Raw genomic sequence first — 55353 nt, 5'->3', positions numbered from 1 at the left:
GCCGCTGGCCATCGTTACTCATCGGCCTGGCCGCCGTCGCGGTCGATGCGGCGGTGTTCGGCTTATTCCACGCGGATGCGAATGCCTTGGGCCTGGCGCACGGCGCCGGATTCTTCGCCGCGCTCCTGGTGGCCTTCTCCTTGCTTGCGGCGTTCGAGCCGTCTTGGCGCACCTTGTCTTTCAAGCAGTGGGGCAGGCTCGGCCTATTGGCCTTGCTGATCCTCTTTTTGCGCGGCGGCCTGTTGGGCTCGCTCATGCAAATGGTCGGCGCGGGCGCTATGGTGGCTACGAAGGCAACGCTGGCAACGGCGGCGGCGGCGCTGATGACGGCGCTGTTTTCGGCGCTGGCGATGTATGCCGGCTATCGCTGGCTCGCCGATGCCGGCGGCCTCGGGGAGGGCGCCAGCGCGCTGTATCGGGACAGGCTTTGCCTTGCCGCCGTAGGCTATGCGGTGCTGTTGCGCCTCTTTTATCTGGGCGTGCCGGAACTGCTGTTCGAAGAAGCGTATTACTGGAATTACGCGCAGCATCTCGACATCGGCTATCTCGATCATCCGCTCGCGGTGGCCTGGCTGATCCGCCTCTTCATCGAGCTGCTGGGCAACACCGAATTCGCCGTGCGCGCCGCGGCGTTTTTGTGCGGGCTGGTCACGGCCGGTTTCATGTACCGGCTGACCCGCGAGCTATTCGACCGCGCCACGGCTTATCGCGCCTTGCTGCTGGTCGCGGTCTTGCCGGCGTATTTCTTTTTCGGTTTTTTCATGAGCCCCGATGCGCCGGTGACGGCCTGCTGGGCGGCGGCGATTTATTTCATGTACCAGGCCGTGATCAAGGAAAAGCCGCGCGCCTGGCTGGGCGTGGGCATCGCGCTCGGTCTGGGCATGAGTTCGAAATACACGATCGCCCTCCTGGGCGCCGCCTTTGTTGCCTTCGTGCTCTACGACCGGAGTGCGCGGCAATGGCTCAAGCGGCCGCAACCCTATGGGGCGCTGCTGCTTGCGCTCATGTTGATGTCGCCGGTGGTGATCTGGAACTGGCAGCATGACTGGATCTCTTTCGCCTTTCAGAGCCAGGACCGGCTGGCGAGCAAGTTTTCCTTTTCGCTGCCGCGCCTGATTGGCAACATTCTTGTCCTCCTGACGCCGACCGGGTTGTTGTCGGTCGTTGCGCTGCTGACTTACCGCAAGGAAGCCATCTTGCCGGCCAGCGCGGCGAGCGCAGCCGACCAGCAGCGGCGCGGCCGGCTGCTTTTGATCTGGCTGGCGCTGTTGCCGCTTGCCGTGTTTACGGCGGCGAGCCTGATCCGCATCAGCAAGCTGAACTGGACCGGCTCGCTCTGGCTGGCGCTCATCCCGCTGCTGGCTGGCCTGATCGGCCCCGCGACGGCATCGAACCTGCCGAAGCTTGCGGCCTGGTGCCGCCGCGCCTGGCCGGCAACCTTCGTCCTTTGCCTGCTCCTTTACGGCGCAACCTTGCACTGGCTCAGTCTGGGCCTGCCAGGTGTCGGCTACCCGAAGAATCAGCACCTGATCGGCTGGCGCGATTTCGGCCGCGAGATCGAAGTGCGGCTGCAACAAGCCCGCCGCGCGACGGGACAGGAGGTGCTCGTCGTCGGCATGGACAGAAACCGCATCGCCAGCGGGCTGGCGTTCTACCGGACACAGTATCTGGATGGCGCAGGCGGCGCGGGCGGCCATCCTCCGGCCTTCGATACCGCCAGCGAGCATTTGTTCGACAGCGTCGGTCTGATGTACCGCCTGTGGTTTCCGGCGGAACGGCAAACCGGCAAGACCCTGCTGCTGGTCGCCGATAATGCGGCCAGCCTGAGCAGCGAGCGGGTGCTGTCGCGCGTGCAAAAGGCGGGCGACATCGAGGCAATTGACGTGCGCAAACAAGGCAAGCCGGCCGGCCGCTATTACGTGCGCCTCGTCAGCGGCTATCACGACCTTGCCACTGCCGAAGGCCAGCCCCGGGCCGACGGCGAAAGCGATGATTGAATAAGGTGCCGCCCCACCCGCTGCCCCACCCGCCACCCTCTACCGCCGCACGGGCGGGCAAGTACCTCGTGCGCCTGCTGGTGACGGCGGCGATCCTGTTTGCCATCCTGCGTTCCATCGACGCCCCGCGCGTCTGGCAAACACTCGCGCAGGCCCGGCCGCCGCTGTTGTTCGCCGCCCTGTCCTTGCAACTGGCCAGCACCCTCGTCGCGGCCTATCGCTGGCAACTGGTGATGCACAACCTCGGTTTTGGCCAGACCTTTGCGTTTTACTGGCGCAGTTATTTCAAGGGGCAGTTTTTCAACCAGGGCCTACCCACCAGCATCGGCGGCGACGCGCTGCGCGTGCTCGACGTGGCCGCCTGCGGCTTTCGCAAGCGCGACGCCCTCTATGCCATCATGATCGACCGGGTGACCGGGCTGGGCGCCTTGCTGCTACTCGCCCTGTTCGCTTGCGCCGCGAATCCGGCGCTGCTGCCGGAGCAGCTCTATCGGTTCGTGTTCCTGCTCATGGTCGCCGGCCTTGCGGGCTTGATGGCCGGCTATGCCGCCGGCAAATACGCCTGGTTCAAGCCTCATCCACGCCTGGCGATCCTGCAATTGCTCGCAACCCGCCTGTATCGGGCGCTCTCCGCCCAGCGCCTGAAGCTACTGCTGTCCTCCCTCTTGGTACCGGTGCTGGCGCTCTTGGGGTTCTTCGCCACCGGACGGGCCTTGGGCCTGCCTTATGGCGCGCTGACGTATTTCGCCATCGTGCCGCTGGCGCTGGTGTTGAGCATCGTGCCGGTATCGATTGCCGGCTGGGGCGTGCGCGAGGGCGCGCTGGTCGGCCTGTTTTCTTTGGTCGGCGCCGACAAAGCGGCGGTGCTGATGATGTCGCTGCTGTATGGCGTCATGCTGATCCTCGTCAGCCTGCCGGGGCTGGTGGTTTTCCTGCAAGGCCGGCACCGTAAAAATCATGAAAACCGGGTGGGCATGCCTTGAACCTGGCCGCCCGCCGCTGATGGGAGCGCGGGAGTTGGGGAAAATGGGAGGGGCACAAGGCAACCGGGCTGCGAGGGGTGGCATCAGGCGGATCTGGACTCCGGCGCAGCTTGTGCCGTCTGGCGGGCCACCAGACCGGCTGCCAGGGTTGGATAGAGAGGGGCGCTGATCAGGCGCGACAGGCCCGAAGAAAGGAGCGACACCGCCATCAGGCTGATCACCAGGGAATAGCCATCCACCATCTCCATGACGATCACGAAGGAGGTGATCGGCGCCTGGGTCACGGCCGCCAAAAAGCCCGCCATGCACAGGGCCAGGAGCATTGCCGGGGCGGCGCTCTGGTCGAGCAGGGGGGCCAGATCATGGCCGAGGCCAGCCCCGATGGACAGGGCCGGCGCGAAGATGCCGCCGGGCAGACCGGAGAGGTAGGCCATCAAGGTGGCCACGAATTTGGCCGGGCCGAAATACCAGGGAATGTTGCCCTCCGCCTCCAGGAGGGCCCGGGTCTGCTCCAGGCCGCTGCCATAGATCACCCCGCCGGTGACCAGACCCAGGCAGGCCACCAGGAGGCCGCAGGCCGCGGCAAACCAGATCGGCCGCTCGCGCCGGAAATCCGCCAGCCGGCCCCGCCAGGCCAAGGCGCCGAGGATCATCATGCGCGCAAACAGGCCGCCGGCCAGGCCGCAGACCAAGGCGGACAGGGCCACCGCCTCGAGCTGCTCCCCGTCGCTGCCGATGATCAGGATATTGCCGAAGAAGTTGCCGTTCCCCATCTGGGACTGGGCCGTCACCCCGGCCAGGACGATGGCGGTGATGATCAGGCCGGACATGCGCGCCTCCACCCCCCGGCTCATCTCCTCGATGGCAAACATGATCCCCGCCAGGGGGGCATTGAAGGCCGCCGCAATCCCCGCCGCGCCGCCGGCCACCAGCAGATGGTTGCGCAAGATGCGCAGGGAACGGGGCAAAAGGCCGTGGATGGTGTGCATCAGGGAAGCCCCTACCTGCACCGAGGGTCCCTCCCGGCCCAGGGAAAAACCGCAGCCCACGGCGCTGGCTCCCACCAGGATCTTGCCGACGATGATGCGTAAGGAGAGTAAAGGCTTCCAGCCCCGGGCATCGGCCGGGCGCTGCATTTCGGCCAGGGCCTGGGGAATGCCGCTGCCCTCGGCGCCGGGAAAGTAGCGCCGGGTGATCCAGACACAGAGGGCCCCTGCCAGGGGAGTCAGCAGCAGGGGCAGCCAGCCGTGACGCTCCGCCGCATGGACGAACTGGTGATTCAAAAACTCGGACAGCTTTGCAAAGAGTACCGCCAAGAGGCCCACCCCGATGGCGCCGCCCCAGAACACCAGCCGCCCCAGCCACAGGAGGATATAGGCCTTGTGACGCCAGCGGCGCTGGGGAAAAATGGGCAGGATCCGGGAAAGGCGCAGGCCGGCAGCATGAAGGAGGGATTTCATGAGACCCACTTTCCAGGAAAAAGCCGGCCCCCGCAACGGGGAACCCGGACCCACTGCGGATCATCTCCGGCGCCCGGCGGCAAATCGCCGGCCAGGCAATGCTTCCTCACGAAAACCATATGCCATCCCCTGTGATCAACGCCTTCTTCAGCTGCCTGTCGGCGGCACGCTCCCGGCCCTGGAGGGCTCGACATCGGGAGCCAGCTATCCCGTCCAGTCCGGGCCATGTGGATTTCGCCATGCTCACCAGCGCCGGAAAGATCATCCACGGCACCGGCTCCTCAGTCCGCCTGGCAGAGCAGGCCCTTGAGGTATTCCCCTTCCGGGAAGTCCAGGGCCACCGGGTGATCCGGCGCACCGGCCAGACGCCGCACGATGCGGGCACTGCGAGCCGCATCCAGGGCCGCGCCAGCGACGATCTGCTGGAACAGTTCCAGGCCGATGCCGCCGGAGCAGGAGTAAGTCATCAGGAAGCCGCCCGGATTCAGGAGCCGGAAACCCAGCATGTTGATGTCCTTGTAGGCCCGCGCCGCGCGCCTGGCGTGAGCGGCGGAGGGGGCGAACTTGGGCGGGTCGAGCACGATCAGGTCGAAGCTCCGGCCTTCCTTCCGGAACTCGCGCAGAGCCTGGAACACGTCCGCTTCCTGCCATTCGGCCCGCTCTGCCGGCAGGCCCGGATTCAGGGCCAGATTGGCCTGGGCGCGCGCCAGGGCCGGGCCGGAGGAGTCGATGGAAAGCACCGACGCCGCGCCACCCTTGAGGGCCTGCAGGGAAAAGCCCCCGGTATAGCAAAAGCAGTTGAGCACCGATTTGCCCGCCGCCAGCTTGCCCAGCAGCTGCCGGTTTTCCCGCTGGTCCAGGTAGAAGCCGGTCTTGTGGCCGGTGGCGTAATCGATCCCCAGACGCACCCCGTTTTCCAGAATGCCGACGCCGTCCGCCGGCGCTTCGCCGTGCACCCAGCCGGTCACTTTTTCCAGGCCTTCCAGAGTCCGGACTTCGGAATCGGAACGTTCATAGACCCGGGCGCAGCCGGTGGCCTGGACCAGGGCGCCGACCAGGGCCTTGCGCCACTTGTCGGCCCCGGCGCTGGTGAGCTGGACGACGAGGGTGTCGCCGTACTGATCGGCAATCACCCCGGGCAGACCGTCGGATTCCGCATGGATCAGGCGCACGCCTTCCTGGCCCGCCAGTTCCGGCAGGGCCTTGCGGCGGCCGACCGCGGTGGCCACCCGGCGCTTGAAGAAAGCGTCGTCCACCGTCTCGGCCGGGTCGAAGGTCCACACCCGGCAGCGGATCTGGGAACTGGGGCTGTAGGCACCGCGGGCCATTTCCCGGCCATCCGGGGTCAGGATGATGACCGTATCGCCCGGCCGGGCACGGCCTTCTAGACGCTCGACCGAGCTTTCGAAAATCCAGGGATGACGGCGGAAGAGGGAACGCTCCTTGCCGGATTTCAGTATCAGTTCAGCCATGATCGGGAGGTATCAGAAAGGCAAAAGCCCCGGCAGCATGCTTGCCACCGGGGCCGGAAACCTGAAAAAGCGCGGGGTGAAACGTTGCTTGGACGTTGCTCGGACGTTGCTTAGCCCAGGGCCTTGCGGTTACGTGCCTGGCACTCGGCCTGGTAAATGATGCGCATCATGGCGCTGCCTTTGCCACGGAACATGCGCTTGCCCGTCTTGGACAGGCAGCGACGCTCGATGGAAGAGCGGCGATTACGGGTGATAGCCATGGAAAATCTCCAGAAAAACCGGGTTGCAAAGGGACGAAGCTTAGTGGAATGCAGGCCTCAGGTCAATCGCCATCATGCCCGCTCCCGGGTTTTTTCCGGGCCCGGGGATGCGCGACATCATAAACCTTGGCCAGATGCTGGAAATCCAGGTGAGTGTAGACCTGGGTGGAAGCAATGCTGGCGTGGCCCAGCATTTCCTGCACGGCGCGCAGGTCGCCACTCGACTGCAGCACATGCGAGGCGAAGGAATGGCGAAGCATGTGCGGATGCACCGGGGTGGCCATGCCTGTTTCCAGGGCTCGACGGCGCAGGCGCTCCTGAATCATGCGCAGGGAGAGACGGGAGCCGCGCTGGCTGACGAACAGGGCAGTTTCCTCCTGATTCGCCAGCTGATCCCGCACCCTCGCCCAGGCCGCCAGCGCCTCGCGGGCCTTGCGACCGACGGGCACGAGACGAATCTTGCTGCGTTTGCCCAGCACCCGCACTTCCCCTTCTACCAGCATGCCTTCCAGGGTATCCATGTCGAGACTGGCCAGTTCGGCCAGGCGCAGGCCCGAGGAGTAGAACAGTTCGAACATGGCCTGATCACGGCAGTTGAGGCATTCATCTCCGGCTTCAGGGCTTTGCTCCAGCAGGCCCTGAGCCTCCTCCACCGACAGGGCGCGGGGCAGACGTTTGGGGGATTTCGGGGGTTTGATGCCTTCGCAAGGATTGGCAGGGACCTCACCCCGTAGCTGCAACCACTTGAAAAACCCGCGCCAGGCAGAAAGGAGGCGGGCCAGGCTGCGGCCCGACAGGCCCTGACCATGCAGCACGGCGACCTGACGCCGCACCGCCAGGGCATCGAAACGATGCAAGGGCTGATCCCCGGCGGCCAGCACCAGCCGCTTCAGGTCACGGCCGTAATTGCTCAGGGTATGAGGCGACTGGCGCCGCTGTTCGGCCAACTCGGCCAGGTAGTCCGAAACGGCGGTCGCAGTGTCCATTCCGGAAAAGCTTATAAAGCCGTGTGCGTGGCCCGGGCCAGGGCGGCGGAAACCAGTTCGCCCAGACGCTCCAGGTAGAGGGTGCCCATGTCCGCGTAGAAACGCTGGATGTCTTCACTGCCCAGGGCAATCATGCCGATGGTGCCGCCGCCATTGCGAAGCGCAATCAGCCCTTGGGAGCGGATGTGTTCAGCGTGTTCGCCGAACCAGGAGGCGGTGCCGAAACCGGCGGTGGAACCACAGTAAGGCTTGGCGAGGGTTTCGGCAAAGACCTGGAGTTCTTCGCTGACGGCGGTGAACTCGGGCAGATCTTCGACGCCGGCCGGCTTGTCCCAGAGCCGCAGCGCCACATGGGGAATGGCGAAATCATCGCGCAGGTGGAAGTTGAGCAGGTGGATCACGGCCTGGAAGGTTTCCGCCGCGATCAGGCCGACGGAAAGCCGGTGCATCTTTTCGCTGATGGCATCGTTTTCCTCGCCGAAGGCGATCAGTTCGGCCAGCTTGCGCTCGAGTTGCTTGTTCTTGTCGCGCAGGGTGAGCATCTGCCGCTCACTGAGGGAAATGGTGCGGCCGCCGTGCGGGTGGGGCACGAAAATTTCTGCCAGCAGGTCGGCGTATTGGTCAAAAAATTCAGGATGGGCCTGCAGGTACTGGGCAACGGCTTCGGCGCTCATAGCTCGATTTCTCCGGTAAAGACGGTGACGGCCGGGCCGGTCATCCGCACGGGCTGAGCGGGACCCGCCCAGGCAATGGTAAGTTCTCCCCCCCGGGTGCTGACCCGCACCGGGGAATCCAGCAGGCCGCGGCGGATGCCGGCGACGACGGCAGCACAGGCGCCGGTGCCGCAGGCCAGGGTCTCGCCGGAGCCCCGCTCATGCACGCGCAGACGAATGTGGTGGCGGTCGAGCACCTGCATGAAACCGGCATTGACCCGCTCGGGGAAGCGCGGGTGAGCTTCCGTCAGGGGTCCGTGCACGGCCACCGGGGCCGAATCCACATCGGCCACCACCTGCACCGCGTGGGGGTTGCCGATGGAAACGACACTGATATCCACGCTCGTGCCGTCCAGGTCCAGGGGCTGGAGCACCGCATCGCTATCGCTGATGAAGGGAATTTCGTCCGGGGAAAAGCGGGGGACACCCATGTCCACGGTGACCTGGCCGTCGGCCTCCAGGCGCGGCGTGATCACGCCCTTTTGGGTTTCGACGCGGATTTCTTCCTTGGTGGTCAGGCCCTGGTCGAAGACGAAACGGGCAAAGCAGCGGGCGCCGTTACCGCACTGTTCCACCTCGCTACCGTCGGCGTTGAAGATGCGGTAACGGAAATCCACGCCGGGCTGAGTTGCCGGCTCCACCAGCAATAACTGGTCAAAGCCGATGCCGAAGTGGCGGTCGGCCAGAAAGCGCAGCTGCTCCGGGCTCAGGCTGAGCTGCTGGCGCACCCCGTCCAGGACCACGAAATCGTTGCCCAAACCCTGCATTTTGGTAAAACGGAGCAGCATCAGAGCATCTTCTCCATGATGAAGTCGTCCATCACGAAACCGTGGCCGATGTCGTCTACGATTGCTTCGCGCACTGCAAAACCATATTTGCGGTAGGAGTTGATGGCCGCTGTGTTGCGTTTGTTCACCGCCAGGATCACGCAGGGATGGCCAAGCCTCCTGGCCCGCTCCGCCACATGGGCAATCAGGCGGCCGCCTACCCCCTGACGCTGCAGGTCCGGGTGGATGTAGAGCTTGTCGAGCTTGAACTCGCCCTTGTAAATCTCGCTAAAGGCAAAACCGATGCGGCGCTGGTCCACAAACGCCTGGTCGAGCCACTTGTGGGCATCTTCCAGATCATCATAGAGACGCTCATGGCCGTAGCGCTGTTCGAGCATGAAGTCGATCTGTTCCTGGGTAATGATCCCGGGATAGGTGGCCTGCCAGATTTCCCGGGCCAGGGCGGCGATCGCCGGCACATCGGCAGGCAGGACGGGTTTGATCTCGATGCAAGGGGATGGGACTGGGCTCATTTAGTAAATCCTCGGTTCACCCTCAGGGCGGGTCTTGAAACGCTTGTGCAGCCAGAAATACTGTTCCGGCATGGTCAGCACCTGGGACTCGATGAATCGGTTCATGAAAGCGGTATCGGCCTCGATGCTTTCGCCGGGGAAATTTTCCCAGGGCGGGTGCAGTTCCACCTCGTAGCCATCCGGCACGAGGCGGGCGATGCAGGGCACCACTTTCGCCCCGGAGGCCCGCACAAGGCGGGAAACCCCCGTGATGGTAGCAGTCTCGACTCCGAAAAAGGGCACGAAAATGGATTCCCTGGGGCCAAAATCCATGTCCGGCAGATAGAAAAAGGGAATCCCCTGTTTCATGGCCCGCAGCACGCGGCGCATGCCCTCCTGGCGGGAGAGCAGCAGCGGAACATTGAAACGCATCCGCCCGGCAAACAGCACGGCATCGAAGACGGGATTCTTCTGCCGGGAATAGACGCTCACCACGGGCGTGGTCAAGGTCATCGCCACGATCACTCCGCCTGCATCCAGACCGACGAAATGGGGCGCGAGGATCAGGGTGGAGCGGCCATCCTGGCGCTGGAGATGCTCGCCGCCCTTGATCCGGATGATGCGTTCCAGCCGGGACCGGGGGGCCCACCAGAACAAGGTGCGATCCAGCATGGACTGGGCCAGGACGACGAAATGGCGGCGTAGCAGGCGCTTTTGCTCGGCCTCGCTGCACTGCGGAAAACACAGGGCGAGATTGATGCGCCCGATCCGGCGCCGCTCCCGGCCGAACAGGAACAATAGCCGGCCGAGGCCGGCCCCGAGCGAACGCAGCAACGGCAGTGGCAGCCAGTGCAGCAGCCAGAGCAGTCCCAGGCCGGCATAGGAGGGGAGATAGCGGAAAAAATGTTTCATGTAGAACCTGTCCTGGACGGTGGCTCGGCCCCGGCGGGACGCTTGTAACGATTGTAGCCCCACAGATACTGAGCCGGGCACTGGCGGATCAGGGCCTCGATCTCATGATTGATCTGCTCGGCCCGGGCCAGGGTATCCCCTTCCAGGGCCTGGCCCGGCGGGTGAAAATGCAGCCGGAAACCCCGGCCCCCGGGCAGACGCTCGCCCCAGGCCATGAGCACCGTGGCCCCGGTTTCCGACAGGCGGGCGGCCAGGGTCATGGTGTAAGCGGGACGGCCAAAGAAATCGAGCCAGGCACCCTCCCCCACCTTGGGGGCCTGATCGGGCAACATGCCCACGGCCTCGCCCTTCTTCAAGGCCTTGATCAGCGCCCGCACTCCGGACAGGTCGGCCGGTGCCAGGTGCAGCTGCGAGCGTTTGCGACCCGCCAGAATCATCTGCTGCAGGCTGACCTGCCGGGGTGGCCGGTACAGCACGGTAATCGGGCCAAAGGCAGAGTAGTACTGGGCGGTGATTTCGAAACAACCCAGATGCGGCGTCAGGAAAAGGATACCTTTACCGCGCGCCTGGGCAGACTGGACGTGTTCCCAGCCCATGACCTCGGCCACCTGGGCGTTGCTTTCCTCCAGGCTGCGCATCCAGATGCGCGCCAGCTCCAGCGACTGTTTACCCGCCTCCCGGGCCGCCGGCAAATACCACGCTGCACTGAACCCCGCTTGCGCCAGATTGGCCTGGAGGTTGCGTCGATAGCGTGGCGAGGCCCAATACACCAGCTCGCCCGCAAGCCCACCCAGGCGGTGCACCCAGACGAGCGGGAGATGGCTGAGAAGTCGGAAGAGAAAGACCATGATGCCGGAGGGCTTGCGCCTGAAGGAAAAAAGATTAAGATTATCGACTCGCCGAGTTAAAGAGACAACTTGCAGGGCGATTCATAAATACTGCTAAAGCGTCGCCGCTCCTGGGCCAGAGCCGGTAACGCCGGATAAGCCAGGTCCCCAGGAGTAAACCATGAGCAGCAACTACCTCTTCACTTCGGAATCCGTCTCCGAAGGCCATCCCGACAAAGTCGCCGACCAGATTTCCGACGCCATCCTGGATGCCATTCTGGCCCAGGACAAGCATTCGCGCGTCGCCGCCGAAACCCTGTGCAACACGGGTCTGGTGGTGCTGGCCGGCGAGATCACCACTCATGCCAACGTCGATTACATCCAGGTGGCGCGTAACACCATCAAGCGCATCGGCTACGACAACACCGAGTACGGCATCGACTACAAGGGCTGTGCCGTGCTGGTGGCCTATGACAAACAGAGTCCGGACATTGCCCAGGGCGTAAACAAGGCCTATGACGACGATCTGGGCCAGGGCGCCGGTGACCAGGGCCTGATGTTTGGCTATGCCTGTCAGGAAACGACCACGCTGATGCCCCTGCCCATCTATCTGTCCCACCGGCTGGTGGAACGTCAGGCCCATCTGCGCAAGGATGGCCGCCTGCCCTGGCTGCGCCCCGACGCCAAGAGCCAGGTCACCATCCGCTATGTCGATGGCAAGCCCGATGCCATCGACACCGTGGTGCTATCCACTCAGCATTCCCCGGAAATGTCCCTGGAAGCCATCCGCGAGGCCGTGATCGAGGACATCATCAAGCCCGTGCTGCCCAAGGAACTGATCAAGAATGGCATCAAGTATCTGGTGAACCCTACCGGTCGTTTCGTCGTCGGCGGTCCCCAGGGCGACTGCGGCCTCACTGGCCGCAAGATCATTGTGGACACTTACGGAGGTACCGCGCCCCACGGCGGCGGCGCCTTCTCCGGCAAGGACCCGTCCAAGGTGGACCGTTCCGCCGCCTATGCCGGCCGCTATGTGGCCAAGAACATCGTCGCCGCCGGCCTGGCCGGGCGCTGTCTGGTGCAGATTTCCTACGCCATCGGTGTGGCCGAGCCCACCTCCATCATGGTGGAGACTTTCGGCACCGGCAAACTGCCCAATGAAAAGCTGACCGAACTGGTTCGCCAGCATTTCGACCTGCGGCCCAGAGGCATCGTGAACATGCTCGACCTGCTCCGCCCCATCTACCAGAAGACCGCCGCCTACGGCCACTTCGGCCGGGACGAGCCGGAATTCACCTGGGAAGCCCTCGATAAGGCAGAACTGCTCAAGAACGCCGCCGGGCTCTGATCCGGTTGATTCAAACAGGGGAGGCAACTCCCCTTTACCTTTCAAGCCCTCGTCACGAGCCCCGCAACACCTTCGAGCCTGCCTCCAGGGGCTCACGGGGCGCGCCACCCCCCGGCCCTGGGCATACGCCCGGCCCCCTTCCCGTGCCCCCCGGCGCAATTTCCGGTCTTGGTCATGCCCCCCGATGCTGTATAAATGGCATCATCGTGCATCATCACCGGAGTTCATCATGACGACCCAACCCCCCTGCTGGCATCAGGAATCCGCCGCTCAGGCGCTGAAAATCCAAGCCTCCCGGCGCGATGGCCTGGATGCCGAGATGGTCCAGGAAAGACGGAACCGCTTTGGCCCCAACCGCCTGACGCCACCCAAAAAAAAGGGGCCGCTGATGCGCTTCCTGCTGCAATTTCACAACGTCCTCATCTATGTGCTGCTGGTCGCCGCCGGGGTGACGGCGGCCCTGGGGGAATGGGTGGATACGGGCGTGATCCTGGGGGTGGTGCTCATCAACGGTTTGATCGGCTTCATCCAGGAAGGCAAGGCGGAAAAATCCCTGGATGCCATCCGCAACCTGCTGTCCCTGCATGCCACCGTGCTGCGCTCCGGCCAGCGCCTCGAAATCGCCGCTGAGGACCTGGTGCCTGGCGACATCGTGCTGCTGAGTCCGGGAGACAAAGTGCCCGCCGACCTGCGCCTGATCGAAACCCGCAACCTGCGCATCGAAGAGGCGGCCCTCACCGGCGAATCGGAACCGGTTGAAAAGAATCCCGAGCCCGTGGCAGCCGAAGCCGCGATTGGCGACCGGACCTGCATGGCCTATTCCGGCACCCTGGTGGTGTTCGGTCAGGGCCGGGGCCTGGTGGTGGGCACCGCCGACCAGACCGAAATCGGCCGCATCGGCCGCATGCTGGCCAACGTCGAAGACATCAGCACCCCGCTGCTCAAGCAAACGGCCCGCTTCGGCCAGGGACTCACCCTCGCCATCATGGCTCTGACCGTTTTTTCCCTCGTTTTTGGCATCGCGGTGCACGGTTACGGCGCCGCACAAATGTTCCTGGCCGCCGTGGGCATCGCCGTGGCCGCCGTTCCCGAAGGTCTACCGGCGGTCATGACCATCACCCTGGCCATCGGGGTGCAGCGCATGGCCGCGCGCCAGGCCATCATTCGCCGCATGCCGGCGGTGGAAACCCTGGGAGCCGTTACCGTCATCTGTACCGACAAAACTGGCACCCTGACCAAAAACGAAATGACCGTGCAACGCCTGGTCACCGCCGACCGGGTGCTGGACGTGGAAGGCATCGGCTACACCCCGCGGGGTGGATTTTCCTGCGCTGGCCGGGAACTGAGGCTGGAGGAACTTCCCGAACTTGCGGAAATCGGTCGCATCGCCCTGCTTTGCAATGACGCCACCTTGGAGAAGAAAAACGGAAAATGGGTGCTTCAGGGCGACCCTACCGAAGGCGCCTTGCTCACCCTGGGCCGCAAGACGGGGCTGGAGCCTCATTTCGAAGCCGAAGCCTCGCCCCGGATCGATGTGATTCCTTTCGAATCCCAGCACCGCTTCATGGCCACTTTGCATCACGACCATGCCGGCCATGCCTTTGCCTTCATCAAGGGCGCACCGGAGGAAATACTGACGGTGTGCACCCGGCAACGCCAGGCCGGCCAGGATCAAGCTCTGGATGCGGCCTTTTGGCAGGCACAGATCGAAGCCATGGCCCAAGCCGGGCAGCGGGTATTGGCGCTGGCCATGACCCCCATGCCTCCGGAAAAGACCCACCTGACATTCGCCGACCTCCAGACTGATCTCACCCTGGTCGCCCTGGCCGGCATCATGGACCCGCCCCGGGAAGAAGCCATCGCGGCAGTGGCCCAGTGCCAGGCCGCCGGCATCCGGGTCAAGATGATCACCGGCGACCATAGCGTCACGGCCCAGGCGGTTGGCAAGATCATGGGCATCGGTAGCAATGACAGGACACTCACTGGCACCGAGATAGAAACCCTGGACGACGAAGCCATCTGCCTGGCCGTCCGGGACACGGACGTGTTTGCCCGGGCCAGCCCGGAACACAAGTTACGGCTGGTGCAGGCGATGCAGGCCAACGGTGAAGTGGTGTCGATGACCGGCGACGGGGTCAATGACGCTCCCGCCCTGAAACAGGCCGATGTCGGCGTGGCAATGGGCCTGAAGGGCACGGAAGCCGCCAAGGAAGCCGCAGAAATGGTGCTGGCCAACGACAATTTCGCCTCCATCGCCGCCGCCGTGGAAGAAGGTCGTACGGTCTATGACAACCTGCGCAAGGCCATCATCTACATCCTGCCCACCAGTTCCGGCCAGGCGGCGATGGTCTTGATCGCCGTGCTGCTGGGCATGACCCTGCCCATCACCCCCGTGCAGATCCTGTGGGTGAACATGGTCACCGCCATCACCCTGTCCATGGCCTTTGCCTTTGAACGGCCCGAAGCCAACATCATGAAACGCCCGCCCCGGAACCCGACTGAGCCACTGGTGAATGGTTTCATGCTCTGGCGGATCGGTTTTGTCACCTTGCTGATGGTGCTGGTCTCCTTCGGTCTCTTCCTCTGGGAGCAAAACCAGGGCGCCAGTGTGGAAGTCTCCCGCACCGTGGCGGTCAATGCCCTGGTGGTGGCAGAAATGTTCTACCTGTTCAACTGCCGCAGCCTGCAAGGTTCGATCCTGAATCGGGAAGGTTTTTTCGGCAACACCCTGGCACTCCAGGCCATAGGCGGTCTGTTCCTGCTGCAACTAGCCTTTACCTATCTGCCGCTGATGCAGGAAATGTTTCACACCGCGGCCATCGATGCCGCCGCCTGGCTACGCATCTTCGTGGCAGGGGTCTTGCTGCTGCTGATCGTGGAGGGGGAAAAGGCCCTGTTCGGCCAGTTGGGAAAAAACCAGCAGGAAAAAAATCAGCGCACTTGAATCAGCTTGAATCAGCTTGAAAAAAAAGGGGGCCAAGGCCCCCTTCCTTCATTTCAGCACGGGGTAATCCGTATAGCCTTCGGCACCGCTGGCATAGAACAACTCCGGTCTGGCTTCGTTGAGCGGAGCTCCCTGCCGCAAACGCCGTACCAGATCCGGGTTGGCGATAAAGGCCACACCAAAGGCAACCGCGTCGGCCTGAGCGCTTTCCACAATCGCCGCTGCAGTGGCCGCCGTCAGGCCCTGATTGGCAATGAATACCCCGCCGAATTTCCGCTTCAATTCCGGCCCCAGGAGGCCGGGACCCTGGGCTTCGCGGGCGAAGATGAAGGCAATCTTGCGCTTGCCCAGTTGTTCCGCCACATAACCGAAGGTGGCCGCCGGGTTGCTGTCCCCCATGGAGTGGGTATCGCAACGGGGAGACAGATGCACACCGACCCGGCCCGGTCCCCAGACCTCGATCGCCGCGTCGGTGACTTCCAGCAGCAGCCGGGCGCGGTTCTCGATCGGGCCGCCATAGGCATCGCTACGCCGGTTGGTGCTGTCCTCTAGAAACTGATCAAGCAGGTAGCCATTAGCCCCGTGGATTTCCACACCGTCGAAGCCTGCCCGCTTCGCATTTTCGGCGCCCAGGCGATAAGCCGCGACGATACCGGGAATTTCATCGCTTTCCAGGGCCCTGGGGGTCACATAGGGGCGCTGCGGACGTACCAGGCTGACATGGCCCTCGGGTGCGATGGCACTAGGCGCTACAGGCAGTTCGCCGTCGAGATAGCAGGGGTCGGACACCCGGCCCACATGCCAGAGTTGCAAAAAGATGCGGCCCCCCTTGGCGTGCACCGCATCCGTGACCTGTTTCCAGCCTTCCACCTGGGCCTCGCTCCAGATACCCGGGGTATCCGGGTAGCCCACCCCCTGGGGACAAACAGAAGTGGCCTCGGACAAAATCAGCCCGGCATCCGCCCGCTGGGCGTAATACTCGGCCATCAGGGCATTGGGCACCCGGCCGGCACTGGCGCGGCAACGGGTAAGCGGGGCCATGAGGATGCGGTTGGGCAAAACCAATTCACCCACCTGCAAGGGATCGAAAAGGGTAGTCATGGGAAAACTCCTGTCTCAGGGGAAAGCATCAAAAGAACCATAGCTCCGGAATTATGGAACATATCCGCCAGTTCACCTACAAGGTGGCTTCTGCGGCGCGTTCTGCGCCTGCGCTGCGCATGGCCGACAAAGCAGCAGGCTGAGACCCAGGCCGCCCGGGTGCAGGTCATGGCCATGGCCAGAAGCGCCCGGGCGGCTTTCGATTTTTCTGGCATCTCAGGTTTATCATTAAAGGTATACAGTCAACAACGTTAACTACTAAGTACCGGACAAGTCTGTGGATAAAATAAAAAAACAGTGAAACTTCAATGACTTCAAAGAACTTTCAGGGTCTTGGCAAGTCTCCCTGAGGGCTGTTGATGAAATTCGAACTGTTCATCCACAGGCCTGTTTTCTGTGATTTATCCCCTTTTCGACTACAGTTTGTGCACAGACTTGTGCGACTCCATCCCCATGAAAAACATCGACCACAAGCGCCTTGATCTCCTTGTCCTGGATGCCCGCAAGGCGAGCGAAAGCCGCGAAAAAGGCTATCGGGAGCGTGCCCTGAAAATCTATCCCTGGATTTGTGGCCGTTGTGCCCGGGAATTCACGCATGGCAATCTCAGCCAACTCACCGTGCATCACCGGGATCACAATCACGACAACAATCCGGCAGATGGCAGCAACTGGGAGTTACTCTGCCTGTATTGTCACGACAATGAACATCAGAAGCAGATGGAAGTGGATCTGGGCAATACCAGCATCCGGGATGCCAGGGGAGGTGGGGCCAGCCATTCCCCCTTTGCCAACCTGAAAGCCCTCTTGAAAACGGAAGACAAGGCATGAAGACACCGCGCCGGATCGAACCCCTGGTTGCCGACGGGCTGGTGGACCGTGTCGTTCGCCAGCTCATGAGCGGCAAGGAAGCCATGGTGTTCGTGGTCCAGTGCGGTGATGAATTACGCTGCGCCAAGGTTTACAAGGAAGCCAGCAAACGCAGTTTTCGCCAGGCCGTGGATTACACCGAAGGCCGCAAGACCAGGAACAGCCGCCAGGCCCGGGCCATGGGCAAAGGCACCCGCTATGGTCGCCAGGAACAGGAATCCGCCTGGCAGCATGCGGAGGTGGATGCCCTGTACCGGCTTGCCGCCGCCGGGGTACGGGTGCCAAAGCCCTACAATTTTCACGAAGGGGTATTGTTGATGGAACTGGTGGCCGACGAAAACGGCGACCCTGCACCGCGCCTCAACGATGTGGTGCTAAGCCCGGAAATCGCCCGTCAATATCACGCCGACCTGCTGCGTCAGGTGGTACGCATGCTCTGCGCCGGCATCGTCCATGGCGATCTGTCTGAATACAACGTGCTGGTGGATGGGGATGGCCCGGTCATCATCGATCTGCCTCAAGCCGTGGATGCCGCTGCCAACAACAACGCCAGCCGCATGCTGGAGCGGGATGTGGATAACCTGACTGCTTATTTCGGCCAGTTTGCCGAGGAACTGCTGCAAACCCAGTATGGCAAGGAAATCTGGGCGCTCTTCGAAAATGGCAAGCTGCAGCCGGAAAGCGAACTCACTGGATGTTTCAAACCAACTGAAAAAACGGCCGACCTCGACGAAATCATGGAAGTCATCCAGGCCGCCAAGGCCGAAGATGCCGCCCGACGCGCCCGTAAAGCCGCCGCCAACGAGCCATAGCCAACATAGCCAAGTATCGAGTTTCATCTCTGGCGCCGTGTCAGTAGCAGGCCGCTCTCCAGATGGTGGGTATAGGGAAACTGATCGAACACGGCCACCGCAGTGATGCGGTGGGTCTCCTGCAGAACCGCCATGTTCTCGGCCAGGCTGGCTGGATTGCAGGAAATATAAAGGATGTGGTCAAAATCCCGGGCCAGCGCCAGGGTCTGGGTGTCCAGACCACTGCGGGGCGGATCCACGCACAGCGTCGAAAATCGATAGCCGTTCAAATCGAGGTGGGCCAACGGTTTGAAGCTCTTTTTCCCGCTCAGGGCTTGACTCAATTCCGCGCTGGAAATCCGGGCCAAAGCCACGTTGTTCACCTGGTTGGCTTTCAGATTGAACTCGGCGGCCTGCACCGATGCTTTGCTCAGTTCCGTGGCAAGCACCTGCCTGAACAAGGGTGCCAGAGCGATGGTGAAATTGCCGTTGCCGCAATAAAGTTCCAGCAGATCGCCTCCCAAGCCTTGAAGCTGCTGACAGGCCCAGCCCAGCATCTTGCGGTTTACCTGGCCATTGGGCTGCGTGAAGCTGCCTTCAATCTGCTGGTATTGCAGCTGGCGGCCGTTCAACTCGAAACTTTCCAGCACCCAGTCACGTTGCAACACAGTTTTGCGGCCCTTGCTGCGGCCCAGCAACGGCAGTTTCAGGCTGGCGGCCAGATCCTGGGCAGCGGCTTCCCAACGTTTGCCCAGATGGGTGTGATACACCAAGGTCAGCAGTAATTCGCCGCTCAGAGTTGCCAGAAAATCCACCCGGAACAGACCATCCCGGAGGGTGTTGCTGGCTTGCAAGGCTTCTTGCAGGCGCGGCATCAACGCGCAGATCGGTTCTGCCGCGGCCGGAAAACTTTGTATGGGAATCAAGGAGATGGAATCCCCCGGCGCAAACATGGCGTAGTGGATTTTCCTGCCTTCATGGAGAATATGAAATTCAGCGCGCAAACGGTAGTGCAGGGGCGGCGAAACAAAAATTTCAGGGTCGGGCAGGCCATGGGGTGCGAAGGTCTGTCTGAACCGTGCCAGCTTCTCGTCCAGTTGGTCCTGGTAGCGGGTCGGGTCTATGGTTTGCAAGGACATGGGATCAAGCGATTTTTCAGGAACGGGAAACTATACACGGCTGCCATTCTCGCGGCGGGCCGGTCGGGCCCGCTTTCAGGAGGGTCACGAGGAGGGGCACGAGGAGGGGCACGCCGTCGTGAAAATATCGGATTTTTTTAATGAAAAAATCATGAAGCGGGAATTTAATGGGTGGCTCTATCCCTCTATCCTACTGGGAGCACACCATGCGACACTCTCTCTTGCTGGCCTGTTCGGGCATCTGCATTGCGGCAGCCCAGGCAGTTGAATACGGCTCCACCACCCTGACTCATGTAGCGCAACCGGAAAGCGCGGTGTTTGATTACGCCACCCAGGTATGCGGAAAATCGGCCGCCTTGCCCAGGGTATTGTCTCTTCCTGGAGGCGAAGCAAAAGCAGGCCACATCGTGTGTATGTCCGGTGAAAGCAGGACTGGAGATGTTTTTTCCAGAATTGAAGCGGACAGGATTTACATCAATTACCGGCTCGATCAGGGCCTTTCCGAGGTGAGGTAGGCGGCTCCTGCCGTCCCAGTCGGGGACATCCGCGCGCCAGGTTTCCTGGGTATCTGGGTATCAGGGTGGCGGCGTGCGCGACCCACCCGTACAGGGTGCACAGGGGCGTACAGGAGCGCACAGGGGCGGCATACAGGGTGAGGGCGTACAGGGCGCACGAGGCATCCAGGGCGGTCTCGCTCTTTGCAGCGTTCCCGCTTTCAGGGTGACTGACTATTGGAACCGGCTTCCACGTCCAGGATGGAAATGCCGTATTTGCGGGCTACCTGGGCGTGGATTTCGAGGGTCAGAAGTACTTTGGGATTGCGGGGCGCCTTGGTCTGGGCTCGTTTCAGGTAGTCCGTGGCCCGGGCGGCGAGGTCCACGTCCCAGCCCTGCTGGTCCATGAGAGTGAAGATGGCGCGGGCGGCATTGACCAGGAACTGCACATTGGGAACCCGGTCGGCAGCGTTCATCAGCATGTCCACCGCGGCTTTGAGGTCGCCACCCCGGGCCGTCAGGACGCCTTCGTTGTTGAGACGGATGATTTCGGCGCCCACCTCTTCGAGCATGGCCCGGCCCACGTCGGACTGACCGGTTTTCTCGAACACGTTCTCGATGTGGGAAATGACCCGGAAATCGTCGTGGTGTTCCGTGGCGACCTGGCGCAGGAGCTGGTGAGCTGCCTCGTCCTTGCCGGTTTCCATGCAGGCCTGGGCCAGGTCTACGGTCAGGCGCCTGGAGCCGGGTACGGTGGAGTCCTGTTCTGCCGCCAGTTCCTGATGCAGCTTGAGCGCCTGTTCCACGAGCTGCCCGGCCTTGGCCTCGTCGCCTTCCTTCTGATAGCTGAGGCTTTCCATCACCAGGGCGGCCAGTTCTCCTTGTTTTTCACCCCGCCAGTCCCGGCGCAGGTTCTTGATGACTTCCCGGGCGCCGTTCAGATTGCCTTTTTCCAGATGCACCTTGGAGAGGCTGGTGTAGTCATCCACGGAGCGCAGGCTGGAGCCGCGGTGTCGTTCCAGCACTTTGCTGAAAGCCCGTTCGGCCACCTCCAGCTCATTGTTCTGCAGGGCCAGATCGCCGACCAGGCGCAGGCGCAGGGTGTTATGGGGAGCGCGCAGGGCGGCCTCTTGCAGGGCTTCCTGGGCTTCTACCAGATGGCCTTGAGATTCCCGCACCAGGGAGAGGAAGTCATAGGCCGAAAGAAAATCGGGGTTTTCCTCGATCAGTTCCTGGGCCAGCTTTTCGGCTTCCTCCAGCCGGTTCTGAGTGCGGGCCACCATGGCCAGACCCATCTTGGCCCAGGGAATGGGCTTCAGGGTCAGCAGGCCCTGATAGAGCCCCTGGGCTTCCTCCAGTCGCCCCAGGGTTTGCAGTAGTTCGCCCTTGAAACGCTGGGCTTCCAGCTGATAGGCAGGGTTTTCCATGATGACCAGATCGCAGGCCTGGATGGCCTGCTCGAAGGCGCCCCGGGCCATGTGGGTGTAGATCGGCTTGAGGACATGCTTCTTGTAGAGCGCCTTGGTCAGCCGGGTCTGCAGCAGGTCGGCGGTGAAAGGCTTGATCAGGTAGTCGTCCGGGGTCAGTTCGGCCAGGGAAACCACGTTGTGATAGCTGCGCTCGCTGGTAACGATCATGTACACCGCAGAGAGGGGCAGCAGGTGGTTGTGGCGCAATTCCTCCAGCAACTGCTGGCCATCCCGGCCGTCTTCGAGGATGTAGTCGGAGAGCACGATGTCAAAAGGGTTGTTCCTGACCTGGCGCAGCACATCGGCAGAGGAGCCAGCCCCATGCACCTGGGTGATGCCCAGATTGGCGAGCATCAGGCGCAGGGATTCCCGGGCGGGCGGGTGGCGGTCAATGATCAGGACCCGCTGCTTGTGCAAGTCTGCCTGCATGGTTGCGAGCAGGGCCGCGGTGTTTTCGGAGACGTCCATGAAAAATACTTATGAATCGGATGGTCCGCGAAACTACGCCAGTTAAGAGCGGCCAGCAAGGAGATTGGAGGTCCGGACCGGGCCGATGCGTCAGGGCGCTGCAAAAACTGTGTTTTTTCAGCGCCCTGACGTAAAATCGCCGTCCCTCTGCCTTCGTCTCCTGCCCTGTACCGGGGGTATTTCCCGCCCATGATTTTTCCTACCCGATTCGATGTCATCGTTGTCGGCGGCGGCCACGCCGGGACCGAGGCTGCGCTGGCCGCGGCCCGGGCCGGCGCGCAGACCCTGCTCCTGACCCATAATCTGGAGACCCTCGGGGCGATGAGCTGCAATCCTTCCATCGGTGGCATCGGCAAGGGCCATCTGGTGAAGGAGGTGGATGCCCTGGGCGGCGCCATGGCGGCGGCCACCGACGAGGGCGGCATCCAGTTTCGCATCCTCAACGCCTCCAAGGGCCCGGCGGTGCGTGCCACCCGGGCCCAGGCCGACCGGGTGCTGTACCGCCAGGCGATCCGTAAGCGTCTGGAAAACCAGCCGAATCTGACCTTGTTCGCCCAGGCTTGCGACGATCTGATCGTCGCGGGCGACCGGGTGGTGGGGGCGGTGACCCAGCTTGGCATCCGCTTCGAGGCCCGGGCCGTGGTGCTCACCGCCGGGACTTTCCTGAACGGCCTGATCCATGTAGGGCTGTCGAACTACACCGGCGGCCGCATGGGCGACCCGCCCAGCGTTTCCCTGGCGGCGCGGCTGAAGGAACTCGAGCTGCCCCAGGGCCGCCTCAAGACCGGCACCCCGCCCCGGCTGGATGGCAAGACCATCGACTACTCGAAACTGACGCCGCAGTATTCGGATGCGCCGCTGCCGGTGTTTTCCTTCCTGGGCCACCCCGGGCAGCATCCGGCCCAGTTGCCCTGCTGGATCACTCAGACCAATGGCCGCACCCATGACATCATCCGCAGCGGTCTGGACCGCTCGCCCATGTACACCGGCGTGATCGAAGGCGTCGGGCCGCGCTACTGTCCCTCCATCGAGGACAAGATCCATCGCTTCGCCGACAAGGACAGCCACAACGTCTTTCTCGAGCCCGAGGGCCTGACGACCCACGAAATTTACCCGAACGGGATTTCCACCAGCCTGCCCTTCGACATCCAGCTGGCGGTGGTGCGCTCCATCCGCGGCCTGGAAAACTGCCACATCCTGCGTCCCGGCTATGCCATCGAATACGATTTTTATGATCCCCGTGGGCTCAAATCCTCCCTGGAATCGAAAGCCATCGGCGGTCTGTTCTTCGCCGGCCAGATCAACGGCACCACCGGCTACGAAGAAGCGGCGGCCCAGGGTCTGCTCGCCGGGGTCAATGCAGCCCTGCAGGTCCAGGGCCAGGACGCCTGGTGCCCACGCCGGGACGAGGCCTATCTGGGGGTGATGGTGGACGACCTGATCACCCGGGGCGTGACCGAGCCCTACCGGATGTTCACCAGCCGGGCCGAATACCGCTTGCAATTGCGCGAGGACAATGCCGACCTGCGTCTCACCGAACAGGGCCGGAAACTGGGGCTGGTGGATGATGAACGCTGGGCGGCCTTTTGCACCAAGCGCGAAGCCATCGCCCGGGAAAGCGAGCGGCTCAAGACCACCTGGGTCAATCCGGCGATCCTGCCGGCGGCCGAGGCAAAGCGGGTGCTGGGCAAGGCCATCGAGCGGGAGTACACCCTGTTCGACCTGCTGCGCCGTCCCGAAGTCAGCTATCCGGATCTGATGACCCTGCCTCAGGCCGGGGAAGGCGTTCAGGACCCTCTGATCATCGAGCAACTGGACATCCAGGCCAAGTATCAAGGTTATATCGACCGGCAGCAGGATGAGGTGGCCAGGGCCGCCGCCTATGAGGAAACTCCTCTGCCCGGAGACATGGATTTCAGCCAGGTGCCCGGCCTCTCCCGGGAGGTGCAGCAGAAGCTGGCGCAGTACAAACCCGGGACCCTGGGCCAGGCCGGGCGCATCCAGGGCATCACCCCGGCTGCCATTTCCCTGCTGCTGATCCAGTTGAAGCGCCAGGGGCGCCCGGTGAAGCCATGAGTGAGCGGGAACGACTGAACCGGGATGTCGCGGCCATGGGGCTGGTCCTGCCCGAAGGGGCGGTGGACAAGCTCCTGGCCTATCGCGACCTGATGTTGAAATGGAACCGGACGTACAATCTCACCGCCCTGAAGGACCCGGCCCGGATGTTGTCCCACCATCTGCTCGATTCCCTGGCCATCCTGCCCTGGGTCACCGGCCCGGAACTGCTCGATGTGGGCAGTGGCGCCGGCTTGCCGGGCATCCCCCTGGCCATTGCCCGGCCCGACCTGCAGGTGACCTTGGTGGATGCGGTGCAAAAGAAAGCCGCTTTCCAGCGTCAGGCGGCCATCGAACTGGGCCTGGCCAATGTGGAGGCCCGTCATGCCCGGGTGGAGGAAATGAATGGCAGATATGCCATGATCACGTCCCGGGCCTTTGCCGAGCTGGCGGATTTCGTCCGCCTCACCCGGCCCTTGCTGGCTCCTGAGGGCTGCTGGCTGGCCATGAAAGGCCAGCAGCCGGATCAGGAATTGGCCGCCCTGCCCGCCGGCGTGAAGCTGAGCGCCCTCCACTTTCTGGCGGTGCCCGGCCTCGAAGCCGCCCGGCATCTCGTGATTTTGCAGGCTGAATGAGTTGCAGCAGGCATGAAAAGGTATTGACCATGAAAGTGTTAGCCATTACCAACCAGAAAGGCGGCGTGGGCAAGACCACCACGGCGGTGAATCTGGCCGCCAGTCTGGCCCAGGAAGGGCGCCAGGTCCTGCTGATCGACCTGGACCCCCAAGGCAATGCCACCACTGGCGCGGGCATCACCAAGAAGGAAGCCTTGCCGACCGTGTACCAGGTGTTGCTCGGCCAGGTGAGCCTCGCCGAGGCCGCCTTGCCCACGGATTTCGGTTTTGCAGTGCTGCCGGCCAACCGCGAACTGGCCGGTGCCGAGGTGGAAATCATCGAACTGGAACGGCGCGAATTCCGGTTGCGGGATGCCCTCAAGGATGCCCCCTACGACTTCGTGCTGATCGATTGCCCCCCTGCCCTCAACATGCTCACCGTGAATGGCCTGGTGGCGGCGGATTCGGTCGTGATTCCCATGCAGTGCGAGTATTACGCCCTGGAAGGGCTCTCCGATCTGGTGGAAACCCTGAAGAAAATCCGGGCGCATCTCAATCCCCGCCTCGAGATCGAAGGTCTGCTGCGCACCATGTACAACCCCCAGAGCACGCTGACCCAGCAGGTTTCCAGCGAACTCGAACGCCACTTCGGCAACAAGGTGTACCACACCATCGTGCCGCGTAATGTCCGGCTGGCCGAAGCGCCCTCCTATGGCAAGCCGGTATTGGCATTCGACAAGAGTTCCAGGGGCGCCCAGGCCTATGTGGCGCTGGCCCAGGAAATACTGGGCCGTGAGGTATTGGCATGAAGTTGAAAGGTTTGGGGCGGGGCCTGGATGCCCTGCTGTCGGCCAGCAGCGAGAAGCGGGCCGACGAACAACGGGAATTGCCGATTGACCGGCTGCGGCCGGGCAAGTATCAGCCCCGCACCCACATGGACGAGGCCTCCCTGGCCGAACTGGCCGCCTCGATCCGGGCCCAGGGCATCATGCAGCCGATCCTGGTGCGGGCCATCGACGCAACCCCGGGGGCCGAGCGTTACGAGATCGTCGCCGGGGAGCGCCGCTGGCGGGCCGCCCAGCGGGCCGGCCTGACCGAAGTGCCGGTGCTGGTGCGGGATATTCCCGACGAACAGGCCCTGGCCATGGCCCTGATCGAAAACATCCAGCGGGAAAATCTCAATCCCCTGGAAGAAGCCATGGGCCTGCAGCGCCTGGTGGACGAATTCAATCTGACCCATCAGCAGGCCGCCGATGCCGTCGGACGTTCCCGCCCGGCGGCCTCCAATTTATTGCGCCTGCTGCAGTTGTGCGAACCCGTGCAGACCCTGCTCATGGAAAACAAGCTGGACATGGGACATGCCCGGGCCCTGTTGCCGCTGGGCGGTGCGGAACAGGTGCAACTGGCCCAGTCGATCGTGCTCAAGGGCCTGTCGGTGCGCGAAACCGAGCGCCTGGTCCAGCGCCAGCTCAATCCGCCCGCCAAGGCGGAGGCACGGCAGCCGGATCGGGACCTGCTGCGCCTGGAGGAGGAACTCTCAGACGTCCTGGGGACTGCCGTCAATATCCGTGCCAACAAGAAGGGAGCCGGCAAGCTCACCATTGAATTCGCGGACCTGGATCAGCTCGAAGGCCTGCTCGGGCGGTTGCGCTGACCACCAGGGGATTTTTGCCACGATGCCGTAAAACTCACGAGATGCTGACATTTCGTTTGACGAAAACAGCCTCAAGTCTTATATTATTTCGGTTTTGTATGCGGCAGCCGGCAAAATCCGCAAATCGCCATGATCAAAGCAATTTATCTGCAACTTGGTGCCACCATGCTCATGGTGTTGATTGCCGGTTTGAGCGTTGGAACGCGGGGAGCAATTTCGGCGGGCCTGGCGGGGATTGCCTGCATCCTGCCCAGCGCCTGGTTTGCCCTGCGTCTGAAAGCGGTGTCGAAGCGGCCGGGGGTATCTCTCCCGGCGCACTTCTTCATCGGCGAGTTCATCAAGGTCGCAGCAACCATAGGATTGTTGGCAATCGCCATGAAAATCTATCCGGACATGCACTGGCCCAGCCTGCTGATCGGAATGGCGGTTGTATTGCAAGTAAGTTTTTTTGCTTTTTGGAAGAAATCCTGACATGGCTACTGAAACAGCTGCAGCACACGGTCCAACCGCGAGCGAGTACATCTCCCACCACCTGACCCACCTCAATTCCAGTGGTCATCCCCAGACTTCGATCATCGATTTCAGCATCATCAACCTGGATACCCTCACCTTCTCGGTGCTGATGGGGGTTCTGGGTCTGTTCGCGATGTGGCGCGTGGCATCCCGCGTTACTTCCGGTGTTCCCGGGCGCATGCAGGCGGCCGTTGAAATCGTCATGGAGATGGTTGCCAACCAGGCCAAGGGCATCATTCATCACGAAGAATCGCGCAAATTCGTGGCGCCGCTGGCCCTGACGGTCTTCATCTGGATCTTCCTGATGAACGCCCTGGACTTCCTGCCGGTGGATCTGCTGCCCCTGCTCTGGCAGACCGTGACGGGCAACCATCACGCCTTTTTGCGCGTGGTTCCCACCGCCGACCTGAACAGCACCCTGGGCATGGCCATCGGCGTGTTGCTGATCTGCTTTTACTACAACATCAGGATCAAGGGCGTGGGCGGCTGGGTGCATGAACTGTTCACCGCTCCCTTCGGGAGTCATCCGCTGCTGTATCCGATCAACTTTGCCATGCAGATCATCGAATTCCTGGCCAAGACCATTTCCCATGGCATGCGGTTGTTCGGCAACATGTATGCCGGCGAACTGGTCTTCATGCTGATCGCCCTGATGGGTGCCGCCTGGAGCAGTGCCGGCCTGACCGGCCCCCTGCTGTGGGCAGGCCATGTGGTTGCGGGTACCGCCTGGGCCATCTTCCACCTCCTGATCGTGGTGCTGCAAGCCTTCATCTTCATGATGCTGACCCTGGTGTATATCGGTCAGGCCCACGAATCGCACTGAGATTTTGTAGTTTCACGTTTTTTTAACTTTGTTTTACTTTTTAACTTAGCAAGGAGTTGTCATGGAACAAGTTTTGGGTTTTGTCGCGCTGGCTGCCGGTCTGATCATCGGTCTGGGTGCAATCGGTGCTTGTATCGGCATCGGCCTGATGGGTGGCAAGTACATCGAGGCCTCCGCCCGTCAGCCTGAGCTGATGAATGAACTGCAGACCAAGATGTTCCTGCTCGCCGGTCTGATCGACGCCGCCTTCCTGATCGGCGTGGGTATCGCGATGATGTTCGCCTTCGCCAACCCCTTCAAGCTTTAATCGGCTCCCCATCAACTCTTTAAAGGGGGACTGAAACCGTGAATCTGAACGCAACGCTGTTCGCCCAGCTCGTTGTGTTCTTCATTCTGGCGTGGTTTACGATGAAATTCGTATGGCCGCCCATCGTGAAGGCACTCGACGAGCGCGCGAAAAAGGTCGCGGACGGTCTGGCTGCCGCTGAACGCGGTAAACACGATCTCGAACTGGCTACCAGGCGATCCGCAGAAGCCCTGCGCGCCGGCAAGGAAAAGTCTGCCGAACTCCTGGCCCAAGCCGAAAAGCGTGCCGCCCAGATCATCGAAGAGGCCAAGAGCCAGGCGAAGATCGAAGCCGACCGCATCGTGACCGTCGGCAAGGCCGCTGCAGAACAGGAAATCGTGCGCGCCAGGGAACAACTGCGGGAATCCGTGGCAAGCCTCGCTGTGGCAGGCGCCGAAAAAATCCTGCGCCGTGAGATCGATGCCAGGGCCCATGCCGAATTGCTGTCTGCAATCAAACAGGATCTGTGACGCTTATGGCTGAAAATGTCACCGTCGCCCGCCCCTATGCCGAAGCCGTGTTCCGCACGGCCAAGGAAACGGGGACACTGGATGCCTGGTCCGGGCGCCTCCAGCGCCTGGCCATGATCGCCCGGGACCCGGAGATGGCCGAGGTGATCGGCAATCCCAAACTGTCTGCCGAGCAGGTCGCCCAGCTGTTCATTTCGCTGGCTGAAGACAATGATGCCGTGCTCGGCAATTTCATTCGCGTCCTCGCGGACAATGAGCGCCTGACACTGCTGCCGGAAATTGCCGCCCTGTTCGAAGCGCAGAAGGCCGCCGATGCAGGCGTCAAGGAGGCCGTGGTGCAAACCGCTTTCCCTCTGGCTGACGCCGATCTTTCGGCCCTGATGCCTCAACTGGAAGCACATTTCAAAACCAGGCTCGTGCCGACCGTCGTGGTCGATGCCGGTCTTATCGGTGGCGTACGGGTGGCGGTGGGTGACCAGGTGCTGGATGCTTCCGTGCGCGGCAAGCTCGAAGCCATGGCCACGGCGCTCAAGAACTAGGAGATTTATATGCAGTTGAATCCGTCCGAGATCAGCGAGCTGATCAAAAGCAAGATTCAAAACCTGAACGTGGGCGCTGAAACCCGCACGCAGGGTACCGTTGTGTCCGTGAGCGACGGCATCTGCCGCGTTCATGGTCTGCAGGACGTCATGCAAGGTGAAATGCTGGAATTTCCCGGCAACACCTTCGGCATGGCCCTGAACCTGGAGCGCGATTCTGTCGGCGCTGTGATTCTGGGTGAATACGAGCAGATTTCCGAAGGCGACACCGTCAAGTGTACCGGCCGCATCCTGGAAGTTCCCGTGGGTCCCGAACTCTTGGGCCGCGTGGTGAATTCCCTGGGCCACCCCATCGACGGCAAGGGCCCCCTGAACAGCAAGCTGACCGAAAAGATCGAGAAGGTTGCACCAGGCGTGATCTGGCGCAAGTCGGTGTCCCAGCCCGTTCAGACCGGCCTGAAATCCATCGACGCCATGGTGCCCGTGGGGCGCGGCCAGCGCGAGCTGATCATTGGTGACCGTCAGACCGGCAAGACCGCCGTGGCGGTCGATGCCATCATCAACCAGAAGGGCTCCGGCGTTAAGTGCATCTATGTGGCTATCGGCCAGAAGGCTTCCACCGTCGCCAACGTGGTGCGCAAGCTCGAAGAGCACGGCGCCATGGAATACACCATCGTCGTGGCTGCCACCGCTTCCGAATCCGCGGCGCTGCAGTACATCGCTCCCTACTCCGGTTGCACCATGGGCGAGTACTTCCGCGACATCGGCGAAGACGCGCTGATCGTTTATGACGATCTGACCAAGCAGGCCTGGGCCTACCGTCAGGTGTCCCTGCTGCTGCGCCGGCCGCCCGGCCGGGAAGCCTACCCTGGCGACGTGTTCTACCTGCACTCCCGCCTGCTGGAACGCGCTGCCCGCGTTTCCGAAGAATGGGTTGAAAAACTGACGAATGGTGCCGTCAAGGGCAAGAGCGGTTCCCTGACCGCCCTGCCCGTGATCGAAACCCAGGCCGGCGACGTTTCCGCCTTCGTGCCGACCAACGTCATCTCCATCACCGACGGCCAGATCTTCCTGGAAACCGACCTGTTCAATGCGGGTATCCGGCCTGCCATCAACGCCGGTATCTCCGTTTCCCGCGTCGGTGGCGCGGCGCAGACCAAGATCATCAAGAAGCTGGGCGGCGGTGTGCGTCTGGCCCTGGCCCAGTACCGGGAACTGGCTGCCTTCGCCCAGTTCGCCTCCGACCTGGACGAGGCCACCCGCAAGCAGCTGGAGCGTGGCCGCATGGTGACCGAGCTGATGAAGCAGGCCCAGTATTCTCCCATGAGCGTCTCCGAGATGGCCGTGACCCTGTATGCGGCCGACAAGGGCTTCTACGACGACGTGGAAGTCAAGCGTGCGCTCGAATTCGAGAAGGCCTTGCTGGCCTACCTGAAGCAGAATGCGGCCGGCGTGATGGACAAGATGGAAACGACCAAGGATCTGGACGGCGAATCCGAGCAGCAACTGGCGGCCGCCATTACCACCTTCAAGGGCACCTGGGTCTAATCCAACGGGGAGAGCGCCATGCCGAGCGGCAAGGAAATTCGTAACAAGATCAAGAGCGTAGAAAATACGCGCAAGATCACCAAGGCCATGGAAATGGTGGCCGCATCCAAAATGCGCAAGGCGCAGGACCGGATGCGTGCTGCCCGCCCCTATGGCGAGAAGATCCGGCGTGTGGCGGGCAACCTGTCCCATGCGCTTACTGAATACAAACACCCCTTCCTGATCCACCGTGACGTCAGGAATGTCGGCATCATCGTGATCACTTCCGACAAGGGCTTGTGCGGCGGTCTGAACAGCAACGTGCTGCGTCAGGTCCTGACCAGGATGAAGGAATGGGATGCAGCCGGCGTCAAGTTGCGCGCCACCTGCATCGGCAACAAGGGCTTCGGCTTCATGATGCGTTCCGGCGCCAATGTCGTCTCCCACGCCGCGAGCCTGGGCGATACCCCGCACCTGGAAAAGCTGATCGGACCCGTCAAGGTTCTGCTGGATGCCTATCTTTCAGGCGAGATCGATGCCGTGCACATCGCTTTCACCCGCTTCATCAACACCATGAAGCAAGAACCCATGATCGTGCAGCTGCTGCCCTTGTCCGGTGAAGCCGTGGGTTCCACCACCACCAAGTGGGACTACGTCTATGAGCCGGACGCCCGGTCCGTCATCGACGAACTGCTGGTGCGCTACGTGGAAGCGATGATTTATCAGGCAGTTGCTGAAAACATGGCCTCCGAGCAGTCCGCCCGGATGGTGGCGATGAAGTCGGCCTCCGACAATGCCAAGAACGTGATCGGCGAACTGAAGCTGGTGTACAACAAGGCCCGCCAGGCAGCGATCACCAAGGAATTGTCCGAGATCGTCAGCGGCGCGGCAGCGGTTTAAGCTAATTGATATTGGGGATTTAAAATGAGTCAAGGTTCGATCATTCAGTGCATCGGCGCCGTGGTGGATATCCAGTTCCCCCGCGATGCCATGCCCAAAGTGTATGACGCCCTGGTGGTTGATGCCGGCAGCGAACACGACATGGCCGAAAAGGGCCTGACGTTCGAAGTACAGCAGCAGCTGGGCGATGGCGTGGTGCGTACCATTGCCATGGGTTCTTCCGACGGCCTGCGCCGCGGCATGAAGGTGAACAACACAGGGGCACCGATCTCCGTTCCGGTCGGCAACGCAACCCTGGGCCGCATCATGGACGTGCTGGGCCGTCCCATCGACGAAGCCGGTCCGATCGCCACCGACGAGCGCCGTTCCATTCACCAGCCTGCGCCCAAGTTCGACGAGCTGTCTCCCTCCGTGGATCTGCTCGAAACCGGCATCAAGGTGATCGACCTGGTTTGTCCATTCGCCAAGGGCGGCAAGGTCGGCCTGTTCGGCGGCGCCGGCGTGGGCAAGACGGTGAACATGATGGAGCTCATCAACAACATCGCCAAGGCACACAGCGGTCTGTCCGTGTTTGCCGGCGTGGGTGAGCGGACCCGTGAAGGGAACGATTTCTATCATGAAATGAAGGAATCCAACGTGCTCGACAAGGTGGGCATGGTGTTTGGTCAGATGAACGAACCCCCCGGCAACCGTCTGCGCGTGGCCCTGACCGGCCTCACCATGGCCGAGCGTTTCCGTGATGAAGGCCGCGACATCCTGTTCTTCGTGGATAACATCTACCGCTACACCCTGGCCGGTACCGAAGTCTCCGCCCTGCTCGGCCGCATGCCTTCCGCCGTGGGCTACCAGCCTACCCTGGCTGAAGAAATGGGCCGCCTGCAAGAACGGATCACCTCCACCAAGGTGGGTTCCATCACCTCCATCCAGGCTGTGTATGTGCCCGCGGATGACTTGACCGACCCGTCTCCTGCAACCACCTTCCTGCACCTCGACTCCACCGTCGTGCTGTCCCGGGACATCGCCTCCCTGGGCATCTACCCCGCCGTGGACCCCCTGGACTCCACCTCCCGTCAGCTGGACCCCCAGGTGGTGGGCGAGGAGCACTACTCCGTGGCCCGTGCCGTGCAGATGACCCTGCAGCGTTACAAGGAATTGCGCGACATCATCGCCATTCTGGGCATGGACGAACTGTCTCCCGAGGACAAGCTGGCCGTGGCCCGTGCCCGCAAGATTCAGCGCTTCTTGTCCCAGCCTTTCCATGTGGCCGAAGTGTTCACCGGTTCCCCGGGCAAGTATGTGCCGCTTGCGGAAACCATCAAGGGCTTCAAGGGCATCGTCAACGGCGACTACGACCATCTGCCCGAACAGGCGTTCTACATGGTCGGCACCATTGAAGAAGCCGTCGAAAAGGCCAAGACGCTGCAATGATGCAGCCCGTTGAGGAAGGGAGCCTGCTATGGCAATGACTGTACATGTGGACGTGGTGAGTGCCGATGAAGAAATTTTCTCCGGTCGCGTCGAGTTCGCAGTATTCCCCGGCGAAGCCGGCGAACTGGGCATCATGCCGCGGCACACGCCGCTGTTGACCCGGATCAAGCCCGGTACCGTTCGCCTGAAGGTGCCTGACGAGGATCGCTTCGAGATGGTGTATGTCTCGGGCGGCATGCTGGAAGTCCAGCCGCACATGATTACCGTGCTGGCGGATACCGCCATCCGTGCCGCTGACCTGGATGAAGCCAAGTCGCTGGAAGCCAAGAGGCGCGCCGAAGAAGCATTGGCCAACCGCAAGGGCGAAATGGACTTTGCTTCTGCCGAAGCCGAGCTGGCCCAGGCCATCGCTCAGCTCCAGGCCATCCAGAAGATGAAGAACGCCATCCACTAAGCATCTGGCAAGCTAAGCATCTGGCGAGCAGCAAGACAAAATGGCAGCCTCCGGGCTGCCATTTTCATGGGGGTGCAGGACGGTGGGGTGCAGGACGGTGACGCGGGTGGCGGCGCGGGTGGCGGCGGCAGACGTGCCTAGCGGCGCTCGAGCATCTGTAGCCGCTTTTCCAGGCGGGCCAGATCATCCCGGAGGTTGAGCAGATCCGTGCTGAATTGTTGCAATGCCGGGGCCGGCGTCAGCAGGTGGGATTCATGCAGCAGGTACTCGGTGACATTGGCGGAAAATCGGCTGGCGCTCTGTTGCAGATGCGTCTTGAGGGTCTGGCCCGCCAGCACCAGGCGATGGGCGGGGACATCACCGAGCCAGGGCGCCAGGTCCGCCTCTACATCCCATTCCAGGTTGCGGAAAACGAAGCTCAGGGTCTCGGCGAATTCGGCATTGCCGCTGATACGCGCCTGCTGCATGAGCATTTCAGGACCCAGGAGCAACTGCAGGGGAGAGGCATCCAGGCTGATGCTGACCTCCGGGGTGGTTGCCGCCTCCACGGCATGGAAATTCCCTTCGGTGCCGATGCCGAAATAAAAAGTCAGCGGACCCGGCTGGATGCACAGGGTTTGACCTGCGAAGGGGCGCAAACGCAGGCGGGCCCATCCGGCCCCCTGGAGCAGATGATTGAGGGCCCGGCTGATGAGGGAACTGGAGATCATGGGCAGCATCATGACAACACCATGGGTAATACCAGGAGACCGGGGTTCATCAGAACTTGTAGCCCCGGTGCAGGGCAACGATCCCCAGGCACAAGTTGAAATACTCGACCTTCTCCAGCCCCACCGCTGCCATGATGCCCTTCAGGGTTTCCTGATCCGGGTGCATGCGGATGGACTCGGCAAGATATTGATAGCTGGCGGCATCCTGGGCGACCACCTGGCCGACCCGGGGAATGACCTGGAAGGAATAGAAGTCGTAAAGGGGGCTCAGGGGTTTCCAGACCCGGGAGAATTCCAGCACCAGCAGCCGGCCCCCGGGCTTGAGCACACGGTGCATCTCGGCCAGGGCCTTGTCCTTGTGGGTCATGTTGCGCAGACCGAAGGCAACGGTGACGCAGTCGAAGGAATCCGCGGGGAAAGGAAGGAATTCCGCATCGCATTGGGTGGCCGGCGTGGGGAAGCCTTTGTCGAGCAGCCGGTCGCGGCCCCGGGCCAGCATGGCGTTGTTGATGTCGGTGTGCACCACCAGTCCGCGCTTACCCACCTTTCTGGCAAAGGCCAAGGCCAGATCGCCGGTGCCGCCGGCAATATCCAGCACTCGGGAACCTTCCCGCACGCCGCTCTGGGCAATCGTGAAAGCCTTCCACAGGCGGTGCAGGCCGCCGGACATCAGGTCGTTCATCAGATCATAACGGCGGGCAACGGAATCGAAGACCTGCGCGACCTTGCGGGCCTTTGCGCTTTCATCGACTTTCTGAAAACCAAAATGGGTGGTGTGATCGCTCATGACATCAAGGCTTTCCACAGGGGGTGGAGGGATTGGGGCCATCCCCGGCTTGCTCCCGGGAGAGGCCCTGTTTTTCGAGCTGATGCAGGTATTCCTGCCAGAGTTGATCGCGGTGCCGGCCCAGGTTGTAGAGCAGGTCCCAGGAGTAGAGGCCGGAATCGTGCCCGTCGGAAAAGATGAAGCGCAGGGCGTAATTGCCGACCGGCTCGATGCGCAGGATCTCCACGTCCTTTTTGCCGGCCTGCAGCTTTTCCTGACCGGGACCATGGCCTCGTGCTTCGGCGGATGGGGTGAAAACACGCAGGAATTCGCAACTCAGGTGATGGCGTTCTCCCCCCGGATACGCAATTTCCAGGATACGGGACTGCTGGTGCAGCCGGATTTCTTCGGGGATCGGGGTGGAATTGTCGAGACCGGCCATGGGGGCTCCTCTTCAAGGGGGAATAGTTTAACCTAGTTGTCCCGCGTCTTGCGGGCTGTCATCATGCAGTAACCTTGTCTTCATAAACTGCATCGGGTAACCAAATAAATCGGGAAGTCATAGCGCGATGCCTGCCAGCATTCTCGTCGTTGAAGACGAACCGGCGATTCAGGAACTGATTGCCGCCAACCTGCAGCTTGCCGGGCATTCGGTGCTACGGGCCGATGACGGAGAGCAGGCCTTGCAGCAGGTACGGGATTCCGTTCCCGATGTGATCCTGCTGGACTGGATGCTGCCGGGTATCTCCGGCATCCAGCTGGCCAGGCGGTTTCGTGCCGACGAGCGGACCCGGGAGGTGCCCATCATCATGCTCACCGCCCGCTCTGAAGAGGTCGACAAGGTAGCTGGCCTGGAAGCCGGGGCCGATGACTACATCACCAAGCCTTTTTCTCCTCGCGAATTGATGGCCCGGATCAAGGCCGTCCTGCGCCGCCGGGCGCCCCAGATGACGGAAGACGCCGTGGAAGTCGAAGGGCTGTCCCTGGATCCGGTCACCCACCGGGTCAGCGGCAACGGCAAGTCCATCGTCCTGGGGCCCACCGAATTCCGCCTGCTGCATTTTTTCATGACGCACCCGGAGCGGGTCCACAGCCGCACCCAGTTGCTGGATCAGGTCTGGGGCGATCATGTATTCGTGGAAGAACGCACCGTGGATGTGCACATCCGCCGTCTGCGCTGCGCGCTCGAAATCACGGGCCATGACCGGCTGGTCCAGACGGTGCGGGGCAGCGGCTATCGCTTTTCCGTGCATCCGGACTGATATGGGATTCGCTTGATCTCGCTCTGGTTCAACGCACTGTTTTCCCTGGCCGCGCTGGGCCTGTTGGTGGTGCTGCCCATCTGGATCATGGCGGGAGGGATCTGGGCTCTGGCCGCCCTGGCCGGGGGGCTGCTGTTGATCGGCGTCTTTCATTTCATCAATCTGTTGCGCCTGCAGCGCTGGCTGGAGGGGCCGCCAGACCAGCCGGTGCCGCATGGGCGTGGGCTGTGGAATCATGTTTTCGCCAGCCTGCATCGCCACTCCCGGCGCCGTACGGCGCAGCAATATCTGCTGTCCGATGCCCTGGAGCGTTTCCGCCGGGCAGTCCAGGCTTTTCCCGACGGCATCATCATCTTCAACCAGCATCGCCAGATCGAGTGGATCAACACCAACGCAGCCGCACATTTCCAGCTGGATCAAGCCCACGACCGGGGCCAGGCGCTCACCAACCTGATCCGCCAGCCCGATTTCGTCAGTTATGTCGAACGGGGCGATTTTGAGGCCCCCCTCGTATTTGCCAATCCGCGCTGTGCGGGCCAGACCCTGCTGGTCCAGGTGGTCAGCTATGCGGTGGGAGAAAACCTGCTTTTGTCCCGTGACGTGAGCGATCAGGAACGTCTGGATGTCATGCGTCGGGATTTCGTCGCCAATGTTTCCCACGAATTGAAGACGCCCCTGACCGTGGTGGCGGGTTTCGCCGAAATGCTCTCCGACCCGGAACTGAAGCCAGACCCGGCCCAGGTCCAGCATTACATCGGTTTGATTGCCGAACAGACCCACCGCATGCAGCGCCTGATCGAGGACCTGCTCACCCTCTCCGTTCTGGAATCCACGGCGGTCGCCCAAAGGGAGGAAGTGGTGGACCTGGAACCCCTGTTCCACACTTTACAGCGGGATGCCGAGGTGCTGTCAGCCGGACGGCACCGCATCACCCTGAATGTCGAAGGCTATCTTCAGCTCCAGGGCAATCCTCAGGAATTGCGCAGCGCCTTCAGCAATCTGGTGACCAATGCCATCCGCTACACCCAGACCGGCGGCGAAATCCGGATTTGCTGGCAGGGGACCCCATCGGCTGGCGTGTTTTCGGTCACCGACACCGGGCCAGGGATCGCAGCCGAACATATTCCCCGCCTGACCGAGCGTTTTTACCGGGTGGATCGCGGTCGTTCGCGAGAAACTGGCGGGACAGGACTGGGACTGGCCATCGTCAAGCATGTCCTCAGCCATCACCAGGCAGTGCTGGAAGTCGAGAGCCAGCCGGGCAAAGGCAGCCGTTTTGCCGCCCGCTTCCCGGCCAGTCGCCTGCGTCATGGCGAACACCATGGCGAACAGGTTCAGCGCCTGAGGGCGTGAGAGCGTGAGGGCCTGAGCCCCCGGGTTCAGGCATCGATCGTGAAACTGACCCGGTCGAAATCCATACCCCGGTGCAGGAGGCTCTTGAGGGTCACCTTGTGGATTGCGCCGTCGCAGGACAGGGACATGCTGCGCTCGGGCCGGTACAGCCCGGAGGACAGGATCAGGGCGGGAGGGGCGTTGATGGCCTTGACGTCGGGCAGCATGAAGGCGCGCACATAGGGCTCGGCGTTGCCCTTGGCTGAGTCGTTGGGGCGCACGGCAACGGCCTTGGGTATGCCCGGCAGCACCGAGACGCCCAGGATCAGGCTGCCTTCACTGTTCTCCTGCATCAGCCAGCTGGCTTCGCCGAGCAGATAGCGTTCGCCATCATGGGGGAAGAGGGCCAGCAACTGGCCGTGGGCCATCTTCTGGCCGGCCATGGAGCGGCCCAGGCGGAAGCCGTTGGCTGAATGGTTGATGACTTCCCACTGATCCACGGGAAAATCCAGATTGGACTGGCGGATGTGCAGCGTCTGCTCCGGCTCCACCATGAAGCGGAAGGTGGCCATGTCCTCGAAATCCATGCGGGAATAGGTCCGGGCGGCTTCCGGCTGGCTGAAAACGGTACCGGAAATGGCCAGATGCATGGCCTCGAAACCGCAGCATACCTTGACCCGGCCACTGGTGGCATAGCGCCGGAAGCGGCGGGGAATCGAAGTCTGGGTCCAGGGACCGGAGAGCCGCTCCAGCAGCTTGCGGGCGTGATTGTTGGTTTCCTCGCCCAGGCCGAGCTGGGAAGGCAGCACCCGTTGCTTGAGCTGAGCCTGGATCTGGGCGATCTGGATGGCCAGGCGGGAAGTGTCCAGGCGCCGGGCGGAATCTGCCACCATGCCGTTGCTCGCCGGGTGCAGAGCCTTGTCCTGCATCAGGTCCACCACGAAGGGGGGAACTTCCAGATCCGAGTCCACGGGCAGCACCGCCACCAGGGGGGCCCAGAGGCTGGCCCAGCGCCGGATCAGGTTCTGGTCCCGGACACTGTGGCTGTAGGGACTGGCGATTTCAATCAGCAGCAGGGTGACATAGGCGGCAGCACAGTGGGTCGTGTGCTGCTCCCTTTCCAGCGGGTCCACCACCGGCTCCGTGGCCACGCCCAGTTCCTCGGCGGTTTCATAGTAGCCGTGCAGGTCCAGCCAGATGCCCCGGGGCAGTTCCTGGCGGGCCCGGTAATGTTCGTGGATGATGGCGCCGGTGTAGTGGATGTTGCGGTGCAGGATGCCGGCCAGGTAGGTGGCATAGTCGGGATCCCCGGGGTCCGCATGTATCCCCTGGGCACACTGGTTGTAGGCCCGTCCGATCTTGCGCCAGGTCTCCACCACCCTCATGAAACGGCTTTCTTCCAGCTCCTCCAGCGGCAGGGGTTTGTCATGGTAGCTGCGGGCGATTTCCTCGGCCACGAGGCTAAGGGGAGCCCGGATCTGTTCGAGAATCGCCAGATAGACATCGGAGCTGGGCGGTTGCGCCTTCATGGCATCGAGCATCTGATTGATCTGTTCCAGGGCGACGGATGGATTGGCCAAGGGAAACTGGGCGATCAGGCTGAGGCCGGTGTCGAGATCGGGGATGACGAAGGCGGGGGTCACGATGCTATTCCGGGGGGCAGGAGGGGACGGCGGTTGAATTGACTTCCGGGTCTGGCAGCCTTGCCCGGCGATGGATCAAGACAGCAGTCCGGCCGCTTGCAACCGGGCTAAAAGCGTGGATTCCGGCCTGGTAGCAGCGCGGCGTGAAGCATTTGCGCCGAAGCTCAATTGACGAAGTGCTCATAACCTTGTCTTTCGTGGGGAATCACCCGGCCGTCTGCGTCCATGAGCAGGACATCGCCCAGCGGCTTGGCCGCTACCATCCTGCCGATGCGCCACAGGGGAAGGTCCAGGTCGGCGGCGATGCAGCCCAGGGCCAGGCGCTGGCGGGAGGGGGCGGTAAAGCAGAGTTCGTAGTCATCACCGCCGGAAAGCAGGGCATCCATGGCGGCAACCCGGTCCACGCCTTCGGGCAGGAGGGGCAGCTGATCGAGGATGACCTGAGCTTGCAGCTTCGAGGCCCGGGCGATGTGGCCCAGGTCGGCGAGCAGGCCGTCGGAGATGTCGATGGCGGCGTGGGCCAGGGGGCGCAGGGCCTGGCCCAGCCGGACCCGGGGCCGGGGGGCCTGGAGGCGTTCGATGCACCGGGCCTGCCAGCGGGGCGGCAGTTCCAGGCCGCCTTGCAGATGCGTGAGGCCCAGCGCGGCCAGGCCGGGTTGGCCGGAGATCCAGATGTCGTCCCCGGCCTTGGCGCCGCTACGGCGCAGGGCTTGCCCGGCGGGGACTTCGCCGATGGCGGTGACACAGAGGTTGAGGGGCCCCCGGGTGGTGTCGCCACCGATCAGGTCCACGCCGAATTCGCGGGCGCAGGCATGAAACCCTCCGGCAAAGGCGGCCAGCCAGGCTTCCTCGGCGGCGGGCAGGCAGAGGGCCAGCAGCGCCCAGCGCGGCCGGGCGCCCATGGCGGCCAGGTCGGAGAGATTCACCGCGAGGGTCTTCCAGCCCAGGTCGTGGGGATCGGTGCCGGGCAGAAAGTGGGTGCCCTCCACCAGCAGGTCGGTGGTGAGGGCCAGATCCATGCCCGCAGCGGGCTGCACCAGGGCGCAGTCGTCGCCGGGGCCGAGTACGGCCTGCGGGGTGGCCCGGGCAAAGTAGCGGGCGATCAGGTCGAATTCACCCAGGGCCATGGGCGGGGAGGAATCAGGATTGCTTGCGCCGGGCTTCCACCTCGGCGCGGCGCAACTTGGCGGCCATCTTGTCGAGCACGCCGTTCACATAACGATGGCCGTCGGTGCCGCCGAAGACCTTGGTCAGTTCGATGGCTTCGTTGATGATGACCCGGTAGGGGGTTTCCGGGAAATGGGACAGCTCATAGGTGGCCATCAGCAGCACATTGGCCTCGATGGGGGACAACTCCGCGAAGGGGCGGTCCAGGGCGTCGGCCAGGTGGCCTGCGAGGGTTTCGTGCTGGCGCAGCACGCCGCGGATGAGGGTCAGGCAGAGGTTTGCATCGGCCTTCTTGTAGCCTTCCAGTTCGGGCAGGTGGGCTTCGATGGCGGCTTCGTCGGCACCGCCGACACGCCACTGATAGAGTCCCTGCAGCGCAAATTCCCGGGCCCGGCGGCGGGGGGATTTGGCGGGAGCCTTGGCAGCCGGGGTCGGGGTGGAGGTCTTTGGTTCGGTCATGGGGTTTCCTGGCTTAAATGCGGGTGCCGCGCTCGTCGATCGTATCGAGCAGCTTGGCCATTTCCACGGCCGCCTGGGCACAGTCGCTGCCTTTTTGCTGCATGCGGGCGATGGCCTGGTCGTCATCTTCGCAAGTGAGGATGCCGTTGGCAATGGGGACGCCGGTGTGCAGTTGCACTTCCATGATGGCGCGGCAGGAGTCGTTGGACACGACTTCGAAGTGATAGGTCTCGCCGCGGATCACGGCACCCAGGGCGATCAGGGCGTCGTACTTGCCGCTCTGGGCCAGGGTTTGCAGTGTCAAGGGGATTTCCAGGGCGCCGGGGACGGTGCAAATGCTCATGTCGCCATCGGCAACGCCCAGCCGCTTCAGTTCGGCCACGGCGGCAGAAAGCAGGCCTTCGCAGACATCCTGGTTGAAACGGCTCATGACGATGCCGATGGTGAGGCCGTTGCCATCCAGGTTTTCCGGGTATTCATAAACATTATCGAAACGGGGCATGTCAGTTCAACTCCTCGGGGGATGCGACGAAACCGGTCACTTCCAGAGAGAAGCCGGTCATGGAAGGCATTTTGCGCGGGCTGGACAAGAGGCGCATGCGGGTCACGCCCAGGTCGCGCAGGATCTGGGCGCCGATGCCGTGGGTGCGCGGGTCCCACTTCGGATTGCGCTTCTGGCTGCCGGGTTCGGCGGTCAGGCGGGCCAGAATTTCAGAGCTGCCTTCGGGGCGGTGCATCAGCACGATGACGCCGTGGCCGTTTCGGGCGATGGCGGCCTCGGCCTGATCGATGCTGAAGGACGCCGGGCGGCTGGCCGGGTCGATGAAATCGAGCACGGACAAGGGTTCATGGACCCGCACCAGGGTTTCGCCGCCGGCAGGAATCACGCCCTTCACCAGGGCCAGGTGGGAAGCGCCGGTGGCCCGGTCCACATAGGCGTGCAGGGTGAATTCCCCGTGCGGGGTCTGCACCCGCTTCGAGGTGACCCGTTCCACCAGGGTCTCGGAACTGGCGCGGTAATGGATCAAGTCGGCGATGGTGCCCACCTTGAGGCCGTGTTCCCGGGCAAATTCGATCAGGTCCGGCAGACGGGCCATGGTGCCGTCTTCCTTGAGGATTTCGCAGATCACCGAGGAGGGTTCCAGGCCGGCCAGCCGGGCCAGGTCGCAACCGGCTTCGGTATGGCCGGCGCGCACCAGCACGCCGCCTTCCCGGGCGGTGATGGGGAAGATGTGGCCGGGCTGAACGATGTCGTCGGGGCGGGCATTCCTGGCCACGGCGGCCTGCACGGTGCGGGCCCGGTCCTGGGCGGAAATGCCGGTGGTGACCCCTTCGGCGGCCTCGATGGAAACCGTGAAGGCGGTACTGTAGGCGGCCTTGTTGTCGCGCGCCATCTGGGCCAGGCCCAGTTGCTTGGCCCGCTCTTCGGTAATGGTCAGACAGATCAGGCCACGGCCGAACCTGGCCATGAAGTTGATGGCTTCGGGGCTCACATGTTCGGCGGCCAGGACCAGGTCGCCTTCGTTTTCCCGGTCTTCCTCATCGACCAGGATCACCATGCGGCCAGCCTTGAACTCGGCGATGATTTCCTCGGTGGAGGCGATGGCGGAGTGGGTGGGGGACATCAGGCGTTTTCCTCGTTTTCTTTTTCCCAGGCCAGCATCCGCTCGACATAACGGGCAATCAGGTCGATTTCCAGGTTCACCCGGCTGCCCGGCTCGAGGTGCTTCAGGGTCGTCACTTCCAGCGTGTGGGGAATCAGGTTGATGGTGAACACGTCGCCAGCGACGGTGTTGGTGGTGAGGCTGCAGCCATCCACGGTCACCGAACCCTTCCGGGCGATGTACCTGGAGATGGCGTGGGGGGCGCGGATCTCCAGCAGGCGGTTGTCGCCCACCGCGTCAAAGCGCTGCACTTCACCGACGCCATCGACATGGCCGGAGACGAGATGGCCGCCCAGGCGGTCATTGAGGCACAGGGCCTTCTCCAGATTCACCTCGCCGGGCTGGGCCAGGCCCACGGTGCAAGACAGGGTCTCGGGGGAGACATCGACGCAGTACCTGCTGTTGTCGGCAGCCTTGTCCACCACGGTGAGGCAGACGCCGGCGTGGGCGATGGAGTCGCCCAGGGCCACATCGGAGAGGTCCAGGGTGCCCGCTTCGACGGTGAGGCGAAAGCCCGCTGCACGGGGCGTCAACTGGGTAATGCGGCCCACGGCCGCGACAATTCCGGAGAACATGATCAGGAGGGTTTCTGGAGGCTTGACGAGGGCGGGAATTTTAGCACGCCGGCCCGGACCTCAGCGGGCCAGGGCCTGATCGAGCTCCCGGGCGAAGGCGCTGGCGTCCTGGAAACCCACCACCCGCAGATCGGGGATTTCCCGGCCGGCGGGGTCGAAGAAGAGGATGCCGGGCGGGCCGAACAGTTTGAAATGCTGGAGCAGGGCCTTGTCCGCCGCGCTGTTGGCGGTCACGTCCGCCTGGAGCAGCAAGAAGCGGCCCAGGCGCGCCTGCACCGCCGGGTCGCTGAAGGTGAAACGCTCCATTTCCTTGCAGGAGACGCACCAGTCGGCATAGAAGTCGAGCAGTACCGGCTTGCCAGCGTTTTGCAGCCGGGCCTCCAGGGCCGCCAGTGAAGCCACCCGCTCGAAGGGTAGATGGGTTTCGCCCGCCCGGGCTTCGCTCTTGAACACGGCCAGGGGCTGCAGGGGATCGCGGCCACCGGCCAGGGCCCCCAGCAGCAGGGCGGCACCGCTCAGCAGCATGATGATCCCGATGCCTTTCCAGAAGTGCATCCAGCCCCTGGCGTGGGGCGGCAGCGGGTCCAGGGCGTGCAGGTAGATGGCGGGGATGATCAGCAGCACGGCATAGGCCAGCATCTGGGCGGCCGGGGGAATCACCGGCGACACCAGCCAGACCGCGGTCGCCAGCAGCGCCACCCCGAAACCCTTCTTCACCCCTTCCAGCCAGGGACCGGAACGGGGTAGCAGGGTGCCGGCGGAAAGGCCGACCAGCAGCAGCGGTACGCCCATGCCCAGGGCCATGGCGAACAAGGCGGCGCCGCCGAGCACCGCATCGCCGGTCTGGCCGATGTAGAGCAGGGCGCCGGCCAGGGGAGCGGCGACGCAGGGGCCGACGATCAGGGCCGAGAGCGCCCCCATGAGAAACACGGTGATACCCCGTCCGCCCTGGAGGTGGCCCGATTCCTCCGAGAGCTTGCTCTGCAGGCTGGGGGGTAGTTGCAGCTCGTAGAAGCCGAACATGGAGAGGGAAAGCAGCACGAACACGGCGGCGAAGGCGGTGAGCACCCAGACATTCTGCAGGGCGGCGGAGAACAAGGTGCCGGTCAGGCCGGCAGCGACGCCCACGGCGGTGTAGGTCAGGGCCATGCCCAGCACATAGACGAGCGATAGGGCGAAGGCCCGGCCCCGGCCGGCGTGCCGGTCCTGGCCGGCGATGATGCCCGAGAGGATGGGGATCATCGGGAACACGCAGGGCGTGAAGGCGAGCCCCAGGCCGGCGATGAAAAAGATCAGCAGATTGGTCCAGAAACCCGATTTGCCCAGGGTGGCGGCGACCAGGCCGCTTTCATCGCCGCTGCCGCTCGTGCTGATGGGGAGGGCCGGCGGCACACTGCCTGCGGCGGGCAGTTCCACCGCCAGGGTCCGGGTCTGGGGCGGATAGCAGATCCCCGCTTCGGCACAGCCCTGGGAGGTGACCTGGAGGGAGAACGCCAGGGGACCGGCGTCGTTGCGCTCGACCGGCAGGCGGATCCGCGCCGAGTGGTAGAACACTTCCACCTTGCCGAAGGTTTCGTCCTGCTTTTCCTTGCCGGGTGGCAAGGCGGGAACGCCCAGGCTGAGGTCAGCGCTGGCAAAGCGGATTTTGTCCCGGTACAGATAGTAGCCTGGCGCAATTTCGAAGCGCACCTCCAGGGTCCGGTCGTCCAGGGCCCGGACGCTGGGCCGGAAGGCTGCCTGGGGGTCGAGGAATTCCTGGGCTTCCAGGGGGGCGGCGCCGAGCAGGGCGGCCAGCCAGGCGAAAAGAATCAGCAAACGGCCCATGGGCCCTCCGTTTCCTTGCCGACCCAGTCGAGGTAGGCGGGCAGGCCGCCGCCGACGGGGAAGCTGATGATTTCCGGCAATTCGTAGGGGTGCTGGGTCCGGATTGCCGCTTCAAGTTCCGGGTAACGCCCGGCCTGGGTCTTGATCAACAGGGGAATTTCCGTGGCCTGTTCCACCGCGCCCCGCCAGCGGTAAACCGAGTGGCAGGGCGCGAGGATATTGACGCAGGCCGCCAGGCCGTTTTCCACCAGGGAGGTGGCCAGACGCCTGGCACTGGCGGGGTCCGGCAAGTGGGTGATGACAAGGATGATGGCAGACATGGCGCCATTTTAACGGTCATTCGCCAGGCCGGGTGCCTTGAGCCGCGCATTCCGGTTCCGCCCGGGGTCTCAGTGGGCGGCGTCCCAGTCCGGTCCCACCCCGACTTCCACCAGCAGCGGCACTTGCAACTGGCCGACGCTGGCCATCAGGGCGGGCAGGTGCTGGCGCACGGTCATCAGTTCGGCATCGGGCACTTCCAGCACCAGTTCGTCGTGCACCTGCAGCACGAGGCGGCTTTGCCGCTGCTCTGCTTCGAGCCAGTTCTCCACTGCCACCATGGCGAGCTTGATCAGGTCGGCGGCGGTGCCCTGCATGGGGGCATTGATCGCGGCCCGCTCGGCGCCCTGGCGCCGGCTGGCGTTGCTGCTCCGGATTTCCGGCAAGATCAGGCGGCGGCCGAACACGGTTTCCACATAGCCCTGCCGGCGCGCCCGTTCCCGGGTTTCCTCCATGTAGCGGGCGACGCCGGGGTAGCGCGCGAAATAGCGTTCGATGTAGGTCTGGGCGGCGCTGCGTTCGAGGCCCAGGTTGCGGGCCAGGCCAAAGGCGCTCATGCCGTAGATCAGGCCGAAGTTGATGGTCTTGGCCACCCGGCGCTGGTCCGGCCCCACCTCCTGCGGGGAAACCCCGAAGATTTCCGCCGCCGTGGCGCGGTGCACGTCCTCGCCCCGGGCGAAGGCATCGAGGAGGCGCGCATCGCCGGAGAGATGCGCCATGATCCTCAGTTCCACCTGGGAATAGTCGGCAGAGACGATGCTGCAGCCTGGCGGCGCCACGAAGGCGGCGCGGATACGCCGGCCTTCCTCGGTGCGCACCGGGATGTTCTGCAAGTTGGGATCGCTCGAAGCGAGCCGGCCGGTCACCGCCGTGGCCTGGGAAAAATGGGTGTGCACCCGGCCGGTGGCCGGATTCACCATGCGCGGCAGCTTGTCGGTGTAGGTGCTTTTGAGTTTCGAGAGGCTGCGGTGTTCGAGCAGCAGCTTGGGGAGCGGATAATCGAGGGCGAGTTCGCTCAGCACCTCCTCATCGGTGGAAGGCGCCCCCCCCGGTGTCTTCTTCTTCACCGGCAGCCCCAGCTTTTCGAACAGGATTTCCGCCAGCTGCTTGGGCGAACCCAGGTTGAAAGGCTGGCCGGCGAGTTCATGGGCGCGCTGCTCGAAGGCGAGGATCTTCTGGCCCAGTTCGTGGCTCTGCTTTTGCAGCAGGCCGGCGTCGATCAGGATGCCGGTGCGCTCCATTTTGAACAGCACTTCCCGGACCGGCATCTCGATTTCCCCATAGACCCGGGCCAGGCCGGGTTCGGCACAAAGCCGCGGGTACAGGGTCTGGTGCAGGCGCAGGGTGATGTCGGCATCCTCGGCGGCATATTCGGCGGCCTGCGGCACGGCGACCTGCTCGAAGCCGATCTGCTTGGCGCCCTTGCCGCACAGCGTCGTGTAGGACAGGGTGGCCAGGCCGAGGTGGCGGCTGGCGAGCTGTTCCAGGTCGTGGCCCTTGTCCGACTCCAGCACATAGGACTGGAGCAGGGTGTCGTGAGCGACGCCGGCCAGCGCGATGCCGTGGTTGGCAAAGACATGCTGATCGTACTTGAGGTTCTGGCCCAGCTTCGGGTGCCGGGCGGATTCGAGCCAGGGCTTGAGCCTGGCGAGCACTTCCTCCAAGGGAAGCTGCTGCGGCTTGTCCGGCCCCTTGTGGCCGAGCGGAATGTAGCAGGCGATGCCCGGCTCGGTGGCCAGGGAAATGCCGACGAGGCGGGCGGCAAAGGGGTCGAGGCTGGAGGTTTCCGTATCCACGGCAGTCAGGGCGGCGTGCTGGATGCGGGCCAGCCAGGCATCGAACGCGGCCCAGTCGAGCACGGTTTCGTAAGCGGCCCGGTGGGCGCCAGCGGCCACGGCTTCCAGCGGCAGGGCCGGGCTGGTGCTGGCGCTGGCGCTGGTGGCGGTGCTGGTGCTGGTGCTGGTGCTGGTGCTGGAAGCCGTGGCCGGGGCGGCGCTCCCTTCCAGCTCCCGGCTCCAGGTGCGGAATTCAAAGCGATCATAGAGCGCTTTCAGGGTTTCCAGATCCGGCTTCCGGGGCGCCAGCTCCTCGGGGTCCGGCAGATGGGGGAGGTCGCAATTGACGGTCACCAGTTTTTTGCCCAGGGGCAGGAAGTGCAGGTGGTCGCGCAGGTTTTGCCCCACCACGCCACCGATTTCAGCGGCGTGAGCGATGATTTCGTCCAGGCTGCCATACTGGGCCAGCCACTTGACGGCGGTCTTGGGGCCGCACTTGGGCACGCCCGGGATGTTGTCCACCGTATCGCCCACCAGGGTCAGGTAGTCCACGATGCGGCTGGGCGGCACGCCAAACTTGGCCAGCACCCCGGCTTCGTCGAGGATTTCCTCGGTCATGGTGTTGACGAGCCGCACCGAGGGGCTGACCAGCTGGGCCAGGTCCTTGTCGCCGGTGGAGATCACCGTTTCCAGCCCCGCCGCGGTGGCCCGGCGAGAAAGGGTGCCGATCACGTCGTCGGCTTCCACCCCGTCCATCATCAACAGCGGCCAGCCAGCGGCCTGGATGGCCGCATGGATGGGCGGGATCTGCCGGACCAGGTCCTCGGGCATGGGCGGGCGGTGGGCCTTGTAGTCCGGATACCAGTCGTCGCGGAAGGTTTTACCCTTGGCATCGAAGACCACGGCCTTGTAGTCCGCCTTGAAGTCGCTTTCCAGCCGGCGTAGCATGGCAAGCACCCCTTTCATGGCGCCGGTGGGATATCCTTCCCGGTTTCTCAGGTCCGGCAGGGCGTGAAAAGCACGATATAAATAGGACGAGCCGTCCACCAATAAGAGCAAGGCCATAGGAAACCGATGTACAAGAGTGAAAAATTGCCCCGGATGATGGACCCGGAGATCCCCCGGACGTTGGACCCGGAGATCAAGACCCCGGCCTTTTCGGCGCAGGAATCCTGGCGGATCTTCGGCATTATGTCAGAGTTCGTGGAGGCCACTGAGCGCCTGCACCCCATCCGGCCGGCGGTTTCGATCTTCGGCAGCGCCCGCATTCCTCCCGGGCATCCCTATTACGATCTGGCCGAGTGCATTGCCAGGAAGCTCTCCGATGCGGGCTTTTCCGTCATCTCCGGCGGCGGTCCCGGCATCATGGAAGCGGCCAACAAGGGCGCCTTCCATGGCCGCTCGCCTTCCGTCGGCCTGAACATCCAGCTGCCGCACGAGCAGAAGAACAATCCCTACCAGGATATTTCCCAGACCTTCCGCCACTTCTTCGCCCGCAAGTACATGTTCGTGCGCTTCGCCAGCGCCTATGTGGTGATGCCGGGTGGCTTCGGCACCCTGGACGAACTCCTGGAAGCCCTGACCCTGATCCAGACCAGCAAGAGTCGCAAGATACCGATCATTCTGGTGGGCACGGCCTTCTGGCAGGGACTGGTGGACTGGCTCAAGGAGCGGCTGGTGAGCGAAGGCCTGATCAATCCGGAAGACCTGGACCTGATGCAGTTCATTGACGCGCCGGACCAGATCGTCGAAGCCATTTTCAAACATTACGAATCCCAGGGCTTCATGCCGCTCCCGACCGAGCGGGACATGATGCTCAACCTGTAATAGAATCCGCCGCCTGTCTAGAGGAACCCTATGCGCCGCCTGCTTCTTTCCCTGCTGATCGCAGCTCCCGCCGCCTGGGCCCAGGCGGATCGTCCTGCCGACCTGGAACCCCTGCCCGCCGTGCCGCCGCCGCCGCCCGACATGCAGCCCTTCGACGAAGCCCTGGAACCCCAGGTGACCATCCGCAAGGAGGAGCGTGGCACGGTCCAGGAGTTCCGCATCCATGGCAAGCTGTACATGGTGAAGATCGTTCCGGAAGTGGGCGAGCCCTATTACCTGGTGGACAATGACGGTGACGGCACTCTGGAAAGCCGTAGTTCCGCCGTCTCCGGGGTCAGGGTGCCGATGTGGGTGATCGGCACCTTCTGAATCTGCCTCAGCCTCATGTCGGTGTACACCCCCGTCAGCCGGGCGGAACTGGAAGCCTGGCTGAGTGATTTTGCGGTGGGCCGCCTGCTGGATTACCAGGGCATCAGCGCCGGCATCGAGAATTCCAACTACTTCGTCGAAACCAGCGCCGGACGCTTCGTCCTGACCCTGTTCGAAGCCCTGCAAGCCGGCCCCCTGCAGTTTTATCTCGACCTGCAGGCTCAGTTGGCGGCAAGCGGTTTTCCCTGCCCCCGCCCCAGATGCAGTCGTGCTGGCGCCTTGCAGCGGCCCCTGGCCGGCAAACCTGCCGCCCTGTTCAGCCGCTTGCCCGGTACGCCCGTCGAGCTTGCCTCGGCAGAGCAATGCCGCGAAATCGGCCGCCAACTGGCCCGTTTCCACACGCTGACCCGGAACCTGCCCGACTGCCCGCCCCACAGCCGCGACTTGAACTGGCGCCGCCATTCAGCCGCTCGCCTGGGAGCCCACCTCGAACCTGCCGCCCAAACCCTGCTGGCCCGGGCCCTGGCGGTCGATGCCGCCCTGCCCTGGGCGCAACTGGAAAGCGGGCTGATTCATGCCGACCTGTTCCGCGACAATGTGTTGTGGGATGGCGAATGTCTGGGCGGCATCCTGGATTTTTACTTCGCGGGCGTGGATGCCCTGATTTTCGATCTGGCCGTGAGCGCTAACGACTGGTGCCGGGATGCCGCCCGGCGGCCGGATCAAGCCAGGCTGCAAGCCCTGCTGCAAGGCTATGCCGCCGAACGCCCCCTCGGCCCCCTGGAAAAAAGCGCCTGGCCGGGCATGTTGGTCGTTGCCGCCCTGCGTTTCTGGCTGTCCCGCCTGGAAGTGGCCGTGGCACCGCGCAGCGGCGCCATCGTCACCGCCAAGGACCCGGAAGATTTCCGGCAGTTGCTGGCCTGGCGCCTGCAACATCTGGAGGCTTAGTCGCCCCGCCGGCGGGATCGGGATCAAGCGGTGCCGCCAGGCCGGGTCGTTTGCGCAAGGCTGGCGCCGATGGCAACTATTTCAGCCGCAACGCCAGCCCGGCCGCCACCAGGGTCACCCGTTCGCACACCGCCGCCACCTGCTGATTGAGACGCCCCTGTTCATCGGCAAAGGCCCGGGATAGCCGCTCCATGGGCACGATGCCCCAGCCCACCTCGTTGGACACCAGAATGATGCGGCCCGGCAGACGCGCCAGGACCTCCAGCAAAGCCTGGATTTCTCCCCGGAGCAGCGGGCAGGCCAGCGCCTCGCCCGCTTCGGCCTGCAACCCCGCCTGGCCGGCAAAGAACAGATTGGTGAGCCACAGGGTCAGGCAATCCACTAGCAGGCAGGTTGCCGGTGTCGCCTGGGCTTCCAGCGCCCGGGCCAGGTGCAGGGTTTCTTCCAGGGTCAGCCAGTGGGCTGGCCGTCGTTGCCGGTGGTGCGCCACCCGGCGGACCATTTCGCCGTCACCGGCCTGGGCCGTGGCCAGGTAAATCACCTGGTAGCCCTGGGCTTCGGCCTGCAGGGCCAGTCGTTCCGCGTGGGCGCTCTTGCCCGAGCGGGCACCGCCGATGATGAGTTCTGCCATGGTGAAGATCAGGAAAGCCGGTTTCGGGAGCCGTATAATGCCGCGTTTCCTTTCGTTTGGGTCCTCCCTGCGCCATGGTGCCCCCCTTCCAGATTTACCCTCCCGATCCGGCCCTGAAGCCGCTCCTGCAGCAAAAGATCGACCAGAAGACCAAGCCCCTGGGGGCGCTGGGACGACTGGAAGCCCTGGCCTTGCAGGCCGGATGGGTGCAGCAAAGCCTGACTCCGGTCTTGCAGGCGCCCCACATGCTGGTCTTCGCCGGCGATCACGGCGCCGCCCGGGCCGGGGTTTCCGCCTATCCCCAGGACGTGACCTGGCAGATGGTGGAAAATTTTCTCGCCGGAGGCGCCGCCATCAATGTTTTTTGCCGCACCAACGGCCTGGCCCTGTCGGTGGTGGATGCGGGCGTTGCCCACGACTTTGCGCCCCGTGCCGGCCTGGTGCAAGCCAAGGTCGCCGCGGGCACCGCCAACTTCATCGCAACCGCCGCCATGAGTCCGGAACAGCGGGATACCGCCCTCGAACGCGGCGCCGAGATGGCCCGGGCCCTGGTCACCAAGGGCTGCAATGTGCTGGGCTTTGGCGAAATGGGCATTGGCAATACCGCCGCCGCCGCCCTGCTCGCCCATGTCCTGACCGGGGTTCCCCTGAGCGATTGCGTCGGCCGGGGCACGGGGCTGGACGATGCGGGCCTGGGCCGCAAGCGGCAACTGCTGATCCAGGCCGCCGCCCGGGCCGGCTTGCCGGCCGGTAGCGCCGAGCCCCTGACGGCGCTGGCCGAGTTCGGCGGTTTCGAAATCGCCATGATGGCCGGCGCCATGCTGGCCGGCGCCGAGGCCGGGGCGTTGCTCTTGATCGACGGCTTCATCGTCAGTGCCGCTGCCCTGGTGGCCGCCCGCCTGCACCCGGCCCTGGTGGATTACTGCGTCTTTGGCCACCGCTCCGCCGAACCCGGCCATGCGGCCGTGCTTGCCGCCCTGGATGCGCAACCCCTGCTGGACCTGGGCCTGCGCCTGGGTGAAGGTACCGGCGCCGCCCTGGCCTATCCCCTGCTGCAGGCCGCCGTGGCTTTCCTCAACGACATGGCCAGTTTCGAATCGGCTGGCGTGGCTGAAAAATCATGAATCCCCTTGTCCGCCAGGAACTGGAATACTTTTTCGGCGCCCTGCGCTTTTTCACCCGCCTGCCGGTGCCGGACTGGGTGGGGCATGGCGCCGGGCAACTGAGCCGGGCCTCGCGCTACTTCCCTGCGGTGGGCCTGCTGGTGGGGCTGATCGGCGGCCTGGTGTGGCTCATCGCCAGCCTGTTCTGGCCCAAGACCCTCGCCATCCTGCTGGCGATTTCCGCCACGGTCTGGGCGACGGGCGCCTTCCACGAAGATGGCCTTTCGGACATGACCGACGGTTTTGGCAGCGGCAGGGAGAAGAGCCACATCCTGGAAATCATGAAGGATTCCCGGGTCGGCAGTTTCGGGGTGGTGGTGCTGGTGCTGACGCTGCTGGGCCGTCTCATGGCGTTGGTGGAGTTGCCGGATACCTGGGTGTTCATGGCTTTCGTGGCAGGCCATGCCGTCTCCCGCTTCTGTGCCGCCGCGCTGATGTTTGCCATGGACTATGTGCGTGAAGATGCAGATGCCAAGTCCAGACCTCTGGCCAGCCGCATCTCCCCGCTGGAGCTGGACATTGCCGGGGGCACGGCCCTGCTGCCCTGCCTGCTGCTGCCGTTCTGGAGCCTGCCCATGGCGCTGCTGCTGGCAGGGGCGGTGACCTGGAGTCTGGCCCGCTTTTACAAACGCTGGATCGGCGGCTACACGGGGGACTGCCTCGGCGCCGTGCAGCAAGCGGCAGAACTGGCTTTCTACCTGGGCCTGCTGGCCCGCCTGCCAGGCTGATCGCGGCGATGCAGCTATTTCTGGTCCGGCATCCCAGACCCCGGCTTGCCCCGGGCATCTGCTACGGCCGCCTCGACCTGGAACTCGCCGAACCCGCGTCCCAGGCTGCCGCCCGGCTCGCGCCCCGGCTTCCCCCGGAAATTCCCTTGTGGACCAGCCCGGCGCGCCGCTGCCGCGAACTGGCCGAAGCCCTGCACCCCGCTCCCCGGATGGATGCCCGCCTGTGGGAAATGCATTTTGGCGACTGGGAAGGGCGGAGCTGGAATGACATCGGTCCTGCGGCCCTGGCGCAATGGGCCGCCGACCCGGCCGGCTTTGTGCCCCCGGGGGGCGAATCGGGCTATCAGGTCTTGCACCGCGCCCTGGATTTCGTCCGCGAACTCCAGCGCCGGGGCCACGCCAGCGCCGTGCTGATCGTCCACGCCGGCATCCTGCGCGCCCTGCTGGCGTACCAGCAGAAGCTGCCCGGGCGGCGCTGGCTGGAATTGCGCTTTGACTACGAACAAGTGCTGTCCCTGCACTTTAGCGGTCCCTCCTGCCCATGAAAATCCTCGTCATCCGCCGCGACAATATCGGCGATCTGGTGTGCACCACGCCCATGCTCTCCGCCTTGCGCCAGCACTTTCCCCAGGCCTGGATCGGCATCCTCGTCAACGCTTACAACGCCGAAGTGCTGTATGGCAATCCCGACCTCGATGAAGTGTTCGTCTATCGCAAGGCCAAACACCGGGCGGCCGGCAGCAGCAAGTGGCGCATCTGGCTGGAAACGGCGCGGCTCATGCTGCGCCTGCGCCGGCGCGGCATCGACCTGGCGATCGTGGCTTCCCCGGGCGGCGAGCGTTACGCCCGCATGGTGGGCGCCCGGCGGATCATCCGTGACAAACCCGGTCAGCCGGCCCATGAAGTGGAGCGCTGCTGTGCCTTGCTGGCCCCCCTGGGTCTGCCGCTGGCGCCCGGCCCCCTGACGCCCGGCCCCCTGACGCTGCGGCCCCAACCCCGGGTCGTGCAGCGTCTCCAGCTAGCATGGGCCGCATTTCCCGGCGCGCCCGGCCCCGTGCTGGGGGTTCATGTTTCGTCGCGCAAGGCGACCCAACGCTGGCCGGCCGAAGCGTTTGCCGAACTCATCCGCCGCGTGCTGGAATCCGGCCAGATTGGGCGGGTGCTGCTGTTCTGGTCCCCCGGCGCAGCGCACCATCCTTTGCATCCGGGCGATGATGAAAAGGCCGCCGCCATCCTGGCCGCTTGTGCCGGTCTGCCCGTGCTGCCCGTCGTCACGGGCGCACTGGCCGAGCTGGTGGCCGGTCTCTCGCTTGCCGACCTGGTGTTCTGCAGCGACGGCGGCGCCATGCACATTGCCGCCGGGCTGGGCAAACCCATCGTCTGCATGTTCGGGGATTCCCCTCCGGCCCAGTGGCATCCCTGGGGCGTTCCCCATGTCGTACTGCAAACCCCGGCCCGGGTGGTCAGCGCCATCACCGTGCCGGAGGCGCAGCAGGCCATCACCCAGTTGCTCCCCCTGGCCGGGCGGGCAGGCTCCCAACCATGACGCCCATGACGCCCATGACGCCCATGATTCCCGACCCCATTGCCCTGCAGCACATCCGCCGGGTGCTGGTCATCAAGCTACGCCACCACGGTGACGTGCTGCTTGCTTCCCCCGTGTTTTCGGCCCTGGCCCGGGCCCTGCCCGAGGCGCAGGTCGATGCCCTGGTTTATGAGGACACGCGCGAGATGCTCAGCCTGCATCCGGCCATCCATCGAGTGCTGGGGGTGGGGCGCAACTGGAAGAGGCTGGGGCTGGGCGCCCGGCTCCGGGAGGAATGGCGCCTGCTCGAGACGCTGCGGGCCGGTCGTTACGAGCTGATCGTGCACCTCACCGAGCATTGGCGCGGCGCCTGGCTATGCCGGCTGCTCCAGCCCCGCTGGTCGGTGGGCCCGGCCATGAGCCAGCGGGGCAAGCGCTGGAAGAAGTCCTTCAGCCATCGTTACGATCACCCCAGGAATGCCTTGCGGCATGTGGTCGAAGCCAATCTCGACGCCCTGCGCCGCATCGGCATCCAGCCGGGGCCGGCGGAGCGCAGCCTCAGCCTGGTGGCCGGCGAGGCGGCGACGCAGCGTATCGCTGACTGGCTGAGCCAGGAGGGGCTGGCGGACCGGGATTTCATTCATGTTCATCCCGCCTCGCGCTGGTTCTTCAAGTGCTGGAGCGCGGCGGGCATGGCGGCGCTGATTGCCCGGCTGCAAGCCGGGGGCTGGCCGGTCGTCATGACCGCCGCGCCGGACCCGGCGGAACTGGCGCTGGTAGAGGCCATCCAGGCGGCGCTGCGGCAACAGGGCGCCAAACCCAGCCACACCCTGGCGGGCCAGCTCTCCCTCAAGGAACTGGCGGCCCTCACCGCCCGGGCCCGGCTCTTCGTGGGGGTGGACTCCGCCCCGATGCACATGGCCGCCGCGATGGGCACTCCGGTCGTGGCGCTGTTCGGCCCTTCCGGTGACCGTCAATGGGGGCCCTGGGGGGTGCCGATGCGGGTCGTCAGCAGCACCCGCCATCCCTGCCGCCCCTGTGGCATCGATGGGTGCGGCGGCGGCAAGGTAAGCGACTGCCTGATCAGCCTCGGCGTCGATCAGGTCTGGCAGGCGGTGGCTGAACTGCTGGCCGAAACCCGCCGATGAAGCTGGCCCTCATCCGCCAGCGCTACAACCCCTATGGCGGCGCCGAACGGTTTGTGGAACGGGCCCTGGCGGCCCTGGTCGCCGAGGGGGTGGAGGTGGACCTCATCACCCGCAACTGGGAGGGGGCGCCCGCCGCTGGCTTTCGCCAGATTACCTGCGACCCGCCCTATTCCCGCCTTCTGGGCGGACGGGCCGCCCGGGATCGCAGCTTTGCCGAAGCCGCCCAGGCCCTGATGGCCCAGGGAGGTTATCAGATCACCCAGTCCCACGAACGCATTCCCGGCTGCATGATCTTCCGGGCCGGGGATGGCGTCCATGCCGCCTGGCTGGAGCATCGGGCCCGTCAACTGACGGCTCCGGCCCGCCTGGCCCAGCGGCTTTCCCCTTATCACCGCTATGTGCTGGGGGCGGAGCGGGACATGCTCGAACACCCCGCCCTCGCGCAGGTCATCTGCAATTCCCGCCTGGTGGCGCAGGAGTTGCAGGACTACTACGGCCTGCCCGCCGCCAGGATCGCGCTGATCTACAACGGCGTCGATACCGCCCACTTTCATCCCGACCGGGCCGCCGCCCGGCGCGCCGCGCAGCGGGCCAGGCTGGGGCTGGACCGCCACACCCCGTTGCTGCTCTTGGTCGGCAGCGGCTTCGAGCGCAAGGGCGTTCCCGCGCTGCTCCAGGCCATGGTC

General features: G+C 63.8%; 56 protein-coding genes (1 of these 56 only partly in view). 31 read left to right on the top strand and 25 right to left on the bottom strand.

What is annotated here, in order from left to right; translation table 11 throughout:
• A protein-coding gene (locus WBH99_RS13695) for a glycosyltransferase family 39 protein (RefSeq protein WP_424220652.1) crosses the window boundary here: on the top strand, positions 1–1997 show its 3' portion. 19 nt of this gene lie to the left of the window's left edge; the window shows 1997 of its 2016 coding nt (coding positions 20–2016); the start codon falls outside the window, past its left edge; the stop codon is at positions 1995–1997.
• Between the two features lie 5 nt (positions 1998–2002).
• Positions 2003–2980: a lysylphosphatidylglycerol synthase transmembrane domain-containing protein gene (locus WBH99_RS13690; protein ID WP_424220651.1), complete on the top strand. Its 978-nt coding sequence runs from the start codon at positions 2003–2005 to the stop codon at positions 2978–2980.
• Positions 2981–3063: 83 nt separating this feature from the next.
• On the opposite strand, the gene WBH99_RS13685 is transcribed toward WBH99_RS13690, so the two are convergent.
• The 9 genes from WBH99_RS13685 to WBH99_RS13645 all read right to left on the bottom strand — a co-directional run bounded on the left by WBH99_RS13685 (position 3064) and on the right by WBH99_RS13645 (position 10910).
• The gene (locus WBH99_RS13685) at positions 3064–4440 is read right to left on the bottom strand and encodes a chloride channel protein (RefSeq protein ID WP_424220650.1); all 1377 of its coding nucleotides are present in this window, start codon (positions 4438–4440) and stop codon (positions 3064–3066) included.
• Positions 4441–4721: 281 nt separating this feature from the next.
• Positions 4722–5912, bottom strand: a complete 1191-nt coding sequence (locus WBH99_RS13680; protein ID WP_424220649.1) for a class I SAM-dependent rRNA methyltransferase — start codon at positions 5910–5912, stop codon at positions 4722–4724.
• A gap of 110 nt (positions 5913–6022) precedes the next feature.
• Positions 6023–6172, bottom strand: a complete 150-nt coding sequence (locus WBH99_RS13675) for a hypothetical protein (RefSeq protein WP_424220648.1) — start codon at positions 6170–6172, stop codon at positions 6023–6025.
• A 62-nt stretch (positions 6173–6234) separates the two neighbouring features.
• Positions 6235–7158: a tyrosine recombinase XerC gene (gene xerC / locus WBH99_RS13670; protein ID WP_424220647.1), complete on the bottom strand. Its 924-nt coding sequence runs from the start codon at positions 7156–7158 to the stop codon at positions 6235–6237.
• A gap of 11 nt (positions 7159–7169) precedes the next feature.
• Entirely contained in the window at positions 7170–7832 is a 663-nt protein-coding gene (locus tag WBH99_RS13665) for a DUF484 family protein (RefSeq protein WP_424220646.1), read from the bottom strand.
• On the bottom strand, positions 7829–8659 hold the full coding sequence (gene dapF / locus WBH99_RS13660; RefSeq protein ID WP_424220645.1) for a diaminopimelate epimerase: 831 nt from the start codon (positions 8657–8659) through the stop codon (positions 7829–7831). The genes WBH99_RS13665 and dapF overlap by 4 nt, the downstream gene beginning before the upstream one ends.
• Entirely contained in the window at positions 8659–9171 is a 513-nt protein-coding gene (locus WBH99_RS13655; protein ID WP_424220644.1) for an N-acetyltransferase family protein, read from the bottom strand. The genes dapF and WBH99_RS13655 overlap by 1 nt, the downstream gene beginning before the upstream one ends.
• Positions 9172–10062 carry a lysophospholipid acyltransferase family protein gene (locus tag WBH99_RS13650; protein ID WP_424220643.1) on the bottom strand — a complete coding sequence of 297 codons (891 nt, stop codon included), beginning with the start codon at positions 10060–10062 and terminating at the stop codon, positions 9172–9174.
• A complete protein-coding gene (locus tag WBH99_RS13645; protein WP_424220642.1) occupies positions 10059–10910 on the bottom strand; it encodes a lysophospholipid acyltransferase family protein in 852 nt (283 codons plus the stop codon). Before WBH99_RS13645 ends, WBH99_RS13650 begins: the two co-directional genes overlap by 4 nt.
• Before the next feature lie 160 nt (positions 10911–11070).
• Between WBH99_RS13645 and metK the strand changes: the two genes are divergently transcribed.
• The gene (gene metK / locus WBH99_RS13640; RefSeq protein WP_424220641.1) at positions 11071–12237 is read left to right on the top strand and encodes a methionine adenosyltransferase; all 1167 of its coding nucleotides are present in this window, start codon (positions 11071–11073) and stop codon (positions 12235–12237) included.
• 229 nt (positions 12238–12466) lie between these two features.
• Positions 12467–15181: a cation-transporting P-type ATPase gene (locus tag WBH99_RS13635; protein ID WP_424220640.1), complete on the top strand. Its 2715-nt coding sequence runs from the start codon at positions 12467–12469 to the stop codon at positions 15179–15181.
• A gap of 48 nt (positions 15182–15229) precedes the next feature.
• On the opposite strand, the gene WBH99_RS13630 is transcribed toward WBH99_RS13635, so the two are convergent.
• A complete protein-coding gene (locus WBH99_RS13630) occupies positions 15230–16282 on the bottom strand; it encodes an alkene reductase (RefSeq protein WP_424220639.1) in 1053 nt (350 codons plus the stop codon).
• Positions 16283–16735: 453 nt separating this feature from the next.
• On the opposite strand from WBH99_RS13630, the gene WBH99_RS13625 reads away from it, so the two are divergent.
• Together WBH99_RS13625 and WBH99_RS13620 are read left to right on the top strand one after the other, a co-directional pair.
• Entirely contained in the window at positions 16736–17110 is a 375-nt protein-coding gene (locus WBH99_RS13625; RefSeq protein ID WP_424220638.1) for a YajD family HNH nuclease, read from the top strand.
• Entirely contained in the window at positions 17107–17961 is an 855-nt protein-coding gene (locus WBH99_RS13620; RefSeq protein WP_424220637.1) for a PA4780 family RIO1-like protein kinase, read from the top strand. Before WBH99_RS13625 ends, WBH99_RS13620 begins: the two co-directional genes overlap by 4 nt.
• Positions 17962–17984: 23 nt before the next feature.
• Here WBH99_RS13620 and trmA read toward each other — a convergent pair whose 3' ends face one another.
• Positions 17985–19079, bottom strand: coding sequence for a tRNA (uridine(54)-C5)-methyltransferase TrmA (gene trmA, locus WBH99_RS13615; protein WP_424220636.1), 1095 nt, complete (start codon positions 19077–19079; stop codon positions 17985–17987).
• Positions 19080–19285: 206 nt separating this feature from the next.
• Here trmA and WBH99_RS13610 point away from each other — a divergent pair, with 206 nt between their 5' ends.
• Positions 19286–19594, top strand: a complete 309-nt coding sequence (locus tag WBH99_RS13610; protein ID WP_424220635.1) for a hypothetical protein — start codon at positions 19286–19288, stop codon at positions 19592–19594.
• A gap of 200 nt (positions 19595–19794) precedes the next feature.
• Here WBH99_RS13610 and WBH99_RS13605 read toward each other — a convergent pair whose 3' ends face one another.
• Positions 19795–21510, bottom strand: a complete 1716-nt coding sequence (locus WBH99_RS13605; protein ID WP_424220634.1) for a response regulator — start codon at positions 21508–21510, stop codon at positions 19795–19797.
• Positions 21511–21699: 189 nt separating this feature from the next.
• Here WBH99_RS13605 and mnmG point away from each other — a divergent pair, with 189 nt between their 5' ends.
• From mnmG to WBH99_RS13540, 13 genes are all read left to right on the top strand, one after another.
• Complete coding sequence (gene mnmG, locus WBH99_RS13600) at positions 21700–23586, top strand: tRNA uridine-5-carboxymethylaminomethyl(34) synthesis enzyme MnmG (RefSeq protein ID WP_424220633.1); 1887 nt, start codon at positions 21700–21702, stop codon at positions 23584–23586.
• A complete protein-coding gene (gene rsmG, locus WBH99_RS13595; RefSeq protein WP_424220632.1) occupies positions 23583–24200 on the top strand; it encodes a 16S rRNA (guanine(527)-N(7))-methyltransferase RsmG in 618 nt (205 codons plus the stop codon). Before mnmG ends, rsmG begins: the two co-directional genes overlap by 4 nt.
• A 29-nt stretch (positions 24201–24229) precedes the next feature.
• Entirely contained in the window at positions 24230–24988 is a 759-nt protein-coding gene (locus tag WBH99_RS13590) for a ParA family protein (RefSeq protein ID WP_424220631.1), read from the top strand.
• Positions 24979–25833: a ParB/RepB/Spo0J family partition protein gene (locus tag WBH99_RS13585; RefSeq protein WP_424220677.1), complete on the top strand. Its 855-nt coding sequence runs from the start codon at positions 24979–24981 to the stop codon at positions 25831–25833. The genes WBH99_RS13590 and WBH99_RS13585 overlap by 10 nt, the downstream gene beginning before the upstream one ends.
• 129 nt (positions 25834–25962) lie before the next feature.
• Positions 25963–26304 carry an ATP synthase subunit I gene (locus tag WBH99_RS13580; protein ID WP_424220630.1) on the top strand — a complete coding sequence of 114 codons (342 nt, stop codon included), beginning with the start codon at positions 25963–25965 and terminating at the stop codon, positions 26302–26304.
• Between the two features lies 1 nt (position 26305).
• The gene (gene atpB, locus WBH99_RS13575; protein WP_424220629.1) at positions 26306–27169 is read left to right on the top strand and encodes a F0F1 ATP synthase subunit A; all 864 of its coding nucleotides are present in this window, start codon (positions 26306–26308) and stop codon (positions 27167–27169) included.
• 61 nt (positions 27170–27230) lie between these two features.
• Complete coding sequence (atpE, locus tag WBH99_RS13570; protein ID WP_026688191.1) at positions 27231–27476, top strand: F0F1 ATP synthase subunit C; 246 nt, start codon at positions 27231–27233, stop codon at positions 27474–27476.
• A gap of 38 nt (positions 27477–27514) precedes the next feature.
• A complete protein-coding gene (locus tag WBH99_RS13565; RefSeq protein WP_424220628.1) occupies positions 27515–27985 on the top strand; it encodes a F0F1 ATP synthase subunit B in 471 nt (156 codons plus the stop codon).
• A 5-nt stretch (positions 27986–27990) separates the two neighbouring features.
• Positions 27991–28524, top strand: coding sequence for a F0F1 ATP synthase subunit delta (locus tag WBH99_RS13560; protein ID WP_424220627.1), 534 nt, complete (start codon positions 27991–27993; stop codon positions 28522–28524).
• A gap of 9 nt (positions 28525–28533) precedes the next feature.
• Positions 28534–30072 carry a F0F1 ATP synthase subunit alpha gene (atpA, locus tag WBH99_RS13555; RefSeq protein ID WP_424220626.1) on the top strand — a complete coding sequence of 513 codons (1539 nt, stop codon included), beginning with the start codon at positions 28534–28536 and terminating at the stop codon, positions 30070–30072.
• A gap of 18 nt (positions 30073–30090) precedes the next feature.
• Complete coding sequence (gene atpG, locus WBH99_RS13550; protein ID WP_424220625.1) at positions 30091–30951, top strand: F0F1 ATP synthase subunit gamma; 861 nt, start codon at positions 30091–30093, stop codon at positions 30949–30951.
• Between the two features lie 24 nt (positions 30952–30975).
• A complete protein-coding gene (gene atpD / locus WBH99_RS13545) occupies positions 30976–32379 on the top strand; it encodes a F0F1 ATP synthase subunit beta (protein ID WP_424220624.1) in 1404 nt (467 codons plus the stop codon).
• 28 nt (positions 32380–32407) lie between these two features.
• Positions 32408–32833: a F0F1 ATP synthase subunit epsilon gene (locus WBH99_RS13540; protein WP_424220623.1), complete on the top strand. Its 426-nt coding sequence runs from the start codon at positions 32408–32410 to the stop codon at positions 32831–32833.
• Between the two features lie 137 nt (positions 32834–32970).
• On the opposite strand, the gene WBH99_RS13535 is transcribed toward WBH99_RS13540, so the two are convergent.
• Genes WBH99_RS13535 through WBH99_RS13525 form a run of 3 tightly spaced genes read right to left on the bottom strand, consistent with a single transcriptional unit; the run spans position 32971 to position 34751 of the window.
• Positions 32971–33555 carry a ubiquinone biosynthesis accessory factor UbiJ gene (locus WBH99_RS13535; protein WP_424220622.1) on the bottom strand — a complete coding sequence of 195 codons (585 nt, stop codon included), beginning with the start codon at positions 33553–33555 and terminating at the stop codon, positions 32971–32973.
• Positions 33556–33592: 37 nt separating this feature from the next.
• Complete coding sequence (gene ubiE, locus WBH99_RS13530; RefSeq protein ID WP_424220621.1) at positions 33593–34330, bottom strand: bifunctional demethylmenaquinone methyltransferase/2-methoxy-6-polyprenyl-1,4-benzoquinol methylase UbiE; 738 nt, start codon at positions 34328–34330, stop codon at positions 33593–33595.
• A gap of 4 nt (positions 34331–34334) precedes the next feature.
• Entirely contained in the window at positions 34335–34751 is a 417-nt protein-coding gene (locus WBH99_RS13525; RefSeq protein ID WP_424220620.1) for a gamma-butyrobetaine hydroxylase-like domain-containing protein, read from the bottom strand.
• Positions 34752–34878: 127 nt separating this feature from the next.
• Here WBH99_RS13525 and phoB point away from each other — a divergent pair, with 127 nt between their 5' ends.
• Together phoB and phoR are read left to right on the top strand one after the other, a co-directional pair.
• Positions 34879–35571 carry a phosphate regulon transcriptional regulator PhoB gene (gene phoB / locus WBH99_RS13520; RefSeq protein ID WP_424220619.1) on the top strand — a complete coding sequence of 231 codons (693 nt, stop codon included), beginning with the start codon at positions 34879–34881 and terminating at the stop codon, positions 35569–35571.
• A gap of 12 nt (positions 35572–35583) precedes the next feature.
• Positions 35584–36924, top strand: a complete 1341-nt coding sequence (gene phoR / locus WBH99_RS13515; RefSeq protein ID WP_424220618.1) for a phosphate regulon sensor histidine kinase PhoR — start codon at positions 35584–35586, stop codon at positions 36922–36924.
• A gap of 26 nt (positions 36925–36950) precedes the next feature.
• On the opposite strand, the gene WBH99_RS13510 is transcribed toward phoR, so the two are convergent.
• The 9 genes from WBH99_RS13510 to polA all read right to left on the bottom strand — a co-directional run bounded on the left by WBH99_RS13510 (position 36951) and on the right by polA (position 47393).
• Positions 36951–38546: a hypothetical protein gene (locus WBH99_RS13510; protein WP_424220617.1), complete on the bottom strand. Its 1596-nt coding sequence runs from the start codon at positions 38544–38546 to the stop codon at positions 36951–36953.
• Positions 38547–38710: 164 nt separating this feature from the next.
• Positions 38711–39673, bottom strand: coding sequence for a thiamine-phosphate kinase (thiL, locus tag WBH99_RS13505; protein ID WP_424220616.1), 963 nt, complete (start codon positions 39671–39673; stop codon positions 38711–38713).
• A 13-nt stretch (positions 39674–39686) separates the two neighbouring features.
• Positions 39687–40172, bottom strand: coding sequence for a transcription antitermination factor NusB (gene nusB, locus WBH99_RS13500; protein ID WP_424220615.1), 486 nt, complete (start codon positions 40170–40172; stop codon positions 39687–39689).
• 13 nt (positions 40173–40185) lie between these two features.
• Positions 40186–40674, bottom strand: a complete 489-nt coding sequence (gene ribH / locus WBH99_RS13495) for a 6,7-dimethyl-8-ribityllumazine synthase (protein WP_424220614.1) — start codon at positions 40672–40674, stop codon at positions 40186–40188.
• A gap of 1 nt (position 40675) precedes the next feature.
• The gene (gene ribBA / locus WBH99_RS13490) at positions 40676–41797 is read right to left on the bottom strand and encodes a bifunctional 3,4-dihydroxy-2-butanone-4-phosphate synthase/GTP cyclohydrolase II (RefSeq protein WP_424220613.1); all 1122 of its coding nucleotides are present in this window, start codon (positions 41795–41797) and stop codon (positions 40676–40678) included.
• On the bottom strand, positions 41797–42411 hold the full coding sequence (locus WBH99_RS13485; RefSeq protein WP_424220612.1) for a riboflavin synthase: 615 nt from the start codon (positions 42409–42411) through the stop codon (positions 41797–41799). Before WBH99_RS13485 ends, ribBA begins: the two co-directional genes overlap by 1 nt.
• Positions 42412–42471: 60 nt before the next feature.
• A complete protein-coding gene (locus WBH99_RS13480; protein ID WP_424220611.1) occupies positions 42472–44235 on the bottom strand; it encodes a protein-disulfide reductase DsbD in 1764 nt (587 codons plus the stop codon).
• Complete coding sequence (gene cutA / locus WBH99_RS13475) at positions 44220–44555, bottom strand: divalent-cation tolerance protein CutA (protein ID WP_424220610.1); 336 nt, start codon at positions 44553–44555, stop codon at positions 44220–44222. The genes WBH99_RS13480 and cutA overlap by 16 nt, the downstream gene beginning before the upstream one ends.
• Before the next feature lie 69 nt (positions 44556–44624).
• Positions 44625–47393, bottom strand: a complete 2769-nt coding sequence (polA, locus tag WBH99_RS13470) for a DNA polymerase I (protein WP_424220609.1) — start codon at positions 47391–47393, stop codon at positions 44625–44627.
• 9 nt (positions 47394–47402) lie between these two features.
• Here polA and WBH99_RS13465 point away from each other — a divergent pair, with 9 nt between their 5' ends.
• Genes WBH99_RS13465 through WBH99_RS13455 form a run of 3 tightly spaced genes read left to right on the top strand, consistent with a single transcriptional unit; the run spans position 47403 to position 49472 of the window.
• Positions 47403–48155, top strand: coding sequence for a TIGR00730 family Rossman fold protein (locus WBH99_RS13465; RefSeq protein ID WP_424220608.1), 753 nt, complete (start codon positions 47403–47405; stop codon positions 48153–48155).
• A gap of 30 nt (positions 48156–48185) precedes the next feature.
• Entirely contained in the window at positions 48186–48524 is a 339-nt protein-coding gene (locus WBH99_RS13460; protein ID WP_424220607.1) for a DUF2782 domain-containing protein, read from the top strand.
• A gap of 15 nt (positions 48525–48539) precedes the next feature.
• The gene (locus tag WBH99_RS13455) at positions 48540–49472 is read left to right on the top strand and encodes a homoserine kinase (RefSeq protein ID WP_424220606.1); all 933 of its coding nucleotides are present in this window, start codon (positions 48540–48542) and stop codon (positions 49470–49472) included.
• A 76-nt stretch (positions 49473–49548) separates the two neighbouring features.
• Here WBH99_RS13455 and cobU read toward each other — a convergent pair whose 3' ends face one another.
• On the bottom strand, positions 49549–50103 hold the full coding sequence (cobU, locus tag WBH99_RS13450) for a bifunctional adenosylcobinamide kinase/adenosylcobinamide-phosphate guanylyltransferase (protein WP_424220605.1): 555 nt from the start codon (positions 50101–50103) through the stop codon (positions 49549–49551).
• Between the two features lie 74 nt (positions 50104–50177).
• Here cobU and cobT point away from each other — a divergent pair, with 74 nt between their 5' ends.
• The 6 genes from cobT to WBH99_RS13420 all read left to right on the top strand — a co-directional run.
• Positions 50178–51227, top strand: a complete 1050-nt coding sequence (gene cobT / locus WBH99_RS13445; protein WP_424220604.1) for a nicotinate-nucleotide--dimethylbenzimidazole phosphoribosyltransferase — start codon at positions 50178–50180, stop codon at positions 51225–51227.
• Positions 51224–51994: an adenosylcobinamide-GDP ribazoletransferase gene (locus tag WBH99_RS13440; protein ID WP_424220603.1), complete on the top strand. Its 771-nt coding sequence runs from the start codon at positions 51224–51226 to the stop codon at positions 51992–51994. The genes cobT and WBH99_RS13440 overlap by 4 nt, the downstream gene beginning before the upstream one ends.
• An 8-nt stretch (positions 51995–52002) precedes the next feature.
• On the top strand, positions 52003–52539 hold the full coding sequence (locus tag WBH99_RS13435) for a histidine phosphatase family protein (RefSeq protein WP_424220602.1): 537 nt from the start codon (positions 52003–52005) through the stop codon (positions 52537–52539).
• Positions 52536–53540 (top strand): glycosyltransferase family 9 protein, encoded by a 1005-nt coding sequence (locus tag WBH99_RS13430; protein ID WP_424220601.1) that lies wholly within the window; start codon positions 52536–52538, stop codon positions 53538–53540. The genes WBH99_RS13435 and WBH99_RS13430 overlap by 4 nt, the downstream gene beginning before the upstream one ends.
• Positions 53537–54667: a putative lipopolysaccharide heptosyltransferase III gene (gene rfaQ / locus WBH99_RS13425; RefSeq protein WP_424220600.1), complete on the top strand. Its 1131-nt coding sequence runs from the start codon at positions 53537–53539 to the stop codon at positions 54665–54667. Before WBH99_RS13430 ends, rfaQ begins: the two co-directional genes overlap by 4 nt.
• The coding region (locus tag WBH99_RS13420; protein WP_424220599.1) for a glycosyltransferase family 4 protein at positions 54664–55353 on the top strand (690 nt) is incomplete at its 3' end. The genes rfaQ and WBH99_RS13420, both read left to right, overlap by 4 nt.

Source organism: Azovibrio sp. (genome assembly GCF_049658005.1).
In the GTDB taxonomy this organism is placed as follows: Bacteria; Pseudomonadota; Gammaproteobacteria; order Burkholderiales; family Rhodocyclaceae; genus Azovibrio.
The sequence above is the reverse complement of the archived record's forward strand: the minus strand, read 5'-3'. Positions and strand labels throughout refer to the sequence as shown.

What these genes read in the sequence shown, in the direction of transcription:
- WBH99_RS13430 (WP_424220601.1), top strand. Translation starts at nt 52,536, where the DNA reads ATGAAAATCCTCGTCATCCGCCGCGACAATATCGGCGATCTGGTGTGC.
- ubiE (WP_424220621.1), bottom strand. Translation starts at nt 34,330, where the DNA reads ATGAGCGATCACACCACCCATTTTGGTTTTCAGAAAGTCGATGAAAGC.
- phoB (WP_424220619.1), top strand. Translation starts at nt 34,879, where the DNA reads ATGCCTGCCAGCATTCTCGTCGTTGAAGACGAACCGGCGATTCAGGAA.
- WBH99_RS13675 (WP_424220648.1), bottom strand. Translation starts at nt 6,172, where the DNA reads ATGGCTATCACCCGTAATCGCCGCTCTTCCATCGAGCGTCGCTGCCTG.
- cobT (WP_424220604.1), top strand. Translation starts at nt 50,178, where the DNA reads ATGGTGCCCCCCTTCCAGATTTACCCTCCCGATCCGGCCCTGAAGCCG.
- atpE (WP_026688191.1), top strand. Translation starts at nt 27,231, where the DNA reads ATGGAACAAGTTTTGGGTTTTGTCGCGCTGGCTGCCGGTCTGATCATC.
- ribH (WP_424220614.1), bottom strand. Translation starts at nt 40,674, where the DNA reads ATGCCCCGTTTCGATAATGTTTATGAATACCCGGAAAACCTGGATGGC.
- WBH99_RS13685 (WP_424220650.1), bottom strand. Translation starts at nt 4,440, where the DNA reads ATGAAATCCCTCCTTCATGCTGCCGGCCTGCGCCTTTCCCGGATCCTG.
- atpA (WP_424220626.1), top strand. Translation starts at nt 28,534, where the DNA reads ATGCAGTTGAATCCGTCCGAGATCAGCGAGCTGATCAAAAGCAAGATT.
- WBH99_RS13465 (WP_424220608.1), top strand. Translation starts at nt 47,403, where the DNA reads ATGTACAAGAGTGAAAAATTGCCCCGGATGATGGACCCGGAGATCCCC.
- WBH99_RS13485 (WP_424220612.1), bottom strand. Translation starts at nt 42,411, where the DNA reads ATGTTCTCCGGAATTGTCGCGGCCGTGGGCCGCATTACCCAGTTGACG.
- atpD (WP_424220624.1), top strand. Translation starts at nt 30,976, where the DNA reads ATGAGTCAAGGTTCGATCATTCAGTGCATCGGCGCCGTGGTGGATATC.
- WBH99_RS13540 (WP_424220623.1), top strand. Translation starts at nt 32,408, where the DNA reads ATGGCAATGACTGTACATGTGGACGTGGTGAGTGCCGATGAAGAAATT.
- WBH99_RS13560 (WP_424220627.1), top strand. Translation starts at nt 27,991, where the DNA reads ATGGCTGAAAATGTCACCGTCGCCCGCCCCTATGCCGAAGCCGTGTTC.
- thiL (WP_424220616.1), bottom strand. Translation starts at nt 39,673, where the DNA reads ATGGCCCTGGGTGAATTCGACCTGATCGCCCGCTACTTTGCCCGGGCC.
- WBH99_RS13635 (WP_424220640.1), top strand. Translation starts at nt 12,467, where the DNA reads ATGACGACCCAACCCCCCTGCTGGCATCAGGAATCCGCCGCTCAGGCG.
- ribBA (WP_424220613.1), bottom strand. Translation starts at nt 41,797, where the DNA reads ATGTCCCCCACCCACTCCGCCATCGCCTCCACCGAGGAAATCATCGCC.
- dapF (WP_424220645.1), bottom strand. Translation starts at nt 8,659, where the DNA reads ATGCTGCTCCGTTTTACCAAAATGCAGGGTTTGGGCAACGATTTCGTG.
- trmA (WP_424220636.1), bottom strand. Translation starts at nt 19,079, where the DNA reads ATGTCCTTGCAAACCATAGACCCGACCCGCTACCAGGACCAACTGGAC.
- WBH99_RS13460 (WP_424220607.1), top strand. Translation starts at nt 48,186, where the DNA reads ATGCGCCGCCTGCTTCTTTCCCTGCTGATCGCAGCTCCCGCCGCCTGG.
- cutA (WP_424220610.1), bottom strand. Translation starts at nt 44,555, where the DNA reads ATGTCTGCCATCATCCTTGTCATCACCCACTTGCCGGACCCCGCCAGT.
- WBH99_RS13650 (WP_424220643.1), bottom strand. Translation starts at nt 10,062, where the DNA reads ATGAAACATTTTTTCCGCTATCTCCCCTCCTATGCCGGCCTGGGACTG.
- WBH99_RS13630 (WP_424220639.1), bottom strand. Translation starts at nt 16,282, where the DNA reads ATGACTACCCTTTTCGATCCCTTGCAGGTGGGTGAATTGGTTTTGCCC.
- mnmG (WP_424220633.1), top strand. Translation starts at nt 21,700, where the DNA reads ATGATTTTTCCTACCCGATTCGATGTCATCGTTGTCGGCGGCGGCCAC.
- WBH99_RS13605 (WP_424220634.1), bottom strand. Translation starts at nt 21,510, where the DNA reads ATGGACGTCTCCGAAAACACCGCGGCCCTGCTCGCAACCATGCAGGCA.
- rsmG (WP_424220632.1), top strand. Translation starts at nt 23,583, where the DNA reads ATGAGTGAGCGGGAACGACTGAACCGGGATGTCGCGGCCATGGGGCTG.
- xerC (WP_424220647.1), bottom strand. Translation starts at nt 7,158, where the DNA reads ATGGACACTGCGACCGCCGTTTCGGACTACCTGGCCGAGTTGGCCGAA.
- atpB (WP_424220629.1), top strand. Translation starts at nt 26,306, where the DNA reads ATGGCTACTGAAACAGCTGCAGCACACGGTCCAACCGCGAGCGAGTAC.
- rfaQ (WP_424220600.1), top strand. Translation starts at nt 53,537, where the DNA reads ATGACGCCCATGACGCCCATGACGCCCATGATTCCCGACCCCATTGCC.
- WBH99_RS13440 (WP_424220603.1), top strand. Translation starts at nt 51,224, where the DNA reads ATGAATCCCCTTGTCCGCCAGGAACTGGAATACTTTTTCGGCGCCCTG.
- WBH99_RS13625 (WP_424220638.1), top strand. Translation starts at nt 16,736, where the DNA reads ATGAAAAACATCGACCACAAGCGCCTTGATCTCCTTGTCCTGGATGCC.
- polA (WP_424220609.1), bottom strand. Translation starts at nt 47,393, where the DNA reads ATGGCCTTGCTCTTATTGGTGGACGGCTCGTCCTATTTATATCGTGCT.
- WBH99_RS13680 (WP_424220649.1), bottom strand. Translation starts at nt 5,912, where the DNA reads ATGGCTGAACTGATACTGAAATCCGGCAAGGAGCGTTCCCTCTTCCGC.
- WBH99_RS13655 (WP_424220644.1), bottom strand. Translation starts at nt 9,171, where the DNA reads ATGAGCCCAGTCCCATCCCCTTGCATCGAGATCAAACCCGTCCTGCCT.
- atpG (WP_424220625.1), top strand. Translation starts at nt 30,091, where the DNA reads ATGCCGAGCGGCAAGGAAATTCGTAACAAGATCAAGAGCGTAGAAAAT.
- WBH99_RS13620 (WP_424220637.1), top strand. Translation starts at nt 17,107, where the DNA reads ATGAAGACACCGCGCCGGATCGAACCCCTGGTTGCCGACGGGCTGGTG.
- WBH99_RS13590 (WP_424220631.1), top strand. Translation starts at nt 24,230, where the DNA reads ATGAAAGTGTTAGCCATTACCAACCAGAAAGGCGGCGTGGGCAAGACC.
- WBH99_RS13610 (WP_424220635.1), top strand. Translation starts at nt 19,286, where the DNA reads ATGCGACACTCTCTCTTGCTGGCCTGTTCGGGCATCTGCATTGCGGCA.
- WBH99_RS13525 (WP_424220620.1), bottom strand. Translation starts at nt 34,751, where the DNA reads ATGGCCGGTCTCGACAATTCCACCCCGATCCCCGAAGAAATCCGGCTG.
- WBH99_RS13435 (WP_424220602.1), top strand. Translation starts at nt 52,003, where the DNA reads ATGCAGCTATTTCTGGTCCGGCATCCCAGACCCCGGCTTGCCCCGGGC.
- WBH99_RS13580 (WP_424220630.1), top strand. Translation starts at nt 25,963, where the DNA reads ATGATCAAAGCAATTTATCTGCAACTTGGTGCCACCATGCTCATGGTG.
- metK (WP_424220641.1), top strand. Translation starts at nt 11,071, where the DNA reads ATGAGCAGCAACTACCTCTTCACTTCGGAATCCGTCTCCGAAGGCCAT.
- WBH99_RS13665 (WP_424220646.1), bottom strand. Translation starts at nt 7,832, where the DNA reads ATGAGCGCCGAAGCCGTTGCCCAGTACCTGCAGGCCCATCCTGAATTT.
- cobU (WP_424220605.1), bottom strand. Translation starts at nt 50,103, where the DNA reads ATGGCAGAACTCATCATCGGCGGTGCCCGCTCGGGCAAGAGCGCCCAC.
- WBH99_RS13645 (WP_424220642.1), bottom strand. Translation starts at nt 10,910, where the DNA reads ATGGTCTTTCTCTTCCGACTTCTCAGCCATCTCCCGCTCGTCTGGGTG.
- WBH99_RS13535 (WP_424220622.1), bottom strand. Translation starts at nt 33,555, where the DNA reads ATGATGCTGCCCATGATCTCCAGTTCCCTCATCAGCCGGGCCCTCAAT.
- WBH99_RS13455 (WP_424220606.1), top strand. Translation starts at nt 48,540, where the DNA reads ATGTCGGTGTACACCCCCGTCAGCCGGGCGGAACTGGAAGCCTGGCTG.
- WBH99_RS13480 (WP_424220611.1), bottom strand. Translation starts at nt 44,235, where the DNA reads ATGGGCCGTTTGCTGATTCTTTTCGCCTGGCTGGCCGCCCTGCTCGGC.
- nusB (WP_424220615.1), bottom strand. Translation starts at nt 40,172, where the DNA reads ATGACCGAACCAAAGACCTCCACCCCGACCCCGGCTGCCAAGGCTCCC.